The organism is Bradyrhizobium sp. HKCCYLS3013, assembly GCF_051167615.1.
Taxonomy (GTDB): Bacteria; Pseudomonadota; Alphaproteobacteria; order Rhizobiales; family Xanthobacteraceae; genus Bradyrhizobium.
In genome coordinates this window covers 112184-169854 of sequence record NZ_JBNPTK010000012.1, presented here as the reverse complement: position 1 = coordinate 169854, position 57671 = coordinate 112184, and the positions used below count along the sequence as shown (strand labels likewise).

Sequence of the window (57671 nt, the reverse complement as noted above, 5' to 3'; positions counted from 1 at the left end):
CTTTCGGGTTTCAAGCGTGTCCGGTGCCGCTTCGGTTGCGGCAGGTCGCGAACCTATACCGGCTCGACGCTGGCGAACAGAGCCCAGCCATTCAATTCCACGATGAAAGCGTCCCGCGATCAGGCCTTGACGGTGGTGCCGTCGCTGTCCGGCGCGACAAGCGACGCGCGTGCGTTCTCCTGCACCATGAACTGGGCCTTCGCGAGTTCCGCGAAATGGCCGCCCTTGGCAACGAGTTCATCGAACGTTCCGCTTTCGATCACGCGCCCGTTCTCGAACACCAGGATTCTCGTTGCATTGCGAATCGTCGAGAGCCGGTGTGCGATCACGAAGGTCGTGCGTCCCTTCATCACCTCGTCGAGCGCCGCGTTGAGCTTGGCCTCGGTGACGGCATCGAGCGCGGAGGTCGCCTCGTCGAGAATCAGGATCGGAGGATCCTTCAAGAGGGCACGCGCGATCGAGAGCCGCTGGCGCTCGCCACCGGACAGCATGCGGCCGCGCTCGCCGGCGTTGGTATCGAAGCCCTGGTCGGCACGATCGATGAAATCGAGCGCCTGGGCGCGCGCGGCGGCGGTGCGCAGCTCCTCGTCGGTCGCGTCCGGCTTGCCGACCAAAAGGTTCTCGCGGATCGAGCGATTGAACAGCAGCGCCTCCTGGAACACGACGCCGATGTTCCTGCGCAGTGCCGCGAGCTTCAATCCGCGGACGTCCATGCCGTCGATCCTGATGAAGCCGGATTGCGGATCGAAGGCGCGATGCAAGAGTGCAATCGCGGTCGACTTGCCGGCGCCGGTCGGTCCGACCAGCGCGATGGTCTGGCCGGGCAGCGCGGTGAAGGTGAGGTCCTCCACCGCCGGACGCTTGCCGTCATAGGAGAACGAGACGTCGTTGAATTCGACCAGGCCCGAGAGCCGGCCGACCTCGATCGCGTCGGGGCGGTCGCGCACGGCCGGCACCGCATCGAGCACGGTGAAGAACTCGGCCAGCCGCGGCGCCTCCATGAACACGTTGTTGATGAAGGACACGACCTGCTCGAGCTTCTGGATCAGCATGGTCGCGAACGACACGAACATCACGATCTCGCCCACGGACGTCAGCCCGGCCTGATGCAGGGCGATGCCCAGCGTGAAGATCGCGAGCACGGTGATGGTGGTCGAGGCACGCGTGATGACCGTCACCAGCGCCCACCAGCCGAGCACCGGCATCTGCACCGACAGCAATTGTCCGGCCACGGTGCGCAGGCCCTGCACCTCGGCATCGATGCGCACGAAGCTCTGCACCAGCGCGACGTTGCCGAGCGCGTCGGAGGCACGCGCCGACAGGTCGCTGTAATGCTCCTCGACCTCGCTCTGCATGCCGTAGGTCTTGCGCACGACCAGGGTCGTCAGCACGGTGAACACGACGCACAGCACGAACAAGAGGATCGCGAGCCGCCAGTTCAGATAGAGCGACAGCGGCAGCAGCACCAGCACCGACATGATCGCGGCGAAGTGCTCGCGGAAGAACGACAGCCACAGCTTCCACAGCGCGTCGGTGCCGTTGATCATCACCTTCATCAGTCGGCCGGAATGGGTGCCGGAATGGAACGTCAGCGGTAGCTGCAAGATGTGCTCGAAATAGCTCGTCAGCACCGCATGGCGCTGCCGGTGCGCCAGCCGGTCGGCCTGCAGCGCGACCCAGGCGCTGGCCAGTATCGTGAACAGCCCGAATCCGGCCCAGGCCGCCAGCAGCGGCCAGGCGGTGCTGGTCGAGGCGTTTCCCGAGAGCGAGTCGACAATGCGTCCGAACAGCACCGGCTCGGCGAACTGCGCCACCGCCAGCGCCAGGTTGGCGATCGCGAGAAACCAGCCGAGCCGCGCCTCCTTTCCGAGCAGATGGAGCACGCGGGCATAGATGCGGAGCAGGGACATGGGCGGGGCGCTTCGTGTCGGCAGTTGGAATCAGCGCTGGGCGCGCGGCGCCATGTTAGCAAGGGAACGGCCGCCGCGGCGAGCGCTCAGTTGACCAGCCGGCTGTCGGCGGGCGGCAGGAAGCTGTCGTCGAAGATGTCGGCGGGTTGCGGACGCTTGTGGTGGAATTTGCCGTCCTCGGCGAGTTGGTCGAGGGCCCGCTCGAACCGGGCGGGATCGATGCCGCCGATGCCATCGCGTCGGACGTCCGGCGTCAGCACGTTCTCGACGAGCACGCTCTGCAGCCGCTGCAGCTCGAGCTCGCGGGAGCCGTCATCCATCCGGCCCACCACGTCGGCGATCGCGCCGGCAGGGTCCTTGATGGCAAGCTGGAGGCCCGACGTCAGCGCGCGCAGGAAGCCCTTCACGGCAGCCGGCTGCTTGGCCGCAAAGCCGGGATTGACGATCACCGCATGGCCATAGGCCTCGCAGCCATAATCAGCGAAGCGCAGCACCGCGAGATCGGCGGCGGGCACGCCGCGGTCGCGCAGATTGATCGCCGAGAGATACGAGAAGCCGCTGACGGCATCGACCTGGCCGGCCGACAGGATCGGCTCGCGCACGGCCGCGCCGACGCGCGACAGCTTGATGGTCTCGGGCCTGAGATGGTTGTGCCTCACGACCGCCGGCCACAGCCGGATCGAGAGATCGCCCTCGGCGACGCCGAGCGTTTTGCCTTCGATGTCGCCGAGCCCGTTGATGCCGCGACTCCTGCGCGCGATGATCGCGTAAGGCGCCCTGTTGAACAGCACGAACACGGCCTTGACCGGCTGGCTGTTCGACGCGTCGCGATAGCGGATCAGCTCGTTGATGTCGGCGAGCGCCATGTCGGCCTCGCCGGAAGCGACCCGCGCGATCGCATCGGGAGAGCCCTTGGCCGTGGTGATGGTGACCGTCACGCTTTCGGTGGCAAACAGCCCGCGGCTGGCGGCGAGGACCAGTGGCGCCATGCTGCCATCGAGCGGCCGATCCAGCGCGAACATGACGGCGACCGGACGTTTCGGCTCCTCCGCCGCAGCTTCCTGTCGCGACAGGCATGAGGGCACGACGACGACGGCGAGGAGCGCCAAAGCAAGCAGGGTGAGGGATCGTCGCATGCGCATCATGTCACGCCGGTATTCGCAGGCCGTACCGGTCTTGTCACGCCGGTATTCTAATCAGTTCGCCGGCCGTCGCGGGATCGAGCCGCGGGATCGTTATGTCAATTTCGTGACAACGTCGCTGTCTCGCTGCCCGCTCGGGGCCGGCGGTGCCTAATCATGTCGGATCGAATGTGAATGGTCCATGAGCAAGGCCTGCGGCGATTTGCGGCTTCGACTCCGGGTTTCGCGAGGGGAACTGTGGGCGCAGTTCGCGAGTTGGTGCGCGAGATTGGATCGTACGGAGAAAACATATGATCGCACAGCGCGGAAGTTTTTCCCGCTTTGGCCGTGCTACCGTCCTGGCGACGGTGGCCGCGGTGACTTTGACGGCCGTGCAGCCGACACTCGCCTTTGCCGGCTCCGCGCCGGCCGAGAAGGGCGTCGTCGCCAAGACGGCCAATGATGGCGGCCTGACCGATGTCAGCGCGCGCCGGCGCCACTATCGCGGCAATGGCGGTGCGGCGGCTGCGGCTGCCTTTGCCGGCATCGTCGGCACCGGCCTCGCCATCGCGGCGGCGCAGAACCGCCGTTCCTACTACGAGGACAATTATTACTATGGCCGGCCGGCCTATTACGGCTACGGGCCGCGCTATCAGTATTACGGCGGCGGCCCCTATTACGGTGGCGGCTATCATCATCACCCGCATTGGTGATGTGAGATCGGATGAGACGATCCGCCGGCCCCGTGCCGGCGGATTTTTTCTTGCCTGCTGCGAACGTTAATATGCGGGCCATCGATTTTAACTAGTGTGGCGAGATGACTGATTCGATCGATCGGCTCTATCGCGCTGTCCTGGCGGCCAGGGATCTCGACCCCGCGCGATCGCGCACGGCCAAGCTGATGCAGCAGGGCACGGCCAAGATGGCCAAGAAGCTCGCCGAAGAGGCGATCGAGGTCGCGATCGATGCCGTCGGCGGCGACGCCCAGGCCGTGGTGCGCGAAAGCGCCGACCTGATCTACAATCTGGCCGTGCTGTGGGCCGAGCTCGATGTCCAGCCCGAGGACGTCTGGCGCGAGATGGAACGGCGCGAGCTGATGCTCGGCATCGCCGAGAAGCTGCCGAAATCGCCCGCGAAGGTCGCCAAGGCCGCGCCCGGACGGGTGGCGGGGCGACCGATCGTCGCGGCCGACCGGACGATCCGCAAGCGGCACTAGTGTGGCGGTCCGATTCGGACCGGCATATGGGCCATGGACAAATCCTGCCCGGTTTGCTTCATCGCCACCATGCTCAGACGGATCTACGACTGGTGTATCGACGCCGCCCACAAGCCGCATGCCATGTGGATCATGGCCGCGGTCGCCTTCGCTGAAAGCTCGTTCTTTCCGGTGCCGCCGGATGTGATGCTGATCCCGATGTCGCTGGCGAAGCCGCAGCGGGCCTGGCTGTTCGCCGGCGTCTGCACGGTGGCCTCGGTCCTCGGTGGCATCGTCGGCTACGGCATCGGTGCGCTGCTCTATGACTCGCTCGGCCATTGGCTGATCCAGCTCTACGGCCTCGGCGACAAGGTCGAGGCGTTCCGGGCGTCCTATGCCGAGTGGGGCGCCGTCATCATCCTGCTGAAGGGATTGACGCCGATCCCCTACAAGCTGGTCACGATCACGTCGGGCTTCGCCGGCTATAATCTGTTTCTGTTCATCGTCTGCTCGATCATCGCGCGCGGTGGCCGCTTCTTTATCGCCGCGATATTGCTCAACCGCTATGGCGAATGGATCAGGGTGCGCATCGAGAGGCATCTCGGCCTGTGGGTGGCGATCGGCGCGGCCGTGCTGGTGGCCGGCTTCGTCATTGCCGTGAAGCTGATCTGATGCGGCCGCTGCGCCCGGGGCGGGGGGCGGGGGCGGCGCTGCTCGTGGTCGTCTCCGTGCTCTCTGCCGCCGCGGCATGCGCGCAAACGACGCCTTCCTTGGGGCTGCGAGAAGCGCCGCAACAGCCACCGCAGCAGGCGCCTGCCGTCCAGCCTGCGCCGCCCCCCAATCCGGGTCTGGTGGAGGAGCTCGGCAAGCTGTTCGAGAAGATGTCGATCATTCCGCTGAAACCTTCGGGCGATGCCCGCGCCGAGCCGCCGGCGGCCGGCAGCGATCCCACCGGCGCTGCCGCGGATCCGCCCGCCGCTTCACCGCAGCCCAGTGGCCCGGTCGCGCCGAAGGGCGGCGCCGACACCAAGGACGTGCTGAAGGAGACCGGCGAGACCTTGTCGCGCCTCGCCAAGCCCTCGAGCATGATCACCGGCCGCTCGGTCTGCCCGATTGCCACCAATGGCACGCCGGATTGCAAGCTCGGCGCCGACCGGCTGTGCCAGGGCAAGGGCTACAAGGAAGGCAAAAGCCTCAACACCGATTCCGCAGAGACCTGCTCGGCCAGGGTGCTGATCCCGGGCCGGCAGCGCAAGCCGGGCGACTGCCGCACAGATACCTTCGTCACCTCGGCACTCTGCCAATGACGCCTGCATGCCAGCGCCTCAACGCAAGACCGTGATCGGGCTTTTCCGGTCCCTCTGCGGGCGAATTGCCATCACAGCTTGATGTCGGGCATGCTCGCGATCACGAGCGTCTCCGCATTTCACAACGAGGAATTCCCATCCATGTCCATGCCCGCCTTGTTCAAGGGTCGCCTGTCGATCCCGGTGATCGGCTCGCCGCTGTTCATCATCTCCGTGCCCGACCTGGTGATCGCGCAGTGCAAGGCCGGCGTGGTCGGTTCGTTTCCGGCGCTGAACGCGCGGCCGGCCGCGCTGCTCGACGAATGGCTGGCGCGCATCACGGAAGAGCTCGCCGCCTATGACCGGGCGCATCCGGAGCGCCCGTCGGCGCCGTTCGCCGTCAACCAGATCGTGCACCGCTCCAACAACCGGCTCGAGCAGGATCTCGCGCTGTGCGAGAAGTACAAGGTGCCGATGATGATCACCTCGCTCGGCGCGCGCGAGGAGCTGAACCAGGCGGCGCATGCCTGGGGCGGCATCGTCTTCCACGACGTCATCAATCAGTTCTTCGCCCACAAGGCGATCGAGAAGGGCGCCGACGGCCTGATCCTGGTCGCGGCCGGCGCCGGTGGACATGCCGGCACGATCTCGCCGTTTGCCTTCGTGGCGGAGACCCGGAGCTGGTTCGACGGCCCCATCGCGCTGTCCGGCGCGATCGCGAACGGCCGTGCCATCCGCGCCGCGCGCGTCCTCGGCGCCGACTTCGCCTATATCGGCTCGGCCTTCATCGCCACCAAGGAGGCGAATGCGGTCGAAAGCTACAAGGACATGATCACCAAGTCCGGCGCCGACGACATCGTCTATTCGAACCTGTTCACCGGCGTGCACGGCAACTACCTGAAGCCGTCGATCGTCGCCGCGGGCCTCGATCCGGACAACCTCCCGACCTCCGACCCGTCGAAGATGAGCTTCGGCACCGATGCCTCGGGCGAGCGCGCCAAGCCGAAGGCATGGAAGGAGATCTGGGGATCGGGGCAGGGCATCGGCGCCATCAAGGACGTGCTGCCCGCCGCCGAGCTGATCGCGCGCTTCAAGAAGGAATATGACGAAGCGATCGATCCGCCGCTCTGAGCGGCTTCGCGCCGGACAGAAGAAAAGCGCGGCAGCCAGGGCTGTCGCGCTTTTTTTTGCCGAGGCCGCAACAGAGCGGGCGAGCTACTCCAGCTCGATCGCCTGGAACTTGCCGCGCTCGTCCAGCGCGGTGCCCCAGATCTTGTGCGAGGCCTGGTGCTCGGCGCGGCCGAAGCCGAGCTTGGCGCCGAGACCGAGATCGATGTCACGCATGTTCTCCAGCGTGTCGATCAGCGCCTCGGTGTCGAGCTGCGGGCCGACCCGGCGCAGCGCCTGGATCAGCACGTTGGCCGAGACGTAGCCCTCGAACGACACGTAGGACGGCGCCTCGCCCGGGAAGTACTTCTCCAGCGCGCTCTTGTATTCGAGCACGGCGCTCGAATAGCCGCCGACGGCCGGCACCACCTGGGTGACGATCACGCCGCTGGCATAGCGCGGGCCGAGCAGCATCAGCTCGTCGGAGAGCTCGGTCGAACCCACGAAGGAGACGTTGGTGTAGATCATGTGCGGGAACAGATCGCGCGTCTTCTCGATGAACTTCGCGGCGGCGCGATAGGTTGCGACCATGACGATCGCCTTGGGCGGGTTCTTCAACGCCCTCAGCTGGTTGACCGCGTCGTCGACGTCGACCGTGTTGCGCTTGTAGTTGAGGCGCAAGATGGACGTGTCGGCGAGACCGAGCGAGCGGAAGGCCTTGGCCACGCCGGAGAAGCCGGCATCACCATAGGCGTCCTGCTGCGCGAACACGGCAATGTCCTTGGCCGGCAGGCGGCGGAGCTTGACGAGGTAGCGCACCACGGTGTCGGTCTCTTCCGCGTAGCTGGCGCGGTAGTTGAACACGTAGCGATCCGGCGGATCGTTGCGCAGCAGGTTGGCGCCGGTGAACGCGCCGTAGAACAGCACGCGACGCTGCAGGGCGTAAGGCATCGCCACGGCAGAGGTCGGCGTGCCGACATTGCCGACGAAGCCGAACACCTTGTCCTTCTCGTAGAGCTGCTTCATCGCGTCCAGCGTCCGCGACGGCTCGTAGCCGTCGTCGGCCGAATAGAGCCGCAGCGAGCGCCCGGCGATGCCGCCGGCGTCGTTGGCGCGGTTGAAGGCGGCCTCGATGCCCATCTTCATCTGGCGGCCGAGCTCCTTGGCAGCGCCGGAGAACGGAGCGGCGATGCCGAAGCGGATCTCGTTGGCGGTGACGCCCTGGACGTTGGTCGTGGACGCCGGCGGCAGCGTCGCGGTCGGTGCCGTCGCAGCGACAGCCGCGGACGGGGCGATCACCCCGGCGAGGCTGGTGGCGGTCTGGCTCGGCGCGCTTTGCCCGAGCGAGCGCTCGAGCTCGGCGAGCTGGCGGCCCGCGGAGTTACAGTCGGTCTGAGCCGCCCCGACGCGGTTGCGTCCATCGGCGACGTAGCCGTTGAAGACGCGGGTGAGCTCGTCACGATCCGAGCCGCCGGTGGAGGCCTCCCGGATCACCTCGCGAAACTTGTCGACAATGGCCTGAACGCGGCCCTGGTCGATCGCCTGACAGGCGGATGCTGCTCCCACGATCGGCCCGACCCGGCTCGCAAGATTACGCACCACATCCGCATTGGTGCCCGCCGCGCTGGCGGGCGTTGCGAGCAATGCCGCAACCAAGAACACGCTACAACGAAAGTTCATTGCCACTATCCCACTTTGGACCCCATCCAGGTCTTCCGCCTGGTGAATTGACGCCGTGTCTGCGACGGAGAAGACATAAGACCGTCACCATGCACAGACCAGCCTTTCCTAAGAGCATGACCATTTCGGTAACCCGACACGCCTTTTTCCGATCATACTTTAGGACCTGCTAACGAAACGTCTTCACCAGTTCTTCCCCTTCGAAGCTAATTCTACTCAAGTTCGATTGCCTGATACGTGCCGGTTTCGTCGAGTGCGGTGCCCCAGATCTTGTGCGAGGCCTGGTGCTCCGCGCGTCCAAATGCGAGCGTCGTGCCGAGGCCGAGATCGAGGCTGCGCATCGATTCGAGCGTGTCGATCAGCCGCTCGGTGTCGAGCGGATTGGTCTGCTTCAGCGCCTGGATCAAAATCGTCGCCGAGATATAGCCTTCGAGTGACGTGTAGTCCGGTGCCTCGCCGGGCGCGTATTTGGCCAGGGCGTTCTTGTAGTCGAGCACGAGGCTTGAGTAGCCCGAAACCGCCGGCACGCCCTGCGTCACGATGACGCCGTTGGTGAAGCGCGGGCCGAGCAGCTTGAGCTCGGTCGCGAGCGAGGTCGAGCCGACGGCGGACACGTTGGCGTAGATCAGGCCCGGCACCGCGTCGCGCGTCTTCTCGATGAACTTCGCGGCGGCGCGATCGGTCGCGACCATGATGATCGCCTTCAGTCCCGGCTTGTGCGCCTTGACCTGATTGACCGCCTCTTCCACGTCCATCGTCGCGCGCGGATAGTTGATTCGCGTCACGGTATCGCCGATGTTCAACTGTCGGTAGGCCTTCGCGACACCGGTGTAACCGTCGTCGCCGAATGGGTCCTGCTGGGTGAACACTGCGATCTGCTTGGGCGAGACGCGCTTCATCCTGATCAGGTAGCGCACCAGCGCGGCAGTCTCCTCTGCGTAGCTCGCCCGATAGTTGAAGACGTAGCGATCCGGCGGATCGCGTCGCACCACGGCTGCGCCGGTGTTCGGCGCGAAGAACAGCGTGCGCCGCTCCAGCGCATAGGGGATCGCCACCTGCGAGTTGGCGGTGCCGACGTTGCCGATGAAGCCGAACACCTGCTCCTTGTCGTAGAGCTGCGTCATCGCCGCCAGCGTGCGGTTCGGATCGTAGCCGTCGTCCGCCGCCACGAGGCGGAGCATGCGCCCGTTGACGCCGCCGGCATCGTTGGTGCGTGCGAACGCGGCCTCGATGCCCTGGCGCATCTGACGCCCGGTCTCCTTGCGGATGCCGGAGAACGGCAGGACCATGCCGAAGCGGATCTCGCGGTCGGTGATGCCGCGCACGGGGCCGGCGGTGACGGCGCCGGTCGTCGTTTCGGCCTTGACCGGTGTGATCGGGGCCGTCGCCGCAGCCGGCTCGCCGAGCGAGCGTTCGAGCTCCGTCAGTTGCCGCTCCGCGGCCGCGCAGGTCGCCTGCGAGGCGCCCGTACGACTACGGCCCTCGGCGATGTAGCCATTGAAGCTGCGGGTCAGCTGATCGCGCTCGCCGTCATTCCTCGTCGCCTGGCGGATGGCTTCGCGGAATTTGTCGACCATGCCCTGGACGCGGCCCTGCGCGATGTCCGGGCAGGCGGAGGCCTGTCCCACGATCGGCCCAACCCGGCTGCCGAGCTCCCTGACGACGTCGGGAGCCGCCGCCAGAGCGGGGCTGAAGGGAGCTGCGAAAACACTCCCGATGATCAACGTGGACCAACGCACGGCCATCGAACCTTCCACCTGCTCAGCCTGTTTCAAACCCTCTTCGTTCTACTATTCGTGGCATTTCGAATTAATGTCGGGTTTCTCTGTCGCTCTTTTGTCGTGGTAGTCGAGGCCGTCGCGCCTCCAGCGGTATCCTATTCAAGTTCGACGGGTTGGTAGGTGCCGCTGTTGTCAAGCGCCGTGCCCCAGATCTTGTGCGAAGCCTGGTGTTCGGCGCGGCCGAAGCCGAGCTGCGTGCCGAGGCCGAGATCGACGTTGCGCATGTTCTCGAGCGTTTCGACCAGTTGCTCGGTATCGAAGTTCGGACCGGCGCGCTTCAGTCCCTCGATCAGGATGCTCGCCGCGATGTAGCCCTCGAGCGAGGTGTAGTCGGCCGGCTCGCCCGGGGCATATTTCGCAAGTGCGGTCTTGTATTCGAGCACCAGGCTCGAATAGCCGGAGACGCCGGGCACGGTCTGGCTGACGATCACGCCCTCGGCGTAGCGCGGTCCGAGCAGCATCAGCTCGCTGGCGAGCGCCGAGCCAGCAACCGCCGAGATGTTGGCGAAGATGACGCCTGGAAATACGCCCTGGGCCTTCTCGATGAACTTGGCGGCGGCACGCGTCGTCGCCAGCATCACCACCGCCTTGACCGGGGTCTTCAGCAGCTTCAGCTGATTGATGGCGTCGTCGACCTCGACCGTGTTGCGCGGATAGTTGACCCGGACGATCGAATTGTCGCTCACCCCGAGCGTCCGGAATGCCTTTGCCACGCCGGCGAAGCCCGCGTCGCCGAAGGCGTCGTTCTGCGCGAACACGACGATCTGGCGCGGATGCAGCCTTCGCATCTTCACGAGATAATGGACCAGCGCGTCGGTCTCCTCGGCATAGCTCGGCCGGTAGTTGAAGACGTAGCGGTCGGGCGGATCGTGGCGCACGACGTTGGCGCCGGTATAGGGCGCGAAGAACAGCGTGCGGCGCTCGAGCGCGTAGGGGATGGCGACCGCGGCGGTGGCCGAGCCGAAATTGCAGATATAGCCGAACACCTGCTCCTTCTCGTAGAGCTGCTTCATCGCATCCAGCGTGCGCGCGGGATCGTAGCCGTCATCGGCGGTGACGAGCTTGAGCATGCGGCCGTTGACGCCGCCGGCCTCGTTGGCGCGATTGAACGCCGTCTCGACGCCGATCTTGAGCAGTCGCCCGCTCTCCTTCACCGGTCCGCTGTAGGGAATGACCATGCCGAGCTTGATCTCGCTCTGCGTCACCCCGCGCACGTTGCCGGCCGGCGGCAGCAGTTGCGCCGGGACGGTCGCGGCCTGCGCCGTCGCAGGTCCGATGCTCACGGCAGGCAGGTTCGCGCGCGCCGGAGGCGGCGCTGCGATGGATCGTTCGAGATCGGCAAGCTGCCGGTCGGCGCCGCCGCAATCCATCCGGCCTGACGTGACAAGGCTGCGGCCTTCGGCCACATAGCGGTCGAGCAGGCGCGTCAGCTCGTCACGGTCGGCCTCGCTGGACGCGGCCTCGCGGATGACGAGCTGGAATTTCTCGATGATGGCCTGGATGCGCGGCCGGGCGATGTCGCGGCACGCGAGTGCTGCGCCAATGATCGGGCCGACGCGGCTGCCGAGCTGGCGCGCCACGCTCACACTCTCGCCGGGCGCGGCAACGGCCTCGCCGGCCACGAGGGACGCGAGCAGGATGGCTGCCACACGGGCGTGAGCCAGCGGACGGCGTGCTGCCGCTTTCTGCGGTAGGACGTCGATCATCGTCGCCTGTGAAGTGTTGGAAGCTGGATCAGTCGTAGAGGGTTAGCGAACCCGCTCCATCTGACCCGTCTTCTGGTTCCACTGCATGAACTGCTGCAGCATGGGCTTTTCGGGATTGTCGGAATCTGCCGCGGGCTCCGGAGCGTCCGCGAGCAGCGACTTGAACTGCGACAGCGCCGGGGCGGCCTGAGCCTCGACCCGCTCCGGCAGCGCGCTGGTCTGATCCGCCTTGGCGTCCTGCACGTCGGCGGCGACCGGCGGCAGCGTCTTCATCGACTGCACGGCGGCGACGAAGGACGAGCTCGCGTCGGGCTGGCGCCACACCGGCACGATGTTGACGAAGAACAGCGCGACGACGGCGGCGACGCCGGTTGCGGCGGCGAAGCGGCCGGCCACCTTGAACACGACCGAGCGGCGGTCGCGCTCGCGCTCCAGATCCGGCGGCTCGCGCATGACCTGGGGATTCAGCGATTGGCGAAGGGATTCGAACACGGCGGTCTCCAGGCGAGCATCGAGCGGTCCTTGCTGTCCCGAAGCGGGACGCTCGGCCGCCTCCGCTGCCTTGGCATTGTCACCGACGAGAGATAGACGCGCGGCTTCCGGACGTTCGCGCAGCCACCGCGGTGCATAGTGCAGCGGGTCCTGCGGGTTCATCGGATTCTGTTCACTCAACGAACTCATACGCTACTCCTCTGACGCTCGATTCCGGTAAACTGATACGCTTCTGCCACGGTCGTATGAGAGCTAGTTTCAAACGAAGAGCGGGAGCGGTTCTGCCACTTCAGATCACACGGAATCATTTGCAGAATCAGACGTTTCGCGTCGATCAGCGATCGCACGCCAGCAGTCCCTTCCTGCAAGGCGCCGTGGCACGTTTGCCGTGCCTTGGGCGCCTCTATCGATCCCATGCCCCGCCCCCTGACGAGTGTCAATCGATCGGAACTTCCTAAAGCCGTCGGTTCCGAATTATATGTACGTTAAAGTTATCATCATGATGTGATTAAAATGAGGCATGACAGGTCTTGACGCAGATGCTCATGAATTGCGTCTCATTGATGCCAACATTGCGCCTTGATTCGATCATCATCGAACTATGTCGGGCGGGCCGCTGTCGATTTTTGAGCGGCTTAGCGTCGATTTAACCATCCGTTAACCATCTGGCGCCGACAGTTAACCAATCACTAAGAAGGGTTGGGTCGGATGGTCATGAGTGCCAGCGCTGAAACGGTGCGTCCTGTTATTCGTCTGCGCGGGCGCTCCTACGTCGCCTTCGTGTTTTCGCCGGTTGTGCCGATTGCCGATTGGCTGGCTGAGCTCGATGCAACGCTCGCGGGCTCGCCCGGCTTCTTCGTCGGCAAGCCGATCGTGCTCGATCTCTCGGCGCTGGATCTGAGCCCGCTCGCCATCACCCATCTCATCAAGAGCATCGAGTCGCGCAACATCCGCGTGCTCGGGCTCGAAGGCGTCGAGCAGGGGCGGCTGTCGCTCGGCATGCCGCCCTTGTTGTCCGGCGGCCGTCACTGCGCCGTGCAGGAGATCGAGCCGGAGAAGCCACAGCTGCAGCAGCCGACCTCGCTGCTGCTCGACCAGCCCGTACGCTCGGGCCAGTCGATCGTGTTTCCCGATGGCGACGTCACCGTGCTCGGCGCGGTGTCGTCGGGCGCCGAGATCGTCGCCGGCGGCTCGATCCACGTCTACGGCGCGCTGCGCGGCCGCGCGATGGCCGGTATCAACGGCAACGCGGCGGCGCGCATCTACTGCCAGAAGATCGAGGCCGAGCTGGTCGCGATCGACGGCTACTACCAGACCGCCGAGCAGATCGACGCCGCGTTGCGCGGCCGGGCCGTGCAGGCGCGGCTCGAAGGTCATTCCATGAAGATCGTTGCATTGAACTGAGTAGCAGGAGGATTCGTGACATGTCGAAAGTACTCGTAGTGACGTCGGGCAAGGGTGGCGTCGGCAAGACCACCACGACGGCGGCGATGGGCGCGGCGCTGGCGCAGGCCGGCGAGAAGGTCGTCGTCGTCGATTTCGACGTCGGCCTGCGCAACCTCGACCTGGTGATGGGCGCGGAGCGCCGCGTCGTGTTCGATCTCATCAACGTGGTGCATGGCGTCGCCAAGCTGCCGCAGGCCCTGATCCGCGACAAGCGGCTGGAGAATCTGTGGCTGCTGCCGGCCTCGCAGACCAAGGACAAGGACGCGCTGACCGAGGACGGCGTCGGCCGCGTCATCACCGAGCTGCGCAAGACATTCGACTGGGTGATCTGCGACAGCCCGGCCGGCATCGAGCGCGGCGCCATGCTGGCGATGCGCTATGCCGACGAGGCCCTCATCGTCACCAATCCGGAAGTGTCGTCGGTGCGCGATTCCGACCGCATCATCGGCATGCTCGATTCCAAGACCGTGCGCGCCGAGAACGGCGAGCGCGTCGAGAAGCACATCCTCATCACCCGCTACGATGCCGGCCGTGCCGCGCGCGGCGAGATGCTGTCGATCGACGACGTGCTGGAGATCCTGGCGACGCCGCTGCTCGGTATCGTGCCGGAGAGTCAGGACGTGCTGCGCGCCTCCAATGTCGGCTGCCCGGTGACGCTCAACAGCCCGGCCAGCGCCCCCGCGCGCGCCTATCACGATGCGATGCGCCGCCTGCTCGGCGAGGAGGTCGAGATGCAGATCCCGACCGAGCGCAAGGGCCTGATGAACCTGCTCCTGGGACGGAGGGCTGCATGAGTGTGCTGCGGCTCTTTACGGGGCGTGCGGCCTCCGCGCCCGTCGCGCGGGAGCGGCTGCAGATCCTGCTCGCGCATGAGCGCAGCCTGCGCGGCCAGCCCGATCTCCTGATGCAGCTGCGCGAGGAAATCCTCGCCGTGGTTTCGCGCCATGTGGTACTTGATCCGGACAAGGTCATCGTTCGCATGGACCGGGGAAAGCATGTCTCGACGCTCGAGGTCGACATCGAACTGCCCAACGGCGCCGACCGCGCCTTTGCCAGCGCCGGCTGAGACGTGGCGAGGCGCGCGCTGATGCGGCCGATCTTCCGCATCGCGGACAATCGGGTCGCCGTCAGCCCCGATGCTGCGGGACCATGGGATCCGACCATGCAACATGGGTCTGCGCCATCGGCGCTGGCCGTGTGGGCGGCCGAGCGCATTCCCACGAAGTCGCCGATGCGCATCGCCCGCGTCACCATCGACCTGATGCGCCCGGTGCCGCTCGCAGAGCTCCTCATCGAGACCGAGGTGCTGCGCGAGGGGCGCAAGATCCAGCTCTGCGCCGTGCGCTTGCGCGCCGGCGACACGGTGGTCGTCACCGCGACGGTGCTCAAGATCAGGCAGGACGCGGTGCCGCTGCCGGATGATGTCCGCGAGCTGCCGGTCGATCTGGTCGGCCCCGACGAGGCCCTGCCGGAGCCGGCTGATTTCTCGACCAGCCCCTTCGTGCGCGGCATGACGCTCCGCGCCGCGCGCGGCCGCTTCGGCGTCAAGGGTCCGGGCGCGATCTGGTACCGTGTCGACTGGCCGCTCGTCGAAGGCCATGCCGTATCGCAGGCGATGCGCGCCGTGGTCGCGAGCGACTTCTGCAACGGCACCTCGGCCGCGCTCGACTTCCACAGCTACACGTTCCTCAATGCCGACCTCACCGTGAACATGGCCCGCGAGCCGCTCGGGGACTGGATTCTGCTCGACGCCGAAAGCTGGATCGGCCCGGACGGTGCGGGGCTGGCGATGGCGCGCCTGGGCGACGCGAGCGGCTATTTCGGCCGCGTGGTGCAGAGCCTCGTGATCGAGAAGCGGTGAGGGGGCGGTCCGCCGTCCGTATCGCGTTCATAGCGGGTTGGCGAACTGATCGCCGCACCAGTGCTGCTTCGTTTCCAACGACGCGCCGCGGCGAGGTGTCATGAGGTTGCGCCGGTGATCGGCGGTTGCTTGCTTCGTTACGGGTGAACCAATCAACCCTGCGCCAAGCTCCGCTGCGCCCTCTCCCCCGCTCGCGGGGGAGAGTTGGAGAGGGGGCGCCACGCACGCCGCCGCTGGAGCGGCCCCCTCCCTAGCCCTCCCCCGCAAGCGGGAGAGGGAATGCACTGCCGTTGTCGCGGGTGAACGAGTTCGACGACGAATGATCTCGCTCTCACGCCGCCCGCACCGTGCCGAGGAAGCGTCCGACCTCCAGCTTCAGCCGGTTGCTGTCCTGCGACAGCGACTGCGCCGCCGAAAGCACCTGGGACGAGGCCGAGCCGGTTTCGCTGGCGCCATGCTGCACCTCGGTGATGTTGGACGACACCTCGTGGGTGCCCTGCGCCGCCTGCTGGATGTTGCGCGAGATCTCCTGCGTCGCGGCGCCCTGTTCCTCCACCGCCGCGGCGATGGTCGAGGAAATCTCGGACAGCCGTTCGATGGTGCCGCTGATCTCCCTGATCGCGCCGACCGACTCCTGGGTCGCCGCCTGGATGCCGGAGATCTGCTGGCCGATCTCGCCGGTCGCCTTGGCGGTCTGCTCGGCCAGCGCCTTGACCTCGGAGGCGACCACGGCGAAGCCGCGGCCGGCTTCGCCCGCGCGCGCCGCCTCGATGGTGGCATTGAGCGCGAGCAGGTTGGTCTGCCCGGCAATGGTGTTGATCAGCTCGACGACGTCGCCGATGCGCGCTGCGGCCTTGGACAACTCGCCGACGCGGTCGTTGGTCTTGCGCGCCTGGTCGACGGCCTCGTTGGCCATCCGCGCGGATTCCTGCACCTGCCGGCTGATCTCGGTGACCGACGAGCTCAGCTCCTCCGTGGCGGATGCGACCGACTGCACGTTGGCGGTCGCCTGCTCGGATGCGGCCGCGACGGTGGTGGTGCGCTGCTGTGTGCGCTCGGCGGTCGAGGTCAGCGTCGTGGCCGACGCTTCGAGCTCGGTCGAGGCCGAGGAGACCGTGTTGATGATCTCGCCGACCGCGCTCTCGAAGCTGTTGGCCAGGTCATGCATGTCGCGCTTGCGCCGCTCGACGGCGAGCTTCTCGGCCTCCGCCTGCTCGGCGCGCAGCTTCTCGGTCTCGATGGCGTTGTTCTTGAACACCAGCACGGCGCCCGCCATGTTGCCGATCTCGTCCTTGCGGTCTGTGCCGGGAATCGGCGCCGCCATGTCGCCGCCGGCGAGCCGGCGCATCGCCTCCGTCATCGCCGTGATCGGGCGCGACACGCCGGCCACAATCAGGTAGCCCATTGCGATGCACAGCAGCGCCGCCAGTGCGATCACGCCCATAATCCAGGCGCGCGAGGACAGATAGACCGCGGCGCCCTTGTCGGCTTCCGTCTTGCCCTGCTCGACGTTCCAGGCAAGGTCCTGCTCCAGCGCCTTGCGGGCCAGGACGAAGTCGTCGCGCAGCTTGCCCATGAACAGCGCGGTGGCGGCCTCGACCTGGTTCTTGCGCGACAGTTCGAGCAACTGCTTGCTGTCGTCGAGATAGGTGGTCCACGGCGTCTTGAACGCAGCCACCAGCGCCTTCTCCTCCGACGTCGTCACCGTCGGCTCGTAGAGGCGCCAGGTCTTGTCGAACAGCTCGCGGCTTTCGGCGATCTGCCGTTCCTGGATTGCCTTTTCGTCGGCCGTGGTCGCCAGCAGGAACTGACCCTGCCGGGCGCGATATTGCTCGATCGATTTGGAGATGGTTCCGAGCCATCCGGTCGCCGGCAGCCAGTTGTCGCGCACTTCGGCAGCCGAGCCGTTGACGATACCGAGACGATCGATCGAGAAGCCGCCGAGCCCCATCGCCGTGACCAGCACGATGCCGAACGCCAGCAGGACCTTGTTGCGAATGGACAGGTTGGAAAACGACGGCATCTGCGACTCCGGCTTCGATAGGTCCAGGGATTGGGTGCAGCCGGCTCGAAGAGAGCGCGTGGCTGCAGATCGGCGCGACGAGCGCTCGTCGGTGAGGCGTCGTGGTCCGCGTGTGCGCCCGATTTGGCCGGGGAGTTATAAAGATTGCTCTAAACTTGAGCGGACCAGGATAGCCGTATAAATACGGCGCGCTGCGAACTACACGCAGATGGAACTACGCGCAGGTGATCGGAACAAGCGTCATGGCGAAATCAACGAAGGCTGAAGGTGCCGGCGAGGGGAACCAGTCTCCGTCGGAACTGATCGACGTCCGGATCAAGGAACTCGGTGACTGGCGCGGCATCACGCTCGGCCATGTGCGTGATCTCATCAGACAGGCCGATCCCGATATCGTCGAAGAATGGAAGTGGCGCGGCGTTCCCGTGTGGTCGCATGACGGCATCGTCTGCACCGGCGAAACCTACAAGGCGGCCGTGAAGCTCACCTTCCTCAAGGGAGCCTCGGTGCCTGACCCTTCCGGCCTCTTCAACGCCAGCCTCGACGGCAACACCCGCCGCGCCATCGACCTTCACGAAGGCGACGTGATCGACGAGGCGGCGTTCATGGCGCTGATCCGCGCCGCGGTGGCGCTGAATGGGACGAAGCGGAGCGGTCGGAAAGCGTAAGCGAGGTCGGCGCAGCAGCGGACGGCAATCCTCACGCGTCGCTGCCCGCCCGGGCTCGCGAGCCAACGGGCCGCTGCGCATGCGCGGCGCGATGACAGGCTTAGCGAAGCACTCCCGTTGCAGGAAACGGTCGAGCACCTGACGAACTCGCTGGAGTTGCGCCGCGCAGCGAAACCGGCTATTCAGCGCCACCCCAACTTCAACGCAGGAGGCGACGATGTCCAGACTCGCACGCTTCCCGGGCTCGCTGCGCGATCATTGACGCGGCCACCGGGATGATTGTCCCGGATATGATCTGACTCTTTCACAACTCATCGAAAAGCCCGCGGCCCTCTTGGCCTGCGCTTGAACACTTGTGTCATGACATCTCATCCTCTGCTGACTCCCCGCCGGGAGCCGGTGCGTTCGTCGTTGTGTGAACGTCGGCTGCGGCGCTATGCGTCTCGTTTCCAGTCCCGCGTCACTGCGCTGGCGCAGCGCCATCCGCATCTCGCCGACCTCGCGCTGAGCTTTCCGGCGCTGTTGTTCGCGCTGGCGGTGCCGTGCAAACAGGTTGACCCGGAGCCGGCGATTGCTCGCGTGATCGCGGGACGTTCGCTTGCCGAGGCGGCCGCCGCGGCGGGCTTGCCAATGTGGCTGCGCAAGCTGCCGCCGGAGGCGTTCGTGTGTCCGATCCCGCGGCTGCCGGATGGCGATCTGTTCCGCAGGCAGATCGGCAATCACTTGCCGCGCTCGCCGAAGCTGATGCCGATATGGCTGCAACTCGTCTCGGAGATGGCGACCATCGCCGATGAGGCCGCCGCCGTCTGGATCGCGCGGGAGTACGTCCGTGCGCCGAAGATCGTGAACCGCGACCGCGTGCATCTGCTCGCCCTGTGGACCTGGTTCTCTGGCCAGCCCGGCCGTCTCGCCCACGATCTCATCGAACGGCCGTGGACGCCGGACATGAGGCTCGATGCCGCAACCACGGCCGCATCCAACTGGCGCGGTCGGATCTCGCTGCATCTCAATCTCGGTCAATTGCCGATCAGCGACATGTGGCTCGATCCCGGCCGGATCGGGGACCATGAGTTCAGGCCGCTCGACAAGATTCCGGACCTGGTCGACGAAGCGGCCGCCATGCGCAATTGTGTCCGCACCTACGGCGCTGACATCGTCCACAACCGCTCGCGGCTGTGGAGCGTCCGTCACCGGGGTGAACGCGTCGCGCCGCTGGAGGTCGGCCGCCACTGGCGCGATCCTTTGCTGAACATCGTCCAGCTCAAGGGGGCCGGAAACGCGGCCGTGTCGCACGACCTGTGGTGGATCGCGCGACGCTGGCTGCACCTGCACGATCTCTCACAGATCGAGCCGGCCAGGATGAAGTGGGGCCAGGCGCCGCTCGACCTCGTCACTTGGCGCGCGCTGTGGCGGCCCTATTGGCTTGCCAAACGCCGGATTCCCGGCTGGCTGCCGCTCGCGCCTTCGCGCGACGCGTTCGGTGCGCTGTGATGAAGCCGCGCGTCGGCGCGGCCGCGCTGGACCCGACGAACGACTCGAGCAGTATCCTGGCAATCGCGCAGAGCGGGGCCATTAACCGACGGAGGTGATTTGCCCGACGAGCGGCCTCTCTCACATTCACCGTGGTTCGAGGGCCGCCCCGCGCAGCGGAAACCGCGTGCGCCGAAATGTGAAATTCGGCAACGCCTTCAAGCCGATTTGGTCTGTCCAGATCCTCGACGAAAAATATTCGACTTTGCATTATCAGAAATATCTGCTTTCCTCGTCTCCATCCCGCCTCATCTACGAGGGGCGCTTCGCGAACGTCACGACGCGTTGGGGTGGGAGGCGGTGGCCGCGATGAGGCGCAGCGTGCTCGGAGCATGCCGACGTACGTCTCGTCGCGGACGGTGAAGTCGCAGGGTCCTGGCCTCCCGACGCTGAGGTCAAGTTTCGTGAGGCAGCCTAACGGCAGCTTGCGGGACGACGGTGGCAAACAAGCCCGGTCGCCGGGGAGACTGCGTATAAATCGTAAAGCCATCGCGCAGGGAGGGCCGGGTCGTCCGGCCGAACCTGTGGTTCTGCCGCGTGCTTTTTTGCTGCACGCGGACCGCAGGCCTCGGTCGAGGCCTGGCCTTCCCTGCACCCTCCGTCTGATGGAGGGGAGAACGTCAGCAAGACTCGGACGCCGATGCGTCGCGAGATGGCGATGTCATGTTTGCAGATCGTGCAACAGACGTTCAGGTCGATTTGAGCGGCGCATATCGGTCGAGGGTGACCTATTGGATTCCGGCGCCTCGGGCCACGCAAATAGTGTCGTCCCCGCGAACGCGGGGACCCATAACCACAGGACGTTGTATGAGGCTCGCCTGCCGCGACATCCGCGCTCACCACGCCCTCCTGTGGTTATGGATCCCGGGTCGCGCTTCGCTTGCCCGGGACGACAGCGGAGTGCGGCGGCTGCGAGCAGGGCTAACCAGACATTCGCGCCGTCGTTTCGTCTGGTCTCGATCAATGAATGGTTCGCCGTCATTGCGAGGAGCGCAGCGACGAAGCAATCCAGAGTCCCGCGATGACCCGGGATTGCTTCGCTTCGCTCGCAATGACGACGACCACCGAAGCCGCGCTGCCGTGCCGCTACCCCACCATCCGCCCGCGTCCCTCCCAGTACCGCGCGCGCAACACCTTCTTGTCGATCTTGCCGACGCCGGTGACCGGCAGCTCCTGCACGAACTCGACGCGCTTCGGCGCGTGCGCGGAGCCCTTGCGCGCCTTGACCAGCTCGATCAGCTCGCTGGCGTCGATCTGCGCGCCCGCGCGCGGCACCACGATGGCGGTGACGGCTTCGCCCCATTTGTCGTCGGGCACGCCCACCACGGCGCACATCGCCACATCGGCGTGCTGCGTCAGCACATCCTCGATCTCGCGTGGGAAGATGTTGAAGCCGCCGGAGACGATCATGTCCTTCTTGCGGTCGAGGATGTACATGTAGCCGCGCTCGTCGCGGCGGGCGATGTCGCCGGTGTGCAGCCAGCCGTTCTTCAGGGTCTCGGCGGTGGTGTCCGGCCGCTTCCAATATTCACTCATCACATGCGGCGCGCGCACGCAGATCTCGCCGGCCTCGCCCTGCGCAACCTCCTGATCATTGTCATCGAGGATCTTGACCTCGCAGGCCGCGATCGGAAAGCCGCAGGACAGGAACAGCTCTGGCTGCTTCGGATCGTGGTCGGCCTTGCGCAGCACCGACACCGGATAACATTCGGTCTGGCCGTAGAGCTGCGAGAACACCGGGCCGATGCGCTCGATGCCCTCGACGAGCCGCGTCGGCGACATCGCCGAGGCGCCGTACAGCACCAGCTCGAGCGAGGAGAGATCGGTCCTGGCCAGCGCGGGATGGTCGAGCAGCACGTAGATCATCGTCGGCACGAACAGCGTGAAGTTGATGCGCTCGCGCGCGATGGTCGCCAGCACCGCCTCGGGATCGAATCCCTTCAGCATGTGCACGGTGCCGCCGCGCATCAGGGTCGGCAGCACCTTGGTGCCGGCGACATGGCTGATCGGGGCGACCGTCAGGTAGCGTGCGCGGTCCGGAATCTCGAAATCGGCGAGGATCGCGGTGGCGAAGCCGCCATATTCCCGGTGATGGCGCAGCGCGCCCTTCGACTTCCCGGTGGTGCCACCGGTGTAGTTCAAGGTCGCGATGTCCTCCGGCGTGGCGAAGTTGCGCGCGCTGGCGTGGCCGGACTGCTCGATCGCGGCGAGGAGGTCGACGCCGTAGCCGGCTGCGCCCAGCGTGAACACGTGGCGCAGGCCGCCCGAGCGCGCGGCCAGCTCGCCGCCGCGGTCGTGGAACGCGGCGGCATCGATCACCAGCGCCTGCGATTCGGAATCGGCAAGCTGGAACAGCTGGTCGTCAAGCGAGCCCAGCGGATGCAGCCAGGTGATGGCGAGCCGCGACAGCTGCGCCGCCGTGCCGGCGCACCAGGCATCGGCGCGGTTCGCGCTGAGGAACGCGACGCGTGTTCCCGGCGGCAGGCCGAGTCGCATGAACACGCTCTGCATGCGGCCGATCAGGTCGATCGCGCCCTGATAGGTCAGCGATCCGTCCGGCCAGCTGAAGGCGGTGCGCGACGGATGACGCGACAGCGTGAGCAGGGTCTGCTCGCAGACGACCGGAAACGAATGAAGCTGTGGGCTCATGGACGATCCTCCCGAGATGCCGCGATCGTTGTTGCGTCGCGTGGCTTGTCGCCGACGCTATCAGAAAGCCGATTGCGCTCAAGGTGCGCTTGTCATCCTCGGAACATCGCTGCGCGCGCCGCGTTGCCCGGCCGAACAACAACGGAGCAAGGCCATGCGCACCTCGACAGCTTTTTTTGCGGGAGCCGGAACGGTTGCCATTGCCGTTGCGGCCGGTCTCGGCGGCGGGCTCATGATCGCGGAAGGCATGCATCCGAGATCGCCGGCGCTCGAGCAGGCCAAGCTCGAGCGTTCCGTGCCGGAGGCGCCGTCGCCAAGTCCGACGGTCACCTCGTATCTTGCGGCAACGCAGGCGGCTGCGATCACGCCGGTCAAGGTGGCGCCTGCTGCAACGGAGACGGGGCCGGCGACGCCGGTCTCGACCAATCACTCGCCCCCGCCGCAAGCTGCCGCTCCGGACGCGACGACGATGCCCACTGCGGCTTCGGCGCAGGCCAGCACCCAGGTCGGCTCCGTCGAGGACGTCCAAGAGAAGCAGGACACGGCCGCAGTGAAGCCCGAGGACGCGGATCTCAAGGCGCGCGGGGCCGAGCGCAAGCGCGCCGCGGAGCAGCGCCGCGCCGAGCGGCACCGGCAATATGTCGAGCGCCGGCGGCAGCGCCGCGAGCAGGATATGCGCGCCGTCGAGCAGGCGGTGCGCGATGACACGACGCCGCGCGCCTATGCGGCGCAGCCGGTCGGCATGGATGGACCGCGCTTCAGCTTCTTCGGCGACGATTGATCGCACGCGGTCGCGTCGCTATCCCTGAGCCCAACGAAGGATCAGGGAGGGACCTGAAGTGCAGGACACGCGATGGGGAGGGCTGCGGACGCGGCTGCGATTGCCGCTGATCGCAGCGCCGATGTTTCTGGTGTCGGGGATCGAGCTGGTGAGCGCGGCCTGCGGGAACGGCGTGATCGGCGCGTTCCCGACCGTCAATTGTCGTACTCCCGATGAGCTCGATGCCTGGCTGCGCGAGATCGCCGATCGGCTCGCGCGCCGCAGCGATGCCGGTGGGCGGGCGGCTGCGCCGGTCTGCCCGAACCTGATCGTGCACCATTCCAACGCGCGGCTGCAGGACGATCTCGCGGTGCTGTTGCGGCACCGTCCGGAGATCGTGATCACCTCGGTCGGCTCGCCGGCGAAGGTCGTTGCGCCCCTGCATGATGCGGGCGCGCTGGTGTTCGCTGACGTTGCCTCGATCCGTCATGCCGAGCGCGCGGTCGAGGCCGGCGCCGATGGCCTGGTGCTGCTCACGGCCGGGGCCGGCGGCCAGACCGGCTGGCTCAATCCATTCGCCTTCGTGCGCGCGGTCAGGGCGTTCTTCGATGGTCCCATCGTGCTTGCCGGCGGCATCAGCGACGGCGTCGCGCTACGCGCGGCGGAGGTGCTCGGCTGCGACCTCGCCTATATGGGCACGAAGTTCATCGCCACACGCGAAAGCCTGGCCGATGATCGCTACAAGGCGATGCTGGTCGCGAGCTCGGCCGACGACGTGCTGCTGACGTCCGCCTTCACCGGCCTGCCGACCAGCATGCTGCGGCCGTCGATCGTCGCCGCCGGGCTCGACCCCGAAGCCTTGCCGGCGCGCGGCGCGATCGAGATCGGCAGCGACATCGACATTGCTGCGCGCGAGGCGCGGCCGAAACGCTGGCGCGACATCTGGAGTGCGGGGCACGCGACCTCTGGGGTCACCGACATTCCGTCCGTTGCCGAACTGGTCGCGCGCACGGCCGATGAGTACATGGGCGCCGGTGGCCACGCTCGTGAGAAAACGTGATGTGTGTCCTTAAGGCACCATTAACCATCGGGTCCCACAATCCGCGGAGCTTGAACTTGGCGGAATCGTGCGATGGGCATCGGGCTACGGCAGGACAAAGAGCGGGCGACGCTTGAGGAGATCCGGATCCGTGTCGGGCATGCCCTGCAGCGGCATCCGCTGTGCCGCAACGTCCAGTTCGACATCATGAGCGTTCCCCGCAACGCCCGCGGCGGGAACTGGACCATCAGCCTGCATTCGGTGGAACCGGCGGCGCTTTGGGAGGCCTCCGACATCGTTGCCGACATCCAGGCCGCGTACGATCTGCTGATCCCGGCCGAGCTGTCTTCGGCGGCGTGAAAAAAATATCCGTCATGTTCACAGGGCGGAATGGTGGCCGGCGTGTTTCTGTGGCATCGTAAAGCCTTAATTAACTCCCACTTTTCGGCAAAGTGCGGCTTTCCGCCGGGATACGGAGAATTGCGTGACGAAGTCGATCGCTTTTGTCGCTTTGCTGGGCGTGCTGATCGCAGGCGCGGCCGTGACGAGCGTCCTGATGCAGGACAGCGTGCCTTCGGCCGGTGCGATGATGCCGCCCGTGGTGGCGAAGAGCCCGCTCTCCAACCGTGAAGCCAAGGGCGACCGCCTGGCGATGGTCACACTTGCGGCCCCCGAGGTGCAGCAGCCGAGTGCCGCCCCGAAGACGACTCTCCGCCAGGCCTATGCCTATGCGCCGTCCGAGGCCGAAATGGCCAAGGCGTCGGCCGCTGCGGTCGTTGCTGCCGAGCCGGTGGTGCCGAAGTCCAAGATTCTCGCCCGGAGCGAGCCGACGCCAGCGCCGCTGAAGCCCGAGGTGCAGAAGGCCTATTCGCTGCTGTCGGACGGCCAGATCGCCGGCATCAAGGAGCGGCTGCGGCTCTCGTCGAGCCAGGAATATTATTGGCCGGCGGTCGAGACCGCGCTGCGCGCCGTCGCCCGTAAGATCCACGCCGGACGGCAGGGTGCGGCGAAGCCGGGCGCGGTGGCGCTCGATCCGGATTCGGATGAGGTGCAACAGCTGAAGTCGGCCGCGATGCCGCTGCTCTGGCAGTTGCGCGAGGACCAGAAGGACGAAGTGCGGCGGCTTGCGCGCACGATCGGCCTCGACAAGGTCGCAGCTGCGATCTGATCCGGGCGATCCCTGCCGTGAACACGTCAAAAGGCCGCGCATTGCGCGGCCTTCGCTGTTCGAGGGGGTCTTTTACCGCGCCGGCGGATTGGCCTCTGGATGCCCGCCGCTCTCGGGACCGGCTCCGGTCGGCGACGACGCGGGCGCGGTGCGCAGGTCCGGGGCCGGCCGCGCCGGCTGGGTCATGGTCGGAGCTTCCGGCGGGGTGATCGCGGCGCCGGCGCCGACCGTGGTGCCGCGATCGGTGTTGCTCGGCGCCGACGGCACCGGCGTCGGCTTGTCGCCGCCGGCAAAGCGCGTCGCGCCGCCGCTCTGATAGCCGGCGACCAGCAGGCCGGCGACCACGAGCCCGAGCACGAACAGGCCGCCGAGCTCGGGCAGCGCGCCAGATGGGGCGACGCCGCGGCTCCGGCCGTCGCCCTCGAGCGCCACCGCCGCGATCTCCCGGTTGTGCCGCGAGCGCAGGAAGGCCAGGAACGCGCCGGCCGCGATGATGATCGCGGCCGCGAGCGTGAAGAACATCAGCCAGCTGATGGGTTGATCGCCTTGCATCTCGAACATCCTTTGATCCGTGAGGGCTGCGCGACGTGCAGTCGCGTCAAACCCGCATGACAATCTCTGTTCGTTGCAATCGCCGGTGGCATGAAAGGTTTCCCGCCCGGCGGCGAAAATCTCGAGTCAGCGCCCGTCGCCGGCGGCCCACAGCGCGTCGAGCCCGGCGCGATAGGTCGGGTAGGCGAAGCCGACGCCGAGCTCCTGCCTAGCGCGAATATTCCGGATGCGCCGGTTGCTGGCATAGAAGCTGCGCGCCATCGGCGACAGCTCGGCGCTGTCGAACGGCAGCTCGGGCGGCGGCGCGATGCCCATCAGGCTGGCGGCATAGGCGATGACGTCCTGCGGCGGCGCCGGCTCGTCGTCCACGATGTTCCAGGCGCCGCCTTGTCCGTGCCGGATCGCACCCATGATCGCGCTGGCGGCATCATCGACATGGATGCGGTTGAACACCTGGCCCGGCTTGACGATGCGGCGCGCCCGCCCGGCCTGCAGCTCGACCAGCGCGTTGCGGCCGGGCCCGTAGATGCCGCCGAGCCGGAGCACCGCGAGCCGGTCGCCGATGACAGCGCGCCATTCCGCCTCGACGCGGACACGGGCCTGCACCCGGTCGTGCTCGGGTGCCAGCGGCGTGTCCTCGTCGATCCAGCCGCCCTGGTGGTCGCCGTACACGCCGACGGTCGAGAGATAGACCACGCGCCGCGCGCGCCCCGCCGTGATCGCGTCGCCGAAGGCGGCCAGCACCGGGTCGTCGCCCGCTCCGGGGGGCACCGAGATCAGTACGACGTCGGCATCCGCCGCCTTCACCAGCGTCGCGGCGGCGGGCGCCGTGCTGTCGAAGAGGTCGATGTCATCAGGCGCCAGCTCCGCGCGCTTGGCGGCGCTGCGCACCGTGCCGCCGATGCGGGCGAACGCGCCACGGTGCAGCTCGACGAAGCGCTGGGCGGTGTAGCCGAAGCCGATGACGAAGAGGTTCATGGAGGCCGTTCACCTGGACTGCGCGAATAGATGAGCCTCCGAGTTACCCGGCACCGGGTGCCCCGCGCAATTCAAATGACGCGTGCGGAGTCAGCCTGCGGACGGGGCGGTGCTGACCTGCCGCGCTTGTTATGGCTCCCGTCATGGTCCATGTCGTATGCTCCGGCGACAGGAGATGGACTGCCACGATGAATTTCCATTCGATCTACCGCCATGGCTTTGCCCGCGTCGCCGCCTGCGTCACGGCCTCCAGCGTCGCCAACCCCAGCGCCAACGCGGCGGCGATCCTGGCGGCGGCGCGCGCCTGCCATGATCAGGGCGCGGCGGTCGCGGTGTTTCCGGAGCTCTGTCTGTCCGGCTACGCGATCGAGGACCTGGTCAAGCAGGACCCGCTGCTCGATGCCGTGCAGCGCGGGCTGCTCACCCTCGTCGAAGCCTCGCACGACCTGATGCCGGTGCTGATCGTCGGCGCGCCGCTGCGCTTCGCCCACCGGGTCTACAATTGCGCCGTCGTGATCCATCGCGGCGAGGTGCTCGGCGTCATCCCCAAGAGCTACCTGCCGACCTATCGCGAGTTCTACGAAGGCCGCCACTTCGCCTCCGGTGCCGGCATCCGCGGCGAGATGATCGAGGTCGCCGAGACCATGGCGCCGTTCGGCACCGACCTGCTGTTCGCCGCCGCCGATGTCGCCGGGCTCGTGATCGGCGTCGAGATCTGCGAGGACATGTGGATCCCTGTCACGCCGGCGTCCGAACTTGCGCTTGCCGGCGCCACCGTGCTCGCCAATCTCTCCGGCAGCCCGATCACGGTCGGCCGCGCCGAGTCTCGCTCACTCTTGTGCCGCTCGACCTCGGCGCGCTGCCTCGCCGCCTATGTCTACGCGGCGGCCGGCGCCGGCGAATCCACCACGGACCTCGCCTGGGACGGCCAGACCTCGATCTTCGAGAACGGCGTGCTGCTCGCCGAGAGCGGGCGCTTCCGCCAGACCGGCCAGACCATCGTCGCCGACGTCGATCTCGATTTGCTGCGCCAGGAGCGCGCGCTGATGGGCACGTTCGACGACAATGCGCGCGCGCAAGGCGCCGGCGTGCACTGGCGCCGCATCGGCTTCGAGCTGCAGCCGGCCGAGGGCGACATCGGCTTCAGGCGCAGCATCGAGCGCTTTCCGTTCGTGCCGAGCGATGCCGCGCGGCTCGATCAGGACTGCTACGAGGCCTACAACATCCAGGTCGCCGGCCTGACGCAGCGGCTGCGCGCCACCGGCACCAAGCGCATCGTGATCGGCGTCTCCGGCGGGCTCGATTCCACGCATGCGCTGATCGTCGCGGCGAAGGCGATGGATCTGCTCGGCCTACCCCGCACCAACATCCTGGCCTACACGATGCCGGGCTTTGCCACGGGCGCGCAGAGCAAGTCCTACGCGCATGCGCTGATGTCTTCGCTTCAAGTCAGTGCCGCCGAGCTCGACATCCGCCCCGCCGCCACGCAGATGCTGAAGGACATCGGCCATCCGTTCGGCCGCGGCGAAGAGGTCTACGACGTCACCTTCGAGAACGTGCAGGCCGGCCTGCGCACCGACTATCTGTTCCGCCTCGCCAACGACCGCGGCGGCCTCGTGCTCGGCACCGGCGATCTCTCCGAGCTCGCGCTCGGCTGGTGCACCTATGGCGTCGGCGATCAGATGGCGCACTACAACGTCAATGCCGGCGTGCCGAAGACCCTGATCCAGCATCTCATCCGCTGGGTTATCGCCTCGCATCAGTTCTCGGCCGATGTCGACCGCACCCTGGAGGCGGTGCTGTCGGCCGAGATCTCGCCGGAGCTGGTGCCGGTGAAGGAGGGCGAGACGCCGCAGAGCACGCAGGCCACGATCGGCCCGTATGAGCTGCAGGACTTCAACCTGTTCTATACGCTGCGCTACGGTATGCGCCCGTCGAAGATCGCCTTCATGGCGCATCACGCCTGGAAGGATGCGGGCGAGGGCGCCTGGCCGCCGCACTTTCCGCCCGACAAGCGCAACGCCTATGCGCTCGGCGACATCAGGAAGTGGCTCGAAGTGTTCCTCAAGCGCTTCTTCGCCTTCAGCCAGTTCAAGCGCTCGGCGATGCCCAACGGCCCGAAGGTGGTGGCCGGCGGCGCATTATCGCCCCGCGGCGACTGGCGCGCGCCGTCGGACGGCAATGCGACGGCGTGGCTGGAGGACCTGGAGAGCGTGCCGAAGTGAGGGACGCAGTTCTCGTGGCATGTTGATGGCGCACCGTTTTGCATCACGGGCGGTGCGCTCCCTCTCCCCGTAAGAACGGGGAGAGGGAGCGCAGCGGCGCTCGCCGTAACCGCTGTTGCCTCCCACCGTCTTGCTCCGCTGCCCCGCTTGCCATATCCGAAGAAGCGTCGCAGCGTAGTTTGCGGCGCTGCAATTGCCTCTTCAAACGGAGCCCCCCATGAGCGTGACCGCCGCCGGCATTTCCTCGATGGCGACGAGGCAGATCCTCGCCGAGCTCGCGGCCGCCTATGAGGAGGCGACCGGCGAGGTGATCACGATCGAATCCGTCGGCGGCGTCGATGCCGCCAAACGCATCCGCGCCGGCGAAGCGTTCGATTTCGCGGTGCTGGCTTCCGACGCGTTGCAGAAGCTCGAGGCCGACGGCCACCTCGTGCCCGGCAGCATCATCGAGATCGCGGAATCGCCGATGGCGATGGCGGTGCGCGCCGGCAGCGCCAAGCCCGATCCGCTCGACGAAGCCGCCGTGCGCAAGGCGATGGAGAACGCCAAGGCGATCGGCATCTCCACCGGCCCGAGCGGCACATATGTGCAGAAGCTCGTCCGCGACTGGGGCCTGGAGGGCGATGGCGCCTCGCGCCTGGTCCAGGCCAAGCCCGGCATTCCCGTGGCCAAGCTGCTCGCCGATGGCGAGGTCGATGTCGGCTTCCAGCAGCTCAGCGAGATGCTCGGCGCACCTGGCATCGACATCGTCGGTCTGCTGCCGGACGCGCTGCAGCCGGGCACCGTGTTCGCCGCCGCGTTGTGCAAGGCCGGCGCACACACCGACGCCGCACGCGCGTTCATCGAATATCTTGTCTCCGACGAGACCGCCGAAACCAAGCGCCAGCACGGCATGACGCCGGTGTGAGGCGGCGAGGGGCAAGGATCGTCCTGGACGTCACGTGCCTCGCAACTTCCGCATGGAACTTCGCCCCGCCGCGCCCTATGGAAGGACGTGTGCTGAAAACGAATGGAAGGACTCATGCGTCGCTGGCCTCTCGTATCTCTCATCCCTCCGTTGCTGACCGGCTGCGTCACGCAGAGCGCGGAAAATGACAAGGCTGCGGAAGCCGCCGCGATGGCGACGCATCTGACGGCCGACTATCGTCAGATCCTCGCCAACGATTTCAAGACTTGGCCGGACTACGCTGGCATGCCCATCACCAAGGCCCAGATATCGAACCCCGCCAAGGAGTTCGGTGACATCCTCAATGGTGGAACCGTGGTCGGCATCTGCGTGCGCTACATGACCAGGCCGCGTGCTTTTGGACAGGAGCTCAGCCCGCGGACGGTGGTCGAATCGATTTCCTTCACCAACAAGCGCCTGAATCACGCAGGTCTGAAAGGCCGGCGCGAGATCGCGATGCTCAGCTGCGACGCAAAGCGCGTCTACTCGCCCTTTCCCGAGATCGAGACGGAGTAGGCACGGATCGGAAGCGACCAGCGCATCGGCACCGGCTTGGGGCGCGGCTGCCGGTTGCGCGCGTCGGCCGATCCCTTCGACGGTCCAGGGGCGACGAAAAATGGTCCGCGCGTATGTCGTCCGAGCCCCGCGCCGTTCGTCTTGTCATCGAACGGCAGAGGAGGAGACGAATGAGCACATCGCACTATCGCTGGGTGATCGTGGCGGCCGGGGGCGTGCTCGGCTGCGTCGCGGTCGGCGGCCTGTTCTCGCTGCCGGTGTTCCTCAAGCCGATGGCCGCCGAGACCGGCTGGTCGGTCGCGGGGATCTCAAGCGCGATGACCATCGGCTTCCTGGCGATGGCCGTCACCAGCATGGGCTGGGGCACGCTGTCCGACCGGATCGGCCCGCGTCCCGTGCTGCTGATCGGATCGGTCCTGCTCGCCGTCAGCCTGCTGCTGGCAAGCCTGACGTCCTCGCTGCTGGCGTTCCAACTGCTGTTCGGACTGATCGCTGGCATCGCGACAGCGGCGATCTTCCCGCCGGTCATGGCGACCGTCACCGGCTGGTTCGACACCCACCGCAGCCTCGCGGTCTCGCTGGTCTCGGCCGGCATGGGTGTCGCGCCGATGACGATGTCGCCGCTCGCGGCCTGGCTCGTGTCCAGCTACGACTGGCGCACCGCGATGCAGTGCATCGCCGCCATCGTCGCCGCCATCATGATCCCGACGTCGCTGCTGGTGGGCCGTCCACCATCGTCAGCGCCCGACGCCGCCCTCGCGTCGGGCCCTACCGACGGTCCGGCCGAGATGACGCGCGCGGCGGCGCTGCGCTCGCCGCAGTTCCTGATCCTGCTCGCCACCAACTTCTTCTGCTGCGCCACCCATTCGGGCCCGATCATCCACACCGTCAGCTACGCCGTCACCTGCGGCATCCCGCTGATGGCGGCGGTGACGATCTACAGCATCGAGGGCCTCGCCGGCCTCGGCGGCCGCATCGCCTTCGGCCTGCTCGGCGACCGCTTCGGCGCCAAGCGTGTGCTCGTTCTCGGCCTGCTGGCGCAGGCGTTCGGTGCGCTCGCCTACGTGGCCGTGCGCGACCTCGCCGCGTTCTATGCCGTCGCGGCGACGTTCGGCTTCCTTTATGCCGGCACCATGCCGCTCTACGCGGCGATCGCGCGCGACAACTTTCCGCAGGGCATCATGGGCACGGTGATCGGCGGCACGGCGATGGCCGGCAGCCTCGGCATGGCGACCGGCCCGCTGGCCGGCGGCCTGATCTACGACAGCTTTGCCAGCTACACCTGGCTCTATGTCGGCTCGTGGGTGATGGGCCTCGGCGCTGTCATGATGATGATGACATTCAGGCCGTTTCCCAAGCCAGCGTCGCAGCCTGGCGCCGTGCCGATGCAGACGCCAGCCTGACGCTGCTGCATCGCACCTTCACGCCGCGGTCGGAATCGGACAACAACGCTTGATCCACCGGCAGGAACTGTGATGTCGCAGCCGGGTTGGGCGAGCGTGGGGTTCAACCGGATGGAGATCGGATCCATGAAGAAGACCCAGCTCGCCATTGCCACCCTCGTCGCAGCCACCCTCGCTGCCGTCCCGCTCGCCGCGCAAGCCAAGCATGCCAAGAAGCACAGCGCCGCGACCTCGACGACCTCCTCGCAGACCACCGGCAGCAACATGCGGGCGACCAGCGGCGCGATGAAGTCCAGCCGCGATTCCACCTCGTCGAGCCAGGGCAACGTCGGCCCAGGCACGAACCAGGCGGGGAGCATGGGGAAATAGGACGGATTCGTCCCTCGGATTCCGCGTCGGAGTGCCCGGTGCCCGGGCTTTCCGGCGCGCGGTGGCACTTCGCAGCAGCGCAGCGATGCAAGACGCCGCTACACCACAGCGCTGCAAGACGACGCGCTCCACGCGGCCGGACGGCACGAAACCACGCGAGCGAACAAACCTTGCGAACACCAATCGGCCTCGCCAATCGGGCGATGAGTCCCGATCAGCAAAGCCCGATCACTTCGAGGCTTCCTTGATCTTGTGATCCAAATGCCCGGTGCCGTGGTCCCGGCGCAACTGGCTCAGCGACGTCTCGTTGAGCTGAAGCAGCACGTCGCTCAGCTTCGTCGAGTCCGGATAGCCCGCTGCGAACGACTTCCCGTAGATCTTGCGCAGCGTGCCGACCAGCGTATTGCCGTGCTTCCTGCTGATCTCGCCATCCTTGTCCCGATGGCGGCCGTCCAGGCCCGGTTCCTTCATGCGTCTCTCCCCCTGATGCGACTTCTGTGCTTCTGATAGCCTGCGCTCAATCAACGAGATTGGCAACGCTGCAGCGCGACAGACGAAGTCGCGGGCGCCTGTGCGTCGTTGCGGTTGGCCATCTTTTTCAAGGCGTCGGCCGAAATAAAGATTTCACTTGCCGGTTTTCCGAAATCGCGATTTTATCTGCGCATGCCGCCTCATGCAGAGGGCGTACGCGTCGTCACGATACGTGGAGGTGGGCTGCGATGGACATGGATGCTGCGCCAGACGAGCGCGTGCGTCGCGGACGGCGAAGTCGTGCGGTCCCGGCCTCCCGATGCTGAGGTCAAGCCTGCTGCTGATGCGCAAGCGTCACGCGGGCGATGGGGGCAAGAAAGCCCGGTCCCCAAGGAGAGCACGAAGGACACCGTTAAAACCGATCGCGCAGGGAGGGCCGGGTCGTCCGGCTGGACCTGTGGTACCTGCCGCCTGCATTTTTCTCGCAGGCGGGCCACGGGCCTCAGTCGAGGTCCGGCTCTCCCTGCGCCTCTCGTATGTCGAGGCGCGCCGACCAGCGCATCCCTCGGACTCATCGAGCCGCGAGACTGCGCGCGCACGCCTGAAGCGACCGCAAGTGGCTGTTTGACATCTGGCTGTTTGACATCCGAATGACGTGACGGTGCTTGTCTGCGCCCGTGACAACGTCGAGCAGCGTCGGGCCGAACCCACGGATAGGAGACGCGGTCAGTCGCAGTACGTCTCAAGGAGCTCGACGGAGAGAAACCGGATCGCGCCATAGAGCGGTCGTGTTCATCCGTGAACGAGGACAACGAGAGCTCCACGCCGCCGGCATTTGCAGCAGGATTGGCCCCAGTGATGGAGAACACCACTCGGCAAACGACAATTGCGGAAGGATGTCGAAACAGTATCACGTTGAGGTTGTGTTGAGAAGGCTTGAGTGTACAATCTTGGGGATGCCAGATTTTCGATGGGAGCGACGGGCTTCCCGATAGGTGTGCTGGCTGAGAGAGGGTCGTGCCGGCATGCCTCTCATCGTCTATCCGCATTGCGACATGCACGTCGCGCTGAAGAAGCCCGCGACCAAGGTGCTGCCGTTCCGCGTGTTCGACCAGGACCTGCCGAACGGCTCGACGACCTACACGCTGACCGACGTCACCGCGGACTGCAATTTTCGAATCCTGGCGCCGTACAACCCGGTCGGGTCCCGGCTGACCAGCTTCGTGACGATTGATCCTGCGGCGCGCACCATCACCGGCGACGACGTCGGCATCAATCTCGTGGTGATCGAATATGGCCCCGGCTACGTTGTCGCGCGTATCCAGGTGCACGACGATGTGCTCGGCTGGTGGTTCGGCAACTCGTCGATCACCACGGCGCTGCATCCGACGGTTGCCCACAGCCAGCCGACGCTGTGCGCGCTGTTCAGCGACGACCCGACCGGGACCGATCTCGTCGGCGACATCACCGGGCACGGCTTCGTCACGCTCAGCTCAGGCAGCCCCGGCACCTTCGTGGTGGCAAATACGAACAATGAGGGACGGTTGAGGGGCGTGAGCGAGGGCGCGGCCCAGCTCGACGGCAGCTTCCTCGGCGTCAACCAGAGCCTGCCGGTGAAGGTGGTCGACTACGCCAAGACCCGCGACAACATCTCCACGGTGCGCGCCGGCGACCTCGCCAATGCCTCCGAGATGCACAACATCCTGTTCCTCGCCGAAGGCTTTCGCGCGTCCGAGAAGGACAAGTTCGACAAGATCGTGCAGGAAGCGGCGGACGGTCTGTTCTCGCAGAAGCGCCACGAGCCCTATGGCACGCTCGCGGGCAGCTTCAACGTATTCAAGGCCTTCCAGGCGTCGGAAGAGCAGGCGGTGACCTGCGGCTGGCGCGTCAACGACGAGGAGACCTCGGAGCTCGGCAAGGGCGGACCGATTCCGTGGAACTACAGCGTTTCGGACGACAAGAGCATCTACGAGGTCGACGAGCTCGTGGCCCGTGTCGGCCTGCCGCTCCGCAACGAGACTGCGACGCCGGCGCAATTGAAGGCGCGGTGGGCGAGCCAGTCGCTGCCCAATTACGACGCGGCGAAGGTCAACGACACCCTGATCGAAGCGTGGAGGAAGCAGAAATCGCTCGGCATCCTGGAGGCACGTGACACCTTCTACGGCCTGATGCTCGGCGCCCGCTGGGGCGACCGGTCGGCGAAGTCCGGGGCCGCTTTGACGATGCCGGCGGCGGATGCGGCGGGCGATGCCAACCTCGCGCCGCTGATCGCCCGCGCCTATCAGTTCTTCAAGCCGGCCAGCGCCACCCGGCACCTTGCCCCGGATCCGCGCCGGCACCCGCCGGAGCTCGCCAGGGACGGCCGCGCGAACGTTGCGGCGCCGATCATGGCCTACCTGTCCGGACTGCGGCTCGGATCGTCGCCGCACACCGCGCTCGGCGCCGAGTGGATACCGGACGGCACCTTCAAGCGCAGCCGCGGCCTGATCGCCATGATCACCAACGAGGACATGATCGGCGGCACCAATTTCAACCAGTCGACCGTGACCGCCAATTCGCTGCAGAGCCTGAAGACGCTCGACTTCGAATATCCGGCGACCAACACGGCGACGAAGAAAGTGATGCGGCGCAAGCCTGCCAGCGACATCGACGCCGATCTCACCGATATTATCGACACGGTTGCGCACGAATTCGGCCATTCCTTCAATCTCGGCGACGAATACGAGACGAGCGCCGAAGACAATGCGACCGCTTCGAGCGAGGACGACAACATCGTCGCGCTCGCCGACATCTTTCAGGATCCGAGCTACGCCGCCAATCACTCCCGTCTGGTCGATCCGTCCAAGGTGAAATGGTTCGAACTTCTCAGGATCGAGCTTTCGGCCAAGCTGACCCAGGCTTCGACCCAGCAGGGTGGCTCGATCGAGGTCAGGATCGACCCGCGCCAGATCCCGCGCTGGGTGCAGGCGAAGGCGGCCGGCCGCCAGGCGTTTCTCCGCCGCATCCAGATCACGGCGATCGGCCAGCAACTGCCGCTCACGTTCATCGATGCCGATTACCTCGTCAGACTCGACATCGGCGACATCGACCAGAACCTCGGCTCGATCCGGCTCGGCGGGCTGGAATTGCCGCCGGCGCCGTTTCCCGTGTTTCCGAAAGGCTCGCTGCTGTTCGTGCCGCGCCGCGACGATGCGGACGCGCTGGTCTATGTGGTGGAAAAGAAGGTGCGCGACTTCATCGCAGGCAACCATCTGCCGCTCAACAAGGATACCGACACCGCTCATGTGAACGACGAGGGCGACGACCCGAAGGACATCCCGGACTTCAAGCCGCCATGCAAGGCGCAGCGGCTGGTCGGCCTGTACGAGGGCGCATACAACTTCACCGGGCTGGTCTATCGGCCGGCCGGCGACTGCAAGATGCGGAACAGCAGCGGCGCTTTCTGCCATGTCTGCAAATGGCTGATCACCAACCGCGTCGATCCCGCTCTGCACGACGTCGTCGACCGTGAATTCTATCCGAAGGCCAAGAAAAATGGCTGAACCGGGCGCCCTCGAAACGATCGTCGCCGAGATCGGCAAGCTGCTGCTGCCGCTGCGGGCGGCGGTGGAGTCGCCGGCCGCGTTCCAGGGCCTGCTGCTCAAGCTGGGCTGGGATTCCGACGTGATTCCGAAGCCGATCGCCGATCTCGCGGTCGACTTGCAGTTGTTGTTCGATCGGCTCCAGGCGCTGGTCGGTGGTGGGCTGTCGCTCGACGGCGAAGTGGCATCCGACGGCGAGATGACGCTGGAGTCCGGGGCGCTCGAAGACGCCTTCAAGGCCATCGAGGCGATCGCCGGCGTCGTGCAGGCGATCGACGACCTCGTCTCGGCGCCCGGCGGTGCATTTTCGGCGACGCTGAACGCCGACAATTTCAAGGGCGAGTTTCCGGGGCAGCTCGTCGGCTATCTCTTCATCACCTATCTGCGCAACCATCATCCGGGCATCGGTTTCGCGCTGCAGGCGCTCGGCGTCATCAGCACCCGCTATACCGCGCCCGCCGGCAACCGCCCGGACTACATCGACTACAGGTTCAGTTTCCCGGATCTGCCGAAGATCGTCTCCGACCCGGTGACACTGTTCGAGAACGCCTTCGGCTGGGGCACCGACAGCTTCGACTTCTCCGGCTTCGCGCGACAGATCGACAGCCTCGCGGCCGGGCTCGGGCTCGACGTCCGGATGGTGGAGGTGCCGGATCGGGTCGCGCGCGCGCTCGAAGGCGGCCCTCCGACCGGGCGTGCCGCGGTGCGCAAGCGGCTCCGCCTGGTGTTCTTCGAGCGGGCGCGCGACGCGGGTCGGCTATCGGCCGAGCTCGGACTGTTCCCGCTGCCGAAGTCCGGGGGCAAGAAGCCGGGCTTCGCGTTGCTGCCGTCGTTCAGCGGGCTGCTGTCGGTGCGGATGCAGCTCGGTCCGACGATCGCGGTGACGATCTCGAGCGACCTCGATCTCACCGGCGGTGTCGGCCTGATGGTGCGGCCGGGCAGCGGCATCGACATGGTGACCGGCTTCGCGGGCAGCGGCGCGCCGACGTCGGCCAAGGGCACCGCGCGCGTCGAAGTGGAATACTCCGCCGCCTCCGGCAGCCCGACCATTGTCCTCGGCACCGGCGAGGGCACGCGGCTCGAATACCAATCGGTGAGCGGTGCCGGCGGCTTCACGCTGGTGGCGGGCAAGGACGTCGAGGTGTTCGCCGAGGTGGACCTCAAGGGCCTCGCTTTCGTCCTTGACGCGTCCGGCTCGGACGGCTTCGTCTCGACCATCCTGTCGGGGATCTCGACGCGGTTCGAGTTCGATCTCGGCCTCGGCGTCGCCTATCCGCGCGGCGTGTACTTCCGCGGCACCTCGCATCTCGAGATCCAGATCCCAGCGCATATCGACCTCGGTCCGATCGAGGTGCAGGGACTGACGCTCGCGGTGACACCGTCGGGTGGCGGCCTCCCGATCGATATCGGCGCGACGCTGAAGGCGGCGCTCGGTCCGCTGGTCGCGGTGGTGGAAAACATCGGGCTGCGGACCGATCTCGCTTTTCCGGGGAGCGGCGGCAATCTCGGTCCGATCGATCTATCCTTCGGCTTCAAGCCACCGAACGGCGTCGGGCTGTCGATCGATGCCGGGGCGGTGACAGGCGGCGGCTATCTCTTCATCGATCCGGACCGCGGCGAATATGCCGGCGCGCTCGAACTGAAGATCCTCGACTTTCTCTCGGTGACGGCAATCGGCGTCATCACCACCAAGATGCCGGACGGGTCAAAGGGCTTTTCCTTCATCGCCATCATCACGGTCGAGTTCAATCCCGGAATGCAGCTCGGCTTCGGCTTCACCCTGCTGGGAGTCGGCGGACTCGTCGGCCTCAACCGCTCGATGGACCTCGACGCGCTGGTCAACGGCGTGCGCGCCGGCTCGCTGGACTCGGTGCTGTTCCCGCACGACGTCGTTGCCAACGCGCACCGGATCATCTCCGACCTCCGCACCTTCTTCCCGCCGGAGCAGGGGACCTTCCTGATCGGCCCGATGGCGAAGTTCGGCTGGGGCACGCCGACACTGATCAGCCTGTCGCTGGGGATCATCATCGAGATTCCCGGCAACATCGCCATCATCGGCAAGCTGACGGTGGCGATCCCGGACGAGCGGCTGCCGCTCATCATCATCCAGGTCGCCTTCATGGGCGCGATCGAATTCGACAAGAAGCGCGGCTGGTTCTTCGCCATCCTGTACGAATCGCGCGTGATCTTCATGCCGCTCGACGGCGGCATGGGCGTGCTGGCGTCATTCGGCGGCGACGCCACTTTCATCGTCTCCGTCGGCGGCTTCCACCCGGCCTACAATCCACCGCCGCTGCCGTTCCCGCCGATCCCCCGGATCGCGATCAACATCCTCAACACGCCGGTGGCCCGCATCCGGGTCGACGCCTATTTCGCGGTGACGTCGAACACCGTGCAGTTCGGCGCACATGCGGAGCTTTATTTCGGCATCTCGATCGCCAGCATCGAGGGCCATCTCGCCTTCGACGCGCTGTTCCAGTTCTCGCCGTTCTATTTCATCATCACGATCTCTGCCTCGCTGTCGGTGAAGCTGTTCGGCGCGGGGCTGTTCAGTATCCGCTTCCGCGGCTCGCTCGAAGGCACATCGCCCTGGCACGTCGAGGGCACCGGGAGCATCTCGCTGCTGTTCTGGGACGTCGACGTCGACTTCTCCCACACCTGGGGCGACAAGGAGGACACCAGCCTGCCGCCGGTCTCCGTGCTGCCCCTGCTGGTGGCGGAATACTCGAAGGCGGAGAATTGGACTGCCGCGCTGCAGAACAGCAGCAGGCTGTTGGTGACGCTCAAGACCGTGGACGCGGGCTCCGACCTTGTGCTGCATCCGGTCGGCTCGCTCAAGATCACCCAGCGTGCGATTCCGCTCGGCATCACCCTCGACAAGATCGGCGCGCAGCGCCCGGACGACGCCAATTACTTCGCGGTCGCGGCCGCGACGTCGGGCATCGAGAAGCGCGCCACCATCCGGGAGTCGTTCGCGATCGCCCAGTTCAAGGACCTCAAGGACGGCGAGAAGCTCAGCGCTTCCGACTACGAGGCCGAGGAGGCGGGGCTGGAGCTGTCGGTCACTGGCAACCAGGCCAAGACCAGCTATGTCACCAAGCGCATCGCCCGCTACGAAGAGATCATCGTCGACAACAATTTCAAGCGCGCACGCCGGCGCTTCGTCACGCTCATCTCCGGGCTGTTCACGCACTTCCTGGCCAACAACGCCGTGGCGCGGTCGGAGATCTCGGCGAAGTCGCGCGATCTGAAGCACGGATTCGACGACAAGATCGCGGTCGATCAGGCGTCCTATGTGGTGGTGAGCCTGGTCGACAATTCGCCGATCGCCGGCGCGCCTGCGTCGTTCCAATCGCGCGCCAGCGCCGGTGAATTCATGGCGGCCGAGACGCGGCGCAATCCGAGCTTCGCCAGCGAGGCCCATATCGTGCGCCCGCACGAGATGAAGCGCGCGGCGTAGCGGAGGCACGATGATGGCGGGCGGTCCGGCGAGGCGGCGGGGAGGGGCGGGATGAGCGACACGATCGGCACCTATTCCTTCCTGCCCTGGCTGCGGCTCGGCGTGGCGAACAACATCACCGCAGCCGACAACGACAACGCGGTGGCGCTGCGCGCGACGATCAAGGTCGACTTGTCGCTGGCCGGGCGGCCGGTCCAGGGCGACACGGATCTGACGGCGACGATTTCGCGCGACGTCGCGCTCTATGGTCCCGGCGACATCGTCGGCATCGATCCGAAGGCGGTGGTGAAGGTGGAGCCGCGCGACTGGATCACCAATTTCGAGCCGAACTACCTGCCCTTCGTTGAGTTCTATGACGAGGATTTTCCGTGGCGCTACACGCCGGCCGCGCCGGACGAGTCGCGCCACCGGCTGCGCCCGTGGCTCGCACTCTTGGTGCTCGAGGTGGAGGAGTTCAAGGAAGTCGCGGTGTCGTCGGCGCGGCCGCTGCCGGCGATCGAGGTGACGGGCGATCCGGTCTCGGTGTTTCCGCCCGCCGACCAGCTTTGGGCCTGGGCGCACGTCCACGTCAATCGCGACCTGATCCAGCAGGACGGCGTGGTGGAATCGACCAATGCCGACCAGGCGAGGGCGCGACTGGAGAGCCTGCTGGCCAGCAATCCGGACTACGCCTATTCGCGCGTCCTGTCGCCGCGTCAGTTGAAGCCGAATACGTCCTACCATGCGTTCGTGGTGCCGACCTTCGAGAGCGGCCGTCTCGCCGGCCTCGGAATCGCGCCGGTGACGAATCCCGCGCTCTTCGCCACCCTGTCGGCCTGGGCGGACTATACCGACCGGCCGTTCCCGACGCTGCATCCGGTGTACAAGCGGTGGTACTTCAAGACCGGGACGGTGGGCGATTTCGAGTACCTCGTCCGCCTGCTGAAGCCGCGTCCGCCGGACTCGCGGCTCGGCCGCCGCGACATGGACACGCAGACGCCGGGTTCCGGGATGCCGCCCATCGTGGTCGCCGGGCTTCACGGGGTGCTGCGGCTCGGCGGCGCGCTCAAGGTGCCGGACGAGGCGCTGACCGGTGCGCAGGAGGCAGAAGCTGCGGCCTATGAGGGCTGGGATGAACCCTACGCGCACGAATTCGAGAAGGCGCTGGCGGGCTTCGTCAACCTGACCGACGACTATGCCCGCGAAGGCGCGCCCGACCCGGTGATCACGCCGCCGCTGTACGGCCGCTGGCACGCGCTCACCGAACGGCTGCTTGAGGAGGCGGATGGCAGCGACGCGCCGCAGCCGCGCAACTGGGTGCACGAGCTCAATCTGGACCCGCGGTTTCGCGTTCCCGCCGCGTTCGGCACGGAAGTCGTGCAGAAGAACCAGGAGGCCTATATGGACGCCGCCTGGGACCAGGTCGGCGACATCCTCGCGGCGAACCGGCGGATCAGGCTGGCGCAATTCGCCAAGGCGGCGGCCGCGATCTGGCATGCGCGCCATCTCGGGCCGCTGAAGGATCTCAGCGCGGAGCGCGGGCTCACGATGATGGCGCCGGTACAGCGCCGGGTGATCGCCGACGGCTTCACGCTGCGCCATCGGCTCAAGGAAAGCACGGTGCCCCGCGCGGCGCTGTCTGCGCCGTTCCGGCGCGCGCTCCGGCCGCGCGACCAGGTCGCGGCGACGCTCGGCTTCGACTCGCCGAAAGGCGCCGAAGAGCTGCTGGAGAAGATCAATCGCGGCGAGGTCAGCGCGGCGCCGCCGCGGGTCACCCCGGAAGCCTTGCCGGCGGTGGAGGATGTCGCCGCGCAACTTCAGCCGAAGTCGCTGCCCGCGGAGCTGACCGACTGGCTTACCAAGCACCGCTGCGCGAAGTGGGTATTACTGGTCGTCCTACTGCTGCTCGCCGTGCTGCTGCTGGCCGTCGCCATTCCGTTCGCGATCGTGCTCGCGGCAGCGGCGCTGGCGCTGTTCGGATGGCTGGTGCGGCTGGAGAAGCAGTCTGGCATCGCGACCGGCGTGTTGCCGCAAGGGGCTTCGCCCGAGGTCATCGACGCGCTGCCGGGTTTTCCGTCTTTCACCATCCGCGATCCTGATCCCGCCGCGCCGGAGCCTGTCGGCGGCGGCGCTTCGTCCGCCGACAGCCCGGAGGCGGCGCGCTTCAAACTGGCCCTCAAGGACCTCAACCGGCTGCTCACAGTCAGCGCCGATCTCGGCAAGCCGCCGTTGCGCAAGCCGATCGACATCGCCGCGCTCGGAGCGTCGACCTTCGCTGCGATTGATCCCGACAAGACGGTGCCCGCCTTCACCTTCTCCTCGATCACCATTCCGCCGCGAGTGCTGGCCATCAACGGGATCGCGACGCTGCTGCAGCCGGAAGTGTTCAAGCCGGTGATGGCATATCCGGAAATCGACCTGCCGATGTACAAGCCGCTTCTCGGCCTGTCCGACGAGCACTTCCTGCCGAACATCGACAAGATTCCGCAGAACACGATCACGCTGCTCGAGACCAATCAGCGTTTCATCGAGGCCTACATGGTCGGCCTCAACCATGAATTCGCCCGCGAGCTGCTGTGGCGCGAATATCCCACTGACCAGCGCGGCAGCTGCTTCCGCCAGTTCTGGGACCCGAGCGGCGTGATCGACCGGGAGGGCCTGTCGAAGGACGAGCTGCGCGAAAAGCTCCGCGATATTCCGCCGCTCCACACCTGGTCGCTGTTCTCCAAGCTCGGCGATCACGACCATCGCGAGAAGCCGGGCGAGAACGAGGAGGAAGTCGTCCTCGTCATCCGCGGCGAGCTGCTGAAGAAATATCCGACCGCGGTGATCTACGCCCAGAAGGCGCGCTGGCAGCGCGACGACGGCGGCGCGATCAATCCCCGCGTCGAGCGGGTGCTGGAGACCGACGGTCCGGTGGAGGATCGCCTGCGCACACCGCTCTACGAAGCCAAGGTCGATCCCGACATCACCTTCATCGGCTTCGACCTGACCTCGAAGGAGGCGAAGGGGGGCAGCGGCCGCGGCAATTCGACGGCGCCGGGCTGGTTCTTCGTCATCAAGGAGCGGCCCGGCGAGCCGCGCTTCGGCCTCGATATTTCTCGCGATGGGCCGCTCAACGTCTGGAACGACCTCGCCTGGCCCGACGTGCTGTCCGACGCCGACAAGGGCTTCCTGCAGATCAGGCCGGGCGGGCCGACCCTCACCCTGGACGATCCGGTGGCTCCGGAGCTGCAGGAGAAGAAACAACAATACGATGAGGACAAGGCGCTCCGCTGGCATCCGGACAGCAACTCCGCGGAGCTCGCCTACATCCTCTACCAGGTTCCCGTGCTGGTCGCGGTGCACGGCAGCGAGATGCTGCCGAACTGATCGCGCAGCGGACACGACAGGGGGCGGCTGAAGCGAAATGTCCGAGTTCGATGATATCCGCAAGGAGCTGGAAGCGTCGCGCGCCGCGGCCGATGCGACGTCGCGCGAAATCGGCCGGCTTCGCCACACCCGCGCGCGGCTGATCCGCGACCGCGCACGGGCCGAGCGCGTCAGCAAGGGCGCCGACGATCCGGCGCTGGCGGCGATCGACAAGAAGATCAAGGCGGCGGCCTCCGAGATCGAGCGGCTGGGCGGTGCGCTGAGGGCGGCGAAGGACGAAGTGGTCCGCAATATCGGGCTGTTCGCGAACTTCACCGATCCCCGCCGCAACATCGGCCTGCTGTCCGATCAGACGCCGATCCTGCTGATGCCGCTGCGAATCGAAACGCGCTTCAAGCAGGCGGCGGAATTCGGCGGCGACCGCGACGAGCTGTGGGTCCGGGTCTATCCGGACGACATCGCCGTCGACAGCTTCGAGGAGGCGTTGTCGGAAGACGAAGTGAAGCGCGCCCAGGCCTATTGGGCCGACGTCTGGCGGGCGAACCACGACCCCGCCGGGGAGCGGGCCGCCTGGCGAACGCTGCTGAGCGGACAGGGCTCGGGGCGGTCCTACTACGTGATCCAGACTCATCGCCCGCTCAACGAGGTGGCGCGACCGGCCAAAGTGGAAGGCGTGCCGACCGTGATCCTGACGGTGGTGACCAGCGCGCCGCTCGTCGATCCCGAGCGAGGTGCGGTCAGCACGTTCTGGACGGCACTGTGGCGCGCGGGCACCGATGCGGCCGCGCAGGCGGACGCGATCGCCGCGCTCGACAGCGCGCTCGGCGCCGAGCGCGCTGCGGCAGTCCGTGAGGCGTACCGGCCGCGGAATCTCGCCGACGCGCCGCCCGAAGGCGCGGACCGCGCGACCACCATGGTCATCGCCGCGTATCTGGAGTTTCCCGCCACGGACGCCACGCCGATGCGCGAGACCGGCTGGTCGCAGCCGGCGACCGCCCGGACCTTGCCTGATCGCCTCGTCCTGCTCGGCTACAACAACGGAACGCTCGAGCTCGAGCAACTTGGAAAACCGATTCCGTCGCCGCTGCCGGTCACGCCGTCGCCGACCGGAACGGACGACGCATCGGTCGCGGGCGACGGCGACGACATCACGTTCGGTCCGGAGCTCGAATGGGTGCGCAACTTCGACCGCGCCGTCGAGATCGGCATGGGATTCCGGGTGCAGCTAACGCCGGCCGCCTTCCGCCGTGGCTTCGATCAGTTGATGGTGCTCGGTGTGCGGCTCGGGGCCGATGCAGACGCCGGCCGGGTCGCGCTGGAGCAGTTGTTCGTCCATCATCATCAGTCGAAGGCGGGGTTCTCGATCCTGCCGCAGGGCCAGCCGACCAACAACGTCGAGGGCGAGGGCGCCGCCTACAGCTGGCGCGAGGATTCCGACGTCAGCTTCGATCACTACTTCGGCACTCCGCCCCTGGACCCCGACGGATGGTTCGAGCGGACAGACGGACGCTGCCTCGCCGCCACGCTCGGTCTCGATCCGGCCGCGCTGGCGGCGATCCCCTTCTACCATCGCCACGACGTCAACGACGCCCGCGCCATGAACACGGCGCTGTGGCCGGCTACGCTCGGCTACTTCATGGAGAGCATGCTTCATCCGATCTTCGACGATTCGACGGTTGAGCGGACCCGCGACTTCTTCGTCCGGCACGTGTCGGCGCGCGGGCCGATGCCTACGATCCGCGTCCGTCGTCAGCCCTACGGCATCCTGCCGGCGACGCCGCGCTCGCGCATCCAATGGATCTTCGCCGGGTCGAACGTCGCGGTCGGGGCCGCGCACGCACCGGACGATCCGGAATTGCGGTTCCTGATGCGGTTGTATCAACTGCTGCGCAAGGTCGAGGCCGATCTGGAGCCGCTGATGTCGCGGGTGTCCTACATCGGCAAGCCGGGCGGCGACCGTCATCAGATATTGCTCGATGTCCTCGGCCTGCACGCCGGATCGGTAGAATTCCAGCAGCGCTTCGCCGAAAGCTTCAAGGAACTGTACAACCGCCTCGCGATGCAGGGGGCGGGCGGCGCCTTGGTCGCGCTCCTGCTCGCCGCAGGCTATGTCGGAAGCGGGCTCGATCTGCTGAAGCAGCTCGGCTACACGCCGCCCGAGGGAATCGAGGTGCCGGACATCCTTGAGAAACTCTTTCTCAAGGCGCCCAACCAGCTCAAGGGCCCGCTGATCGACGACCGTCCGTTGTCGGAGACCGAGCAGATCCGCGCCTACACCGCGGGCGGCGACAACTACATCGGCTGGCTGATCAAGGCTGCGGCGACCTCCCACGACGCGCTGCGGCTGCAGCAGGGCTTCACCCAGCGCCCGAATGCGCTGCTGTATCTCATGCTGCATCACGCGCTCGACCTGAGCTTCGTCGAGACCAGCATCCGTCTGTTCTTCAATGCCGGGCTGATCGGCGAGACCGAGCTGAAGGCGGCGCGGCGCGAGCCGAAGTTCTTCCAGGTCGAGGAGGCGAGCCTCGCCGTGCCGGCCGCGGCCGGCGGCAGCCGCTGGCGCTACCTCCACCGCAGCGACGCCGCCGTCACCGGAACGGGACTGAGGACGGTCGGCGAGTTCATCCCGACGGTGCTGACCTCGATGGTCGCCACCGCGTATCTCAAGCGCCAGCTCGATGCGCTCGAACGGCTGAAGAGGTCGCCGACGGCGGTTCTGGAACGGGTGTTCGCCGAGCATCTCGACCTCTGCACCTACCGGTTCGACGCCTGGTACGGCGGCATCATGAGCCGCCAACTGGAGCGGATGCGCTATCCGAACGGTGCCGGCCGGGGGACCGCCCAGCCGGGCGCACCGGCCGGCGAGGCGAAGAGGGGAATCTATCTCGGCGCCTATGGCTGGCTCGAGAACGTCAAGCCGGAGTTCAAGAAGCTGACGGCCGTCGAACTGCCGGCAAACCTCGCGGCGATCTTTGCCGATCCCGACGCGCCGCCGCTGATGCGCGACCGCAGCAACCAGGGCTACATCCACGCGCCGTCGCTGAACCAAGCGGTGACCGCCGCGGTGCTGCGCAACGGTTATCTGTCCAACGCCACGCCCGACAATCCGGGCAGCCTCGCTGTCAATCTCAGCTCGGAACGGGTCCGCATCGCGCTATCGATCATTGAGGGAATGAAGGGCGAGCAGAGCCTCGGCGGCTTGCTCGGCTACCAGTTCGAGCGCGGCCTGCACGACCGCCACGACGTCGAAGTGGACGGGTTCATCTACGACCTCCGCAAGGTGTTCCCGCTGGTCGGCGACCGGCTGACTCCGACGCGTACCGGTCGGCTCGACGCGTTCGGTCGGCGGCTGCGGATCGACCGGGTGGAGGCGCGCAACGTCATCGACGGCCTGGCCTTGGTCGAGCACATCAAGACCAGCGGCGTGAGCAGCTATCCGTTCGGCCACGATGCCGACCTGCCGGCGGCGAGCCCGCAGCAGGCAGCCGCGATCACCGCCGAGGCCGCGCGGATTGCCGACATCGCCGACGCGGTCGCCGACCTCGCGATGGCAGAGAGCGTGCATCAGGTGGTGCAGGGCAACTACGACCGTGCCGGCGCCGTGCTCGACACCTACTCCAAGGGAAAATTCCCGGCGACCCCCGACGTGGTGCGTACGCCGCGGTCGGGGGTGACGCTGACCCACCGGGTGGCGCTGCATCTCAAGGCCGGGCTCGACCCGAACGACGGCGCGCTGACATCGCCGCGGGCGAAGGCGGAGCCTGCGCTCAACGCCTGGCTCGCGGGCATTCTGCCGCCGCCGGCAGCGGTCGCCTGCTCGGTGACGGTCACCGACCCGCTCGATCTTTCCGCCGTCAACTACAACGTGACGCAGGCCGATCTCGGCCTGCTGCCGATCGACCTGCTGTATCTGCTCGATTCGGACAACGATCCAGCCGCCAAGGCGCTCGACGATCTGATCGAAGCGCATGTGATCGCCGCTCATACGCCTCGCCCGGACGCCATGCTGACGATCGCCTACCGCGAGAGGATCGCGGCGATCGCCGGGCATGTGCCGCTGTTCGAGCTGTCGGCGTTGATGCGGCATCTCAGAAGCCTGCTGCTGCGCTCGCGTCCGCTCAAGGCGAGCGACATGGCGATGGCCGGCGAGGCGAACGAGGCGGTCGATCTCGACGCGGCGCTCGCACGCGAGCGGGCGACGCTGCCGCGCGTCCTGCTCGTCGGGGGGCTTGCGGATCTCGACACCTTCCGTACGGCGCTGCAGGCCCGCCTGGACGCCAAGCAGGAGGCGCAGATCGCGACGGAGATCGAGCTGACGATCACCGGCTTCGTGTCGGTGATGCAGGGTCTCGGTCCGTTCGCGCCGTTGCAGACCGGTACCGGTGCCGTCTACGCCGACCGGCGGCGGATCTTCTCCCAGTTGCATGCCGCACTCGCCGGCTACATCGCTCGATGGACCCGGCAACTCGCCGAGTTCGACGCACGCATGGCCGCTTACGACGCTGATCCGGGCGCGCCGGACGCGGCGAAGTTCCTGGCGCTGCGGGTGGCCGAAAAGCTGATCGCGACCACGGCGACCGACCCTCTACCGGCGCAACCGGACGATTTCCGCGACGATCTCATGAGCGGCAAGCGCGCCGCCTTCGTCGGACAGCGCGCCGCTCTGAACACGCTTTACGACAATGCGTCCGACCTCGCCGCCCTGCACGACGGCATCGAAGCCTCGAAGGCTGCGAACGCCGCGTTCGACGCCGCGGTGATCGACATCGCAGCCCAGCGCGCGGCGATCGTCGCCCTCGCAGAGGACATGGCGAAGCGCACCGCCGCGCTCGCGCTCGAGCTGACGACGCGGCTGCCGGCGATCCAGGCCCGGCTCGATCAATACGATGCCGCGGCGGAGGCGAAGAACAAGATCGAGGCGTTGACCGCGGCGGCGAAGCTGCTGTTCGGCGACGATTTCAAGATCGTGCCGGATTTCGGCCTGCCAGCGGCGCTGGCCGGTGAATGGAGCAACGCCTGGGGCGCGGGCGCGCAGGCGGACGAGACCATTCTCGGGTTCGTCAAGACGACGATCGGACGCCGCTTTCCGCTCGACGACTGGTTCACGGGTGTCGCGCGGGTGCGGTCGAAACTGCACGATCTGGAAGCCTCGCAGCATCTCGCGGAGGCGTTCACGGGGGCGGGCGTCGCGCTGCAGGCGCTGCAATTTCCGCATCGCCCCGAGTTGCCGTGGCTCGGACTCGAATTCCCGGAGACCGATGCCGACGGAAAGCCGTTCGTGATCGATGAGGACAAGCTGCTCTATACCGCGCATTTCGCCGAAAGCTTCGATCCGGCGCGGCGGCAACTCGGGCTGTTGCTCGACGAGTGGACCGAAGTGATCCCGCGCCCGACCGAAGATACCGGGCTGGCGTTCCACTTCGACCGGCCAAACGCCGAACCGCCGCAGACCCTGCTGCTGGCGCTGCCGCCGAAATTTGTCGGCGCGTGGCAGTGGCAGGATCTCGTCGACACGGTGCGCGAGACGATGGACCTCGCCAAGAAGCGCGCGATCGAGCCCGACCACGTCGACACCACCGCCTATGCCCGCTTCCTGCCGGCGCTGGTGTCCGCCGTGACCTTCCATCCGATCACGGCCTCGCTCAACTTCGCCTTCAACAACGACCTCGCCGCGGTGCTGGCCGAGACGGAGACGGGCAATGGCTGACTATGTCGCGGTTCAGAACCTCTCCGCCGTGTTCTCCGGCAAGGTGAAGCTGCCCACCATCACGTTGTGGAACAGGCTCGAGGGCCGCCCACGCACGCACGATTTCGACCGCGCGCTCAAGGCCGAGATCCGTGATCCGCTGTGGCTGCTGACGAAGCAGTGGCAGATGGGCGAGTTTCAGGGCGACGACGCCGGCTCGCCGGTCGTCGCCAAGGTGCACATCGAGACCACCGAACTGACGAAATACCGCGCGGCCGGCAATCCGCCCGAAGCGTTCGCCGACGACGTGCCGCTCGAAGCCAAGGTCGGGCGGCGGCCGATCCCGTTCCGTCTCGCCGGCCAGAAGATGGCGTTCGATCTCCGCATCGCCCTGGGCCGACGCTGGCTGAAGCTCGTCGCCGGCATCGAGCCGGGGCTTGCCCAGCAATTCATCGCGGCGCTGCCGCTCGCCATGCCAGATCCGGCGCTCAAGGCCGATGCGCCGGTCGCCGCCCATCGCGAAGCCTGGCAGACGATGGCGGCGCTCGCCGGCAGGTCGATGGACGGCTACGACCTCGTCGAGCATCTGATGGCCGCGCCCGGCAATCACGCGCACGACCTCGTCGCGCTCGGCAACCCGGCCAGCACTGCTGCGATCGAGACGGCGGAGGCGGAATTCCTGGCGTGGTACCGGGAGGCGTTCTACCAGCCCGCCGCGGGTGCGGCCGATGCCTGGCTGCCCGATCGCCTCGAATACGCCTTTGCAGCGTCGGCGCCCAAGGCGGGCGGCGAGAAGCTCGTGGTCGCCGACGAATACTTCCAGGGGCATCTCGACTGGTACAATTTCGACGTCGACGCCTCCGGCGCAGGGCTCGGTGACCTGGCGGACGCGCCGCCGCCTGCCGCCATCGAGACGACCTTCACGGCGTCGTTCATCCCGGCGCCGATCCAGTTCGACGGCATGCCGAACACGCGCTGGTGGACCTTCGAGGAGGGACGAACGAATTTCGGCGACATCGATCCGGAGACGACGGACGTCAACAAGCTGTTGCTGATCGAATTCGGCCTCGTCTACGCCAACGATTGGTTCCTGATGCCGTTCACGGTGCCGGCCGGGGCGATCACCAGGGTCGCCGGCATGAGCGTGACCAACGTCTTCGGAGAGCGGATCTGGGTCGAAGCCGCGGGCAAGGGCGCGGATGAAGATTGGCAACGCTGGTCGATGTTTACGCTGGCGACGAAGGGGAGCGACGACATTCCCGCCGATCTCAGCCTGTTCGTCGTGCCCAGCGTGCCGAAGATCCAGGAGGGCGAGCCGCTGGAATCCGTGGAACTGTTCCGCGACGAGATGGCCAACATGGTGTGGGGCGTCGAGTCGCGGGTGATGTTGGCTTCGGGCGACAGCAAGAGCGGACGCAGCGCCGCGCTCGACACCCGCCGCTATTTCCGTCGCCTGGTGGAGGAGAGCCTGCCGCCGGCCCCACCACCTGCGGCGCCGATCGAGAACGACGCCGCGATCCGCTATCGGCTGATGAGCGAGATGCCGGAGAACTGGATCCCGTTCATCCCAGTGCACATCGACAACGACAGCCGCGAGATTCAGCTGCGTCGCGCCGCGCTGCTGCGGGTCATCGACCGCGACCCGGATCCGCCGGTGCGCGTCGAACCTCGCACAGATCTGCTGCGCCACGGTCTCGACCTCCCGCAGCAGCAGGGCTACAATCTCCATGAGGAGGAGGTGCCGCGCGCGGGCATTCGTGTCACCCAGAGCTTCCAGCGCACGCGCTGGTACAACGGCCGCACTTTCGTCTGGCTCGGCATCCGCAAGGAGACCGATCGCGGCGAGCGGTCGAGCAAGCTCGCTTTCGACACGATCCTTCCGAAGCGGAAGGCATGAACGCATGAAACGTCACCGTCGAATCTGGCGTGGCGCGGCCGCCGGCGGTGGAGGGTTGAACGGGCGCGGGTCATTCCCAAGTCGGTCGTTTCTCGCGCGACGGCAGACGCTCGGTGCCCCAAGACTACGTAGTGGCCGGCAAGCCTGACTATCCGAGGGCCCATTCCCGACCTGAGCGCTTCCTTCATGACACAGCAGGAGCAACGGAGAGCGAGCACGAGGAACACCGTTCGAGGTTGAGCGCGGAGAGGTTCGCATTGATTGTGTCGAATCTGAAGCTGCTGCGTTATTGTACGTTGCGGCCCGAGCCTCTTCGGCAGAGGCCCATAGCCATAAGGACAGAGATCACGCGGCCTCGCTTACCGCATGGGGCAACCGCAGGCTCTGCTCAAACCTCGTGACAGGTAGTCCCACCGCAGGCCGTCAGCCTGGCTCGCGAATTCTGTGCAGCGCAGTCACCAAGGCCGCGATCACGCTTATCAACGCGTTCGTACCATGGTCGTTCAAGAACGAATCTCTCTGCGTATAGTTGAAATCACACCCCAGTCTGCCCACGTGGAGCGCGACGATGGTGCTGGTCAGTGACACCGTCGCACTTAAGGGGAGAACGGTGATCGACACTCCGAAGTTTGGATCCCTTGAAGCCGTCGAATCCGCTAAAGCTCGACAGAGATTCGCAGGCTTGCATCGCATTCGTCAATTCAGCACGAGAATTCAGTGACCACTGCTCTTCGTACGCCCCGTGGCTCAACGCCGCGCAAGAACACATCAGCAAAGCGCTCCGCGTCACCAAAGGTCGCCCTGCGGAAGAAGACATCTGTTGCGACAACAACGAAGGCTCCGATTCGGACCGGCATTTCCTCCTCGTCTCCATTGGGCATGTTGGCGCTGTATCTTACTGCGCAATGGCGTGCTTCGGGCCGAGGCGGACTTGTGTTCCTCGCCGAAAATGAGAGCCGAGCCGAGCTGTTGGGTGCGATCATCCCAGTTATCGAGCCGGCTTGTGATGTGCTCGTCTATCCCCGTTTGAACACGCTTCCGTTCGATCAGCTTGAGCCGTCACGTGATATCGCGGGTCGGCGGAGCTCCGTCTTGAGACGCCTTGCCAGGGCAAAGAAGCCGATCCTGCTGATCACGACGGTGGAGGCAATAATGGAACTCCTGCCGTTGCCTGCGAGCTGGTCTCGTATCGGATTTCCACTTCGGACCGGGGCCGTCTTTTCCGAGGAAGACCTTGAGGCCCGTCTGAAAGCTCTCGGGTACGACCTGGACGACAGTCCGGATTATCCCGGTGGAGTTTTATTTCACGGCAACACCTTCGAGATATTCCCTGCCGGCGCGCTCGGACCTTTTAGGATCGAGCATTCCGGAGGGAGAATCCGGCGTATTGCAGCGATCAATCCGATAGACCAGGAGGTGATTTCCGAAGCGAAGGAGCTCCTGATTGACCCGATGTCCGAGCGGCTGGCGTTCACGGGCCGGGCGCGAAGAAGGTCCAGCCTATTGGACTATTGTGCGCGCGCCAAATGGATCGCCGACAGCACCGTGCCCAGGCACGCCGAGACCTGGTTGAGCACGATCGACGATGCGGCCGCCCGCAGTGAGCGTGACCGTGCCTATCTCAGCCGGCGCGAATGGGAGCTGGCGGCGAAGAAGATCACTGTCTTGCCGCCAACCACTCCGTATCGTGCGACGCCAGAGTTCTACAAGGCAGCCTCTCCGCGGAAGGCCCTCCGTGCATTTATCGAGGAAGCCCAGCGCGGCAGCGCACGTGTGCTCTTCGTCGCTGCGGTCGAAGCGGATTTGCGTGTGATGGCCCGGATGAGCGCCATCAAGGCCGAGTGCGTGCCCGATTGGACGCACGCGACCGCAAGGGGCAGGCAGCAGGCCGCATTGCTGGCAGGCTTCGATGCGGGCTTTGTCGTTCCTGGAAAGAAGCCGCTCGTGGTCATCACTGCTGCCGACGTGCTCGGCAGCAGGGCGCACCAGCCGCAACCGACGAACTGGGCGTGGACGCCCGGCTTCGATTCGGGAGATCTCCCCGAACTCGGATCCGTGGTCGTTCATCTGCAACGTGGACTCGCACGCCTTGGCGGCTTGCGATCCATGGGCGCGGGCGATCTTTCGGCGCGCGAGATGGTCAGGTTGGTATTCGCCGGAAACGACGCCGTTCTCGTCCCTCTCGCAGAATTGGCCCTGATCTGGCCCTACGCCGCCGAGCTCGGAGACACCTCGCTGGACAAGGCCGACGGCAGCTCGTGGCGGCCGCGGCGAACGGCTGCCGAGACGGAGATTCACGTGGTCGCAAAGGAGCTGGCCAAGCAGATGAGTCAACGCCGGCGGCGCCCAGCTCCGAAGCTCGTGCCGCGCCCTGCTGTCTATGAGAAGTTCGTCGCGCGGTTTCCCTATTTCACCACCCCCGATCAGGCGAAGGCCATCCGCGACGTTCTGGATGATCTTGCATCGGGGCACCCGATGGACCGGGTCGTCTGTGGAGACGTCGGTTTTGGCAAAACCGAGGTGGCGCTGCGAGCAGCGGCAGCCGCCGTGCTGGCCGGAAAGCAGGTCGCTATCGTCGTGCCGACGACAGTGCTGGCGCGACAGCATGTCGAAACCTTTCGCAAGCGCTTTGCGCCTCTTGGCATCGATGTTGGAAACCTGTCGCGGGTTGCCTCGACCGCCGAAGCGCGAAAGGTCAGGGAGGGCCTCAAGAGCGGAGAACTCAGGATCGTCGTCGGGACCCTCTCGCTCGCATCCAAGGAGGTGAGATTTGCCGACCTTGGTCTGATCATTATTGACGAGGAGCAGCATTTCGGCGCTGCTGAGAAAGCCATGCTGTCGGGCCTCAATAAGAACGGCCATCGGCTCTGGATGAGTGCGACACCGATCCCCCGCACACTTGCAGCGGGCTTGACGGGCTTGAGGGACCTCAGCGTGATCGCAACCCCGCCGGTCCATCGTGTTCCGGTTGCCACCAAGGTGGCACCGCTCTCGGACATAGCTATCGCCGCTGCCCTGGTTCGCGAGCACAGACGTAACGGTCAGAGTTTCGTCATTTGTCCGCGGATCCAGGATCTCGATCCCATGCTCGCCAGGATCCACGCGCTGGCGCCGGAACTACGTATCATGACCATTCACGGCAAGTTGCCAACCGACGAGATCGACGAGAGGTTGATGGGGTTCGTCGAAGGTCGTGCCGATGTACTACTTGCAACCAACATCGTGGAAAGTGGCCTCGACATCCCACGTGCAAATACCATCGTTGTGTGCTGGCCGGAAAAATTCGGCCTGGCACAATTGCATCAGCTCAGGGGGCGAGTAGGACGGGGCGGCATCCGGGCGTTTGCGCATTTCCTGACGGAAGGCGGCTCCGAACGCTCGGAAAAACGGCTTTCCGCTCTTGAGGAATTGAGTCGTCCGGGCGCTGGCTTCGCGATCAGCGCTCGCGACCTCGACCTGCGCGGTGGTGGCGACCTTCGCTCCGATCGACAATCCGGCCACACGCAGGTGTTCGGACCGACGCTTTACGGCCATCTTCTGACGCTTGCCCTGGAGGGAGACCGCGATGGAATGTCCGCGCTCTGGATCCCTGAGTTGAATCTTCCCATCCCTGAGCTGCTTCCCTCGAGCTATGTGCAATCGGAGGCGGTCAGGCTGGAGATCTACGCTCGAGCCGCTCGGTGCCGGAGTGATGACGATCTGGAGGAGCTCGAGGATGAAACGCACCGTCGATTCGGCAAGCTGCCATCCGAGGCCAGCAATTTCTTTGCTGTCGCCAAGCTCAGGGTAAGTTGCAGGCAACGGGGGATCATGCGTCTCGATGTCGGTCCGGATGCAATTGCCGCAACGATGCTCGCAGGGAGGATCAAGAAGTCACGCTCACGGTCGCTGCAGCGCGAGGGCGATCGCGTCGTCTACCCCGGGCGCAGCGATGAACCTGCTTTACGAAGGGTCGAGCAGTTCTTGGATCTGTTGGACGAATGACGAGGGATTCGTCACTCAACTTGAAGCGATGTTGTGTGCCCTCCTCGGGGGCCCCGAAATGAAAGCGATGGCGCTTCACCCTTGGCAAGGACGATTGAGAGAACCCGTGTTGCGGGACACAGAGACGATCGTTCGAGCTGTTCTGAACCGGCCGGTCGGATGCGGTGGATCGTTCAAGTTCAAAGCTGCGCTGGCGGCCGACCCAGCCCGGATCCCAACAAACGAATGAGTCAGCGACAGAACCAGCTTCACCTTTTTGCGGCTTTGGTGACCACCAGTCCTCATAATATGCAGAAGGACGCTATTTGGGTTTTGGCCCAATCAGCCCCATCTGAGCGGATGTCGCCGGCTCGTCTGTTCGAGTTCCTGTTGCTGAACGGGTGCACGCGTCGACCCGCGCGGTAGCGCGTCCGCGGCGAAACCGGAGACGTGCGCCGGGCGGATAGGCTCGCGCCAGCTGATTGTGCTCGATCCGGTGTTGCATCATGTCCCGTCGGGTCTGGCGCTCGTCGAGCATCAGGACCAGATCCGAGCACGGCTTGGTCGAACACAGCAGCAGAAAGCCGGCTTCAGCGTCCTGAGGGTAGACCGTCAATGCATCGGAGCGGTCCACGGTGCCCGACACCAAGCGCGCGGCGCATGCGAGACACCAGCCCTGCTCGCAGATGTAGGGGGTCTCGATGCCGGCGTCGATCATGCTGTACAGCAGATATTCGTCGGATGCGGCGTCGAATGTGAACGTCCCCTCCGGACGTTCCAGCCGTATGCGAAACCGCCTGGTGCCGCCTTCATTGGTCATGGCCGAGAGCTCCGTCATCGCTCACCACCGGCTGTCGGGCAATGCGACGTCGCCGATGCGGCCGCTGGCGTAGCAGTGCGCGGCCGCGATGATCCGCGCCGCAACCGCCAGCTCGCTTCGATCGCGCGGCGCGTAGACCACGAGGCTCTGCGGTGGCACGGCGCCCGCCATGTAGCGTGCGAACGGATGCACCGTGCCCCAGCCTTTGGCCGCGACCTTCTGCGCCCATTCCGGTCGCAAGGTCAGGTGCAGCGACCCGTCGGGGCGAACGATGAGCCACACCGGCGCGAACACGAAGGCCTCCGGCTGGCCCATGGCATGGATGTCATCGAGCGCGAAGGCGCGGCCTGCGGCGTTCAGCGGCGCCGGCACCTCTTCGACCCCGGCCAGCGCGCATGTGCAGGACACGAGCTGTGCGGCGTATCCGGCGGGCGAGGTGCCGTCGAGCTGGTGGCAGGGCCATGTCGGTGCGAGCCGCGGCGCGCTGCCGGAACGTGTGGCGAGACGACGCAGTCCCGGTGCCATCGCCCAGACGGGTGCAGCACTGCGCAAGCCTGCTCTAGCCGAAGCTGTCATAATGAACCCGCGTGATCGGAACATCGACGGCGCGCAGCAGCGATCTGACCGCGTTCACCATGACCGGCGGGCCGGCGACATAGAACTCGGCCGCCGCGTGATCCAGGACTGCGCTCTGGATGACATCGGTAACGAAGCCGGCCGCATGCGGCCAGTCGGATGGCGCGTGTTCGACCACGGGCAGGTAGCGCCCCTGCGGAATGCGCGCGATCGCCGTCTCGAGCATGTCATCGGCGGCGAGATCCGCCGGTGTGCGGGCGCCGTAGATGACATCCACGGGCGATCCGAAATCGAGGCGCGCCTCCGCGGCCTCGCGCAGCATCGCCAGGATCGGCGCGATGCCGGTGCCTCCCGCCACGAACACCTTGCGTCCCTGCTGTCGACGCAGCGTGCAGGCGCCGAATGGCGCCTCGATGGTGATCTGTGCGCCCGAGGCCAAAGCGGCGAGCGCGTTGCTGCCCTTGCCGCCATCGTAGCGCTTGGCAATGAACTGCAGGGCTTTACTGCCCGGCAGGTTGCACATCGAGTAGCAGCGCCGTAGCCCTTCGCCGAGATGCAGGATCGCATACTGACCCGGCCGGAAGTCGATCGGCTCGGCCGTCTCGAAGCTGAACTGGCGGATCTCCGGCGCGAGATCGTCGACGCCGCGCAGGATCGCCTGTTGCTCGACGCATCGCGGCGCTGGCGCGGACCATTCTCCGGGACCGCGCGCGATGGTGACGTCCGAGATCGCGCGGGATTGACAGGCCAGGATACGGTTGCGTCGCGCGTCGCGCGGATTGATCGCCGGAGCGCCGGGAAAGATCGGATCGACCTGACCGTCGACGAGCGTCACCTTGCAGGCGCCGCAACTGCCCCAGCCGCATTCGTAGGCCAGCGCGATGCCCCGGCGTCGTGCTGCCTGCAGGATGGTGTCATGGTCGGCCGCGTCGATCGCGACGCCGTCGGGCTCGATGCGGAGTTGTCGGGTCATCCACGCCATCCTTCTAGTCCAGGCGGTCGGCGCAGCACGCCGACCGCGCCTGCCAGACTACAAGCCGCAATCCGCGATCAGCCTCGCCTGGGTCGTCATGGTCCGCTCCAGGATCGCCCGTGCACCGTCGGCCCCGGGCGCGGTCGAAAGTGCCTCGCTGAGCCCGCGCGCGGCGCGTTCGCCGAGCGGCATCCACTTCGCGACCCACTCCCGCAGCAGAACCGCGTGCTCCGGGACCTTGCCGGTGGCGTAGCGCACCAGCGCCTTGGTGGTCTCGACCGCATAGGCTTCGTCGTAGTTGCGGAAGTCGTCGTGCAGCAGCGCCAGCAGGTCGTCGTCGTTCGTGCGCGCCAGATCGGCGATCTCGCGATTGAAGACGTGATCGAAGATCGGCCGCAGCACCAGATTGCGGGACACGAACGCCTCGCCCCAATCGTAGGCGATCAGCTGCTTCTCGATCAGCTCGCGCAGGCCCTGCCATTGCG

Annotated in this window: 41 protein-coding genes (1 of these 41 cut by a window edge); 26 read left to right on the top strand and 15 right to left on the bottom strand. The window is 66.4% G+C overall.

Going from position 1 to position 57671, the window contains the following annotated elements:
• Nucleotides 1-119: 119 nt before the first annotated feature.
• Both ACQR1F_RS21845 and ACQR1F_RS21840 read right to left on the bottom strand, forming a co-directional pair.
• Nucleotides 120-1910 carry a glucan ABC transporter ATP-binding protein/ permease gene (locus tag ACQR1F_RS21845; protein ID WP_315804614.1) on the bottom strand — a complete coding sequence of 597 codons (1791 nt, stop codon included), beginning with the start codon at nucleotides 1908-1910 and terminating at the stop codon, nucleotides 120-122.
• Nucleotides 1911-1996: 86 nt separating this feature from the next.
• On the bottom strand, nucleotides 1997-3052 hold the full coding sequence (locus ACQR1F_RS21840) for an ABC transporter substrate-binding protein (RefSeq protein WP_434913841.1): 1056 nt from the start codon (nucleotides 3050-3052) through the stop codon (nucleotides 1997-1999).
• Nucleotides 3053-3342: 290 nt separating this feature from the next.
• Between ACQR1F_RS21840 and ACQR1F_RS21835 the strand changes: the two genes are divergently transcribed.
• From ACQR1F_RS21835 to ACQR1F_RS21815, 5 genes are all read left to right on the top strand, one after another.
• Nucleotides 3343-3744, top strand: a complete 402-nt coding sequence (locus ACQR1F_RS21835; RefSeq protein WP_316181108.1) for a hypothetical protein — start codon at nucleotides 3343-3345, stop codon at nucleotides 3742-3744.
• 104 nt (nucleotides 3745-3848) lie between these two features.
• Entirely contained in the window at nucleotides 3849-4247 is a 399-nt protein-coding gene (hisE, locus tag ACQR1F_RS21830; protein WP_316181109.1) for a phosphoribosyl-ATP diphosphatase, read from the top strand.
• 69 nt (nucleotides 4248-4316) lie between these two features.
• Nucleotides 4317-4898, top strand: a complete 582-nt coding sequence (locus tag ACQR1F_RS21825) for a YqaA family protein (RefSeq protein ID WP_315804684.1) — start codon at nucleotides 4317-4319, stop codon at nucleotides 4896-4898.
• On the top strand, nucleotides 4898-5533 hold the full coding sequence (locus ACQR1F_RS21820; RefSeq protein WP_434913840.1) for a hypothetical protein: 636 nt from the start codon (nucleotides 4898-4900) through the stop codon (nucleotides 5531-5533). Before ACQR1F_RS21825 ends, ACQR1F_RS21820 begins: the two co-directional genes overlap by 1 nt.
• Before the next feature lie 141 nt (nucleotides 5534-5674).
• Nucleotides 5675-6643: an NAD(P)H-dependent flavin oxidoreductase gene (locus ACQR1F_RS21815; RefSeq protein WP_315804609.1), complete on the top strand. Its 969-nt coding sequence runs from the start codon at nucleotides 5675-5677 to the stop codon at nucleotides 6641-6643.
• 84 nt (nucleotides 6644-6727) lie between these two features.
• On the opposite strand, the gene ACQR1F_RS21810 is transcribed toward ACQR1F_RS21815, so the two are convergent.
• The 4 genes from ACQR1F_RS21810 to ACQR1F_RS21795 all read right to left on the bottom strand — a co-directional run bounded on the left by ACQR1F_RS21810 (nucleotide 6728) and on the right by ACQR1F_RS21795 (nucleotide 12467).
• Complete coding sequence (locus ACQR1F_RS21810; protein ID WP_316218038.1) at nucleotides 6728-8299, bottom strand: ABC transporter substrate-binding protein; 1572 nt, start codon at nucleotides 8297-8299, stop codon at nucleotides 6728-6730.
• A 212-nt stretch (nucleotides 8300-8511) separates the two neighbouring features.
• Complete coding sequence (locus tag ACQR1F_RS21805; RefSeq protein ID WP_434881752.1) at nucleotides 8512-10044, bottom strand: ABC transporter substrate-binding protein; 1533 nt, start codon at nucleotides 10042-10044, stop codon at nucleotides 8512-8514.
• A gap of 131 nt (nucleotides 10045-10175) precedes the next feature.
• Nucleotides 10176-11786 carry an ABC transporter substrate-binding protein gene (locus ACQR1F_RS21800; RefSeq protein WP_434838044.1) on the bottom strand — a complete coding sequence of 537 codons (1611 nt, stop codon included), beginning with the start codon at nucleotides 11784-11786 and terminating at the stop codon, nucleotides 10176-10178.
• A gap of 42 nt (nucleotides 11787-11828) precedes the next feature.
• On the bottom strand, nucleotides 11829-12467 hold the full coding sequence (locus ACQR1F_RS21795) for a hypothetical protein (RefSeq protein ID WP_315804605.1): 639 nt from the start codon (nucleotides 12465-12467) through the stop codon (nucleotides 11829-11831).
• A 519-nt stretch (nucleotides 12468-12986) separates the two neighbouring features.
• Between ACQR1F_RS21795 and minC the strand changes: the two genes are divergently transcribed.
• The 4 genes from minC to ACQR1F_RS21775 are packed head-to-tail and all read left to right on the top strand — an operon-like array spanning nucleotide 12987 to nucleotide 15585.
• Nucleotides 12987-13682, top strand: a complete 696-nt coding sequence (gene minC / locus ACQR1F_RS21790) for a septum site-determining protein MinC (protein ID WP_316181120.1) — start codon at nucleotides 12987-12989, stop codon at nucleotides 13680-13682.
• Between the two features lie 20 nt (nucleotides 13683-13702).
• Nucleotides 13703-14518, top strand: a complete 816-nt coding sequence (minD, locus tag ACQR1F_RS21785) for a septum site-determining protein MinD (RefSeq protein ID WP_315804603.1) — start codon at nucleotides 13703-13705, stop codon at nucleotides 14516-14518.
• Nucleotides 14515-14790: a cell division topological specificity factor MinE gene (gene minE / locus ACQR1F_RS21780; RefSeq protein WP_315716282.1), complete on the top strand. Its 276-nt coding sequence runs from the start codon at nucleotides 14515-14517 to the stop codon at nucleotides 14788-14790. Before minD ends, minE begins: the two co-directional genes overlap by 4 nt.
• 21 nt (nucleotides 14791-14811) lie before the next feature.
• Nucleotides 14812-15585, top strand: a complete 774-nt coding sequence (locus tag ACQR1F_RS21775) for a thioesterase family protein (RefSeq protein ID WP_434913839.1) — start codon at nucleotides 14812-14814, stop codon at nucleotides 15583-15585.
• Between the two features lie 331 nt (nucleotides 15586-15916).
• Here ACQR1F_RS21775 and ACQR1F_RS21770 read toward each other — a convergent pair whose 3' ends face one another.
• On the bottom strand, nucleotides 15917-17608 hold the full coding sequence (locus ACQR1F_RS21770; RefSeq protein WP_434913838.1) for a methyl-accepting chemotaxis protein: 1692 nt from the start codon (nucleotides 17606-17608) through the stop codon (nucleotides 15917-15919).
• 242 nt (nucleotides 17609-17850) lie between these two features.
• On the opposite strand from ACQR1F_RS21770, the gene ACQR1F_RS21765 reads away from it, so the two are divergent.
• Together ACQR1F_RS21765 and ACQR1F_RS21760 are read left to right on the top strand one after the other, a co-directional pair.
• Nucleotides 17851-18273: a DUF1801 domain-containing protein gene (locus ACQR1F_RS21765; protein WP_434913837.1), complete on the top strand. Its 423-nt coding sequence runs from the start codon at nucleotides 17851-17853 to the stop codon at nucleotides 18271-18273.
• 411 nt (nucleotides 18274-18684) lie between these two features.
• Complete coding sequence (locus tag ACQR1F_RS21760; RefSeq protein WP_434913836.1) at nucleotides 18685-19764, top strand: hypothetical protein; 1080 nt, start codon at nucleotides 18685-18687, stop codon at nucleotides 19762-19764.
• Between the two features lie 1125 nt (nucleotides 19765-20889).
• Here the strand turns inward: ACQR1F_RS21760 and ACQR1F_RS21755 are convergent.
• Nucleotides 20890-22452: an AMP-binding protein gene (locus tag ACQR1F_RS21755; RefSeq protein WP_434913835.1), complete on the bottom strand. Its 1563-nt coding sequence runs from the start codon at nucleotides 22450-22452 to the stop codon at nucleotides 20890-20892.
• A gap of 154 nt (nucleotides 22453-22606) precedes the next feature.
• Between ACQR1F_RS21755 and ACQR1F_RS21750 the strand changes: the two genes are divergently transcribed.
• From ACQR1F_RS21750 to ACQR1F_RS21735, 4 genes are all read left to right on the top strand, one after another.
• Nucleotides 22607-23233: a hypothetical protein gene (locus ACQR1F_RS21750; RefSeq protein WP_434913834.1), complete on the top strand. Its 627-nt coding sequence runs from the start codon at nucleotides 22607-22609 to the stop codon at nucleotides 23231-23233.
• Between the two features lie 58 nt (nucleotides 23234-23291).
• On the top strand, nucleotides 23292-24272 hold the full coding sequence (locus ACQR1F_RS21745; protein WP_434838039.1) for an NAD(P)H-dependent flavin oxidoreductase: 981 nt from the start codon (nucleotides 23292-23294) through the stop codon (nucleotides 24270-24272).
• Between the two features lie 72 nt (nucleotides 24273-24344).
• The gene (locus tag ACQR1F_RS21740) at nucleotides 24345-24611 is read left to right on the top strand and encodes a hypothetical protein (RefSeq protein ID WP_434838038.1); all 267 of its coding nucleotides are present in this window, start codon (nucleotides 24345-24347) and stop codon (nucleotides 24609-24611) included.
• 181 nt (nucleotides 24612-24792) lie between these two features.
• Nucleotides 24793-25419 (top strand): hypothetical protein, encoded by a 627-nt coding sequence (locus ACQR1F_RS21735; RefSeq protein ID WP_315804683.1) that lies wholly within the window; start codon nucleotides 24793-24795, stop codon nucleotides 25417-25419.
• Between the two features lie 72 nt (nucleotides 25420-25491).
• Here ACQR1F_RS21735 and ACQR1F_RS21730 read toward each other — a convergent pair whose 3' ends face one another.
• Together ACQR1F_RS21730 and ACQR1F_RS21725 are read right to left on the bottom strand one after the other, a co-directional pair.
• Nucleotides 25492-25971 (bottom strand): hypothetical protein, encoded by a 480-nt coding sequence (locus ACQR1F_RS21730; RefSeq protein ID WP_316181130.1) that lies wholly within the window; start codon nucleotides 25969-25971, stop codon nucleotides 25492-25494.
• A 126-nt stretch (nucleotides 25972-26097) separates the two neighbouring features.
• The gene (locus ACQR1F_RS21725; RefSeq protein ID WP_434838037.1) at nucleotides 26098-26949 is read right to left on the bottom strand and encodes an SDR family oxidoreductase; all 852 of its coding nucleotides are present in this window, start codon (nucleotides 26947-26949) and stop codon (nucleotides 26098-26100) included.
• A 188-nt stretch (nucleotides 26950-27137) separates the two neighbouring features.
• Between ACQR1F_RS21725 and ACQR1F_RS21720 the strand changes: the two genes are divergently transcribed.
• The 5 genes from ACQR1F_RS21720 (at nucleotide 27138) to ACQR1F_RS21700 (ending at nucleotide 32408) form a co-directional block, all read left to right on the top strand.
• Nucleotides 27138-29174 (top strand): NAD(+) synthase, encoded by a 2037-nt coding sequence (locus tag ACQR1F_RS21720; RefSeq protein WP_434838036.1) that lies wholly within the window; start codon nucleotides 27138-27140, stop codon nucleotides 29172-29174.
• 217 nt (nucleotides 29175-29391) lie between these two features.
• The gene (locus ACQR1F_RS21715; RefSeq protein WP_434838035.1) at nucleotides 29392-30081 is read left to right on the top strand and encodes a substrate-binding domain-containing protein; all 690 of its coding nucleotides are present in this window, start codon (nucleotides 29392-29394) and stop codon (nucleotides 30079-30081) included.
• Between the two features lie 114 nt (nucleotides 30082-30195).
• Nucleotides 30196-30636 carry a hypothetical protein gene (locus tag ACQR1F_RS21710; RefSeq protein ID WP_434838034.1) on the top strand — a complete coding sequence of 147 codons (441 nt, stop codon included), beginning with the start codon at nucleotides 30196-30198 and terminating at the stop codon, nucleotides 30634-30636.
• A gap of 170 nt (nucleotides 30637-30806) precedes the next feature.
• Complete coding sequence (locus ACQR1F_RS21705) at nucleotides 30807-32039, top strand: MFS transporter (RefSeq protein WP_434838033.1); 1233 nt, start codon at nucleotides 30807-30809, stop codon at nucleotides 32037-32039.
• A 126-nt stretch (nucleotides 32040-32165) separates the two neighbouring features.
• Nucleotides 32166-32408 carry a hypothetical protein gene (locus ACQR1F_RS21700; protein ID WP_434838032.1) on the top strand — a complete coding sequence of 81 codons (243 nt, stop codon included), beginning with the start codon at nucleotides 32166-32168 and terminating at the stop codon, nucleotides 32406-32408.
• Between the two features lie 228 nt (nucleotides 32409-32636).
• Here ACQR1F_RS21700 and ACQR1F_RS21695 read toward each other — a convergent pair whose 3' ends face one another.
• Nucleotides 32637-32879 carry a hypothetical protein gene (locus ACQR1F_RS21695; protein WP_315804587.1) on the bottom strand — a complete coding sequence of 81 codons (243 nt, stop codon included), beginning with the start codon at nucleotides 32877-32879 and terminating at the stop codon, nucleotides 32637-32639.
• Between the two features lie 1025 nt (nucleotides 32880-33904).
• Between ACQR1F_RS21695 and ACQR1F_RS21690 the strand changes: the two genes are divergently transcribed.
• The 6 genes from ACQR1F_RS21690 to ACQR1F_RS21665 all read left to right on the top strand — a co-directional run bounded on the left by ACQR1F_RS21690 (nucleotide 33905) and on the right by ACQR1F_RS21665 (nucleotide 54838).
• Nucleotides 33905-36421: a hypothetical protein gene (locus tag ACQR1F_RS21690; RefSeq protein ID WP_434838031.1), complete on the top strand. Its 2517-nt coding sequence runs from the start codon at nucleotides 33905-33907 to the stop codon at nucleotides 36419-36421.
• Nucleotides 36414-39920, top strand: a complete 3507-nt coding sequence (locus ACQR1F_RS21685; protein ID WP_434913833.1) for a DUF6603 domain-containing protein — start codon at nucleotides 36414-36416, stop codon at nucleotides 39918-39920. The genes ACQR1F_RS21690 and ACQR1F_RS21685 overlap by 8 nt, the downstream gene beginning before the upstream one ends.
• Nucleotides 39921-39971: 51 nt before the next feature.
• Nucleotides 39972-43271, top strand: a complete 3300-nt coding sequence (locus ACQR1F_RS21680; RefSeq protein WP_434913832.1) for a hypothetical protein — start codon at nucleotides 39972-39974, stop codon at nucleotides 43269-43271.
• Between the two features lie 37 nt (nucleotides 43272-43308).
• The gene (locus tag ACQR1F_RS21675) at nucleotides 43309-48978 is read left to right on the top strand and encodes a hypothetical protein (RefSeq protein ID WP_434913831.1); all 5670 of its coding nucleotides are present in this window, start codon (nucleotides 43309-43311) and stop codon (nucleotides 48976-48978) included.
• On the top strand, nucleotides 48971-50854 hold the full coding sequence (locus ACQR1F_RS21670; RefSeq protein ID WP_434913830.1) for a hypothetical protein: 1884 nt from the start codon (nucleotides 48971-48973) through the stop codon (nucleotides 50852-50854). The genes ACQR1F_RS21675 and ACQR1F_RS21670 overlap by 8 nt, the downstream gene beginning before the upstream one ends.
• A gap of 879 nt (nucleotides 50855-51733) precedes the next feature.
• Nucleotides 51734-54838 carry a DEAD/DEAH box helicase gene (locus ACQR1F_RS21665; protein WP_434913829.1) on the top strand — a complete coding sequence of 1035 codons (3105 nt, stop codon included), beginning with the start codon at nucleotides 51734-51736 and terminating at the stop codon, nucleotides 54836-54838.
• A 301-nt stretch (nucleotides 54839-55139) separates the two neighbouring features.
• On the opposite strand, the gene ACQR1F_RS21660 is transcribed toward ACQR1F_RS21665, so the two are convergent.
• The 4 genes in view from ACQR1F_RS21660 to ACQR1F_RS21645 are tightly spaced (at most 57 nt apart) and all read right to left on the bottom strand, a layout consistent with a single transcriptional unit that may run on beyond the window.
• A complete protein-coding gene (locus ACQR1F_RS21660) occupies nucleotides 55140-55637 on the bottom strand; it encodes a 2Fe-2S iron-sulfur cluster binding domain-containing protein (RefSeq protein WP_315804580.1) in 498 nt (165 codons plus the stop codon).
• Nucleotides 55638-55658: 21 nt separating this feature from the next.
• Nucleotides 55659-56189, bottom strand: coding sequence for a luciferase family protein (locus ACQR1F_RS21655; RefSeq protein ID WP_315804579.1), 531 nt, complete (start codon nucleotides 56187-56189; stop codon nucleotides 55659-55661).
• Between the two features lie 7 nt (nucleotides 56190-56196).
• Complete coding sequence (locus ACQR1F_RS21650) at nucleotides 56197-57186, bottom strand: 2Fe-2S iron-sulfur cluster-binding protein (protein WP_434913828.1); 990 nt, start codon at nucleotides 57184-57186, stop codon at nucleotides 56197-56199.
• Nucleotides 57187-57243: 57 nt separating this feature from the next.
• Nucleotides 57244-57671: the final stretch of an aromatic/alkene monooxygenase hydroxylase subunit beta gene (locus ACQR1F_RS21645; RefSeq protein WP_434913827.1), read on the bottom strand. It continues 598 nt past the right edge of the window; only the last 428 of its 1026 coding nucleotides appear in the window; its start codon lies off the right edge, out of view; it ends in the stop codon at nucleotides 57244-57246.

Coding starts and splice junctions, on each gene's coding strand:
- ACQR1F_RS21845 (WP_315804614.1), bottom strand. CDS start 1,910: ATGTCCCTGCTCCGCATCTATGCCCGCGTGCTCCATCTGCTCGGAAAG.
- ACQR1F_RS21840 (WP_434913841.1), bottom strand. CDS start 3,052: ATGCGCATGCGACGATCCCTCACCCTGCTTGCTTTGGCGCTCCTCGCC.
- ACQR1F_RS21835 (WP_316181108.1), top strand. CDS start 3,343: ATGATCGCACAGCGCGGAAGTTTTTCCCGCTTTGGCCGTGCTACCGTC.
- hisE (WP_316181109.1), top strand. CDS start 3,849: ATGACTGATTCGATCGATCGGCTCTATCGCGCTGTCCTGGCGGCCAGG.
- ACQR1F_RS21825 (WP_315804684.1), top strand. CDS start 4,317: ATGCTCAGACGGATCTACGACTGGTGTATCGACGCCGCCCACAAGCCG.
- ACQR1F_RS21820 (WP_434913840.1), top strand. CDS start 4,898: ATGCGGCCGCTGCGCCCGGGGCGGGGGGCGGGGGCGGCGCTGCTCGTG.
- ACQR1F_RS21815 (WP_315804609.1), top strand. CDS start 5,675: ATGTCCATGCCCGCCTTGTTCAAGGGTCGCCTGTCGATCCCGGTGATC.
- ACQR1F_RS21810 (WP_316218038.1), bottom strand. CDS start 8,299: ATGAACTTTCGTTGTAGCGTGTTCTTGGTTGCGGCATTGCTCGCAACG.
- ACQR1F_RS21805 (WP_434881752.1), bottom strand. CDS start 10,044: ATGGCCGTGCGTTGGTCCACGTTGATCATCGGGAGTGTTTTCGCAGCT.
- ACQR1F_RS21800 (WP_434838044.1), bottom strand. CDS start 11,786: ATGATCGACGTCCTACCGCAGAAAGCGGCAGCACGCCGTCCGCTGGCT.
- ACQR1F_RS21795 (WP_315804605.1), bottom strand. CDS start 12,467: ATGAGTTCGTTGAGTGAACAGAATCCGATGAACCCGCAGGACCCGCTG.
- minC (WP_316181120.1), top strand. CDS start 12,987: ATGGTCATGAGTGCCAGCGCTGAAACGGTGCGTCCTGTTATTCGTCTG.
- minD (WP_315804603.1), top strand. CDS start 13,703: ATGTCGAAAGTACTCGTAGTGACGTCGGGCAAGGGTGGCGTCGGCAAG.
- minE (WP_315716282.1), top strand. CDS start 14,515: ATGAGTGTGCTGCGGCTCTTTACGGGGCGTGCGGCCTCCGCGCCCGTC.
- ACQR1F_RS21775 (WP_434913839.1), top strand. CDS start 14,812: ATGCGGCCGATCTTCCGCATCGCGGACAATCGGGTCGCCGTCAGCCCC.
- ACQR1F_RS21770 (WP_434913838.1), bottom strand. CDS start 17,608: ATGCCGTCGTTTTCCAACCTGTCCATTCGCAACAAGGTCCTGCTGGCG.
- ACQR1F_RS21765 (WP_434913837.1), top strand. CDS start 17,851: ATGGCGAAATCAACGAAGGCTGAAGGTGCCGGCGAGGGGAACCAGTCT.
- ACQR1F_RS21755 (WP_434913835.1), bottom strand. CDS start 22,452: ATGAGCCCACAGCTTCATTCGTTTCCGGTCGTCTGCGAGCAGACCCTG.
- ACQR1F_RS21750 (WP_434913834.1), top strand. CDS start 22,607: ATGCGCACCTCGACAGCTTTTTTTGCGGGAGCCGGAACGGTTGCCATT.
- ACQR1F_RS21740 (WP_434838038.1), top strand. CDS start 24,345: ATGGGCATCGGGCTACGGCAGGACAAAGAGCGGGCGACGCTTGAGGAG.
- ACQR1F_RS21730 (WP_316181130.1), bottom strand. CDS start 25,971: ATGCAAGGCGATCAACCCATCAGCTGGCTGATGTTCTTCACGCTCGCG.
- ACQR1F_RS21725 (WP_434838037.1), bottom strand. CDS start 26,949: ATGAACCTCTTCGTCATCGGCTTCGGCTACACCGCCCAGCGCTTCGTC.
- ACQR1F_RS21720 (WP_434838036.1), top strand. CDS start 27,138: ATGAATTTCCATTCGATCTACCGCCATGGCTTTGCCCGCGTCGCCGCC.
- ACQR1F_RS21715 (WP_434838035.1), top strand. CDS start 29,392: ATGAGCGTGACCGCCGCCGGCATTTCCTCGATGGCGACGAGGCAGATC.
- ACQR1F_RS21710 (WP_434838034.1), top strand. CDS start 30,196: ATGCGTCGCTGGCCTCTCGTATCTCTCATCCCTCCGTTGCTGACCGGC.
- ACQR1F_RS21705 (WP_434838033.1), top strand. CDS start 30,807: ATGAGCACATCGCACTATCGCTGGGTGATCGTGGCGGCCGGGGGCGTG.
- ACQR1F_RS21700 (WP_434838032.1), top strand. CDS start 32,166: ATGAAGAAGACCCAGCTCGCCATTGCCACCCTCGTCGCAGCCACCCTC.
- ACQR1F_RS21695 (WP_315804587.1), bottom strand. CDS start 32,879: ATGAAGGAACCGGGCCTGGACGGCCGCCATCGGGACAAGGATGGCGAG.
- ACQR1F_RS21690 (WP_434838031.1), top strand. CDS start 33,905: ATGCCTCTCATCGTCTATCCGCATTGCGACATGCACGTCGCGCTGAAG.
- ACQR1F_RS21685 (WP_434913833.1), top strand. CDS start 36,414: ATGGCTGAACCGGGCGCCCTCGAAACGATCGTCGCCGAGATCGGCAAG.
- ACQR1F_RS21680 (WP_434913832.1), top strand. CDS start 39,972: ATGAGCGACACGATCGGCACCTATTCCTTCCTGCCCTGGCTGCGGCTC.
- ACQR1F_RS21675 (WP_434913831.1), top strand. CDS start 43,309: ATGTCCGAGTTCGATGATATCCGCAAGGAGCTGGAAGCGTCGCGCGCC.
- ACQR1F_RS21670 (WP_434913830.1), top strand. CDS start 48,971: ATGGCTGACTATGTCGCGGTTCAGAACCTCTCCGCCGTGTTCTCCGGC.
- ACQR1F_RS21665 (WP_434913829.1), top strand. CDS start 51,734: ATGTTGGCGCTGTATCTTACTGCGCAATGGCGTGCTTCGGGCCGAGGC.
- ACQR1F_RS21660 (WP_315804580.1), bottom strand. CDS start 55,637: ATGACCAATGAAGGCGGCACCAGGCGGTTTCGCATACGGCTGGAACGT.
- ACQR1F_RS21650 (WP_434913828.1), bottom strand. CDS start 57,186: ATGACCCGACAACTCCGCATCGAGCCCGACGGCGTCGCGATCGACGCG.